At 56.9% G+C, this 55,471-nt stretch carries 32 protein-coding genes and 1 pseudogene; 17 read left to right on the top strand and 16 right to left on the bottom strand.

Annotated elements, in window-relative coordinates:
- From VM163_09605 to VM163_09590, 4 genes are all read left to right on the top strand, one after another.
- Window positions 1–1,080: two-component regulator propeller domain-containing protein (locus VM163_09605; protein HUT04131.1), on the top strand; the 1,080-nt coding region annotated here is incomplete at its 5' end.
- 326 nt (window positions 1,081–1,406) lie between these two features.
- Complete coding sequence (locus VM163_09600) at window positions 1,407–1,790, top strand: LapA family protein (protein HUT04130.1); 384 nt, start codon at window positions 1,407–1,409, stop codon at window positions 1,788–1,790.
- Between the two features lie 19 nt (window positions 1,791–1,809).
- Window positions 1,810–2,628, top strand: coding sequence for a hypothetical protein (locus tag VM163_09595; protein HUT04129.1), 819 nt, complete (start codon window positions 1,810–1,812; stop codon window positions 2,626–2,628).
- A 168-nt stretch (window positions 2,629–2,796) separates the two neighbouring features.
- Window positions 2,797–4,128, top strand: coding sequence for a glycosyltransferase (locus tag VM163_09590; protein ID HUT04128.1), 1,332 nt, complete (start codon window positions 2,797–2,799; stop codon window positions 4,126–4,128).
- Here the strand turns inward: VM163_09590 and VM163_09585 are convergent.
- A complete protein-coding gene (locus tag VM163_09585) occupies window positions 4,078–4,647 on the bottom strand; it encodes a TlpA disulfide reductase family protein (protein ID HUT04127.1) in 570 nt (189 codons plus the stop codon). The two genes, VM163_09590 and VM163_09585, sit on opposite strands and share 51 nt — an antisense overlap.
- A 282-nt stretch (window positions 4,648–4,929) precedes the next feature.
- Between VM163_09585 and VM163_09580 the strand changes: the two genes are divergently transcribed.
- Window positions 4,930–7,032: an O-antigen ligase family protein gene (locus VM163_09580; protein HUT04126.1), complete on the top strand. Its 2,103-nt coding sequence runs from the start codon at window positions 4,930–4,932 to the stop codon at window positions 7,030–7,032.
- Window positions 7,033–7,051: 19 nt separating this feature from the next.
- Here the strand turns inward: VM163_09580 and VM163_09575 are convergent, their stop codons facing one another.
- The gene (locus tag VM163_09575) at window positions 7,052–7,603 is read right to left on the bottom strand and encodes a hypothetical protein (protein ID HUT04125.1); all 552 of its coding nucleotides are present in this window, start codon (window positions 7,601–7,603) and stop codon (window positions 7,052–7,054) included.
- A gap of 373 nt (window positions 7,604–7,976) precedes the next feature.
- Between VM163_09575 and VM163_09570 the strand changes: the two genes are divergently transcribed.
- The 3 genes from VM163_09570 (at window position 7,977) to VM163_09560 (ending at window position 23,470) form a co-directional block, all read left to right on the top strand.
- A complete protein-coding gene (locus tag VM163_09570; GenBank protein HUT04124.1) occupies window positions 7,977–20,657 on the top strand; it encodes a PQQ-binding-like beta-propeller repeat protein in 12,681 nt (4,226 codons plus the stop codon).
- The gene (locus VM163_09565; protein ID HUT04123.1) at window positions 20,650–22,197 is read left to right on the top strand and encodes a TolC family protein; all 1,548 of its coding nucleotides are present in this window, start codon (window positions 20,650–20,652) and stop codon (window positions 22,195–22,197) included. The genes VM163_09570 and VM163_09565 overlap by 8 nt, the downstream gene beginning before the upstream one ends.
- A gap of 121 nt (window positions 22,198–22,318) precedes the next feature.
- On the top strand, window positions 22,319–23,470 hold the full coding sequence (locus VM163_09560; GenBank protein ID HUT04122.1) for a radical SAM protein: 1,152 nt from the start codon (window positions 22,319–22,321) through the stop codon (window positions 23,468–23,470).
- Here VM163_09560 and VM163_09555 read toward each other — a convergent pair.
- The gene (locus VM163_09555; GenBank protein ID HUT04121.1) at window positions 23,463–23,708 is read right to left on the bottom strand and encodes a hypothetical protein; all 246 of its coding nucleotides are present in this window, start codon (window positions 23,706–23,708) and stop codon (window positions 23,463–23,465) included. The two genes, VM163_09560 and VM163_09555, sit on opposite strands and share 8 nt — an antisense overlap.
- A 343-nt stretch (window positions 23,709–24,051) precedes the next feature.
- Between VM163_09555 and VM163_09550 the strand changes: the two genes are divergently transcribed.
- Entirely contained in the window at window positions 24,052–25,047 is a 996-nt protein-coding gene (locus VM163_09550; GenBank protein ID HUT04120.1) for a hypothetical protein, read from the top strand.
- A gap of 67 nt (window positions 25,048–25,114) precedes the next feature.
- Here the strand turns inward: VM163_09550 and VM163_09545 are convergent, their stop codons facing one another.
- Window positions 25,115–26,065 carry a hypothetical protein gene (locus VM163_09545; GenBank protein HUT04119.1) on the bottom strand — a complete coding sequence of 317 codons (951 nt, stop codon included), beginning with the start codon at window positions 26,063–26,065 and terminating at the stop codon, window positions 25,115–25,117.
- An 89-nt stretch (window positions 26,066–26,154) separates the two neighbouring features.
- Window positions 26,155–28,236, bottom strand: a complete 2,082-nt coding sequence (fusA, locus tag VM163_09540; protein ID HUT04118.1) for an elongation factor G — start codon at window positions 28,234–28,236, stop codon at window positions 26,155–26,157.
- Between the two features lie 547 nt (window positions 28,237–28,783).
- On the opposite strand from fusA, the gene VM163_09535 reads away from it, so the two are divergent.
- The 7 genes from VM163_09535 (at window position 28,784) to VM163_09505 (ending at window position 39,820) form a co-directional block, all read left to right on the top strand.
- Complete coding sequence (locus VM163_09535) at window positions 28,784–30,274, top strand: DUF1565 domain-containing protein (GenBank protein ID HUT04117.1); 1,491 nt, start codon at window positions 28,784–28,786, stop codon at window positions 30,272–30,274.
- Window positions 30,275–30,328: 54 nt separating this feature from the next.
- Complete coding sequence (locus VM163_09530) at window positions 30,329–31,006, top strand: hypothetical protein (protein HUT04116.1); 678 nt, start codon at window positions 30,329–30,331, stop codon at window positions 31,004–31,006.
- A complete protein-coding gene (locus tag VM163_09525; protein HUT04115.1) occupies window positions 30,973–32,670 on the top strand; it encodes a PQQ-binding-like beta-propeller repeat protein in 1,698 nt (565 codons plus the stop codon). The genes VM163_09530 and VM163_09525 overlap by 34 nt, the downstream gene beginning before the upstream one ends.
- 261 nt (window positions 32,671–32,931) lie before the next feature.
- Window positions 32,932–35,049, top strand: coding sequence for an alpha-amylase/4-alpha-glucanotransferase domain-containing protein (locus VM163_09520; protein HUT04114.1), 2,118 nt, complete (start codon window positions 32,932–32,934; stop codon window positions 35,047–35,049).
- Window positions 35,050–35,123: 74 nt separating this feature from the next.
- The gene (locus VM163_09515; protein ID HUT04113.1) at window positions 35,124–36,146 is read left to right on the top strand and encodes a radical SAM protein; all 1,023 of its coding nucleotides are present in this window, start codon (window positions 35,124–35,126) and stop codon (window positions 36,144–36,146) included.
- Entirely contained in the window at window positions 36,146–37,843 is a 1,698-nt protein-coding gene (locus tag VM163_09510) for a carbamoyltransferase C-terminal domain-containing protein (GenBank protein ID HUT04112.1), read from the top strand. The genes VM163_09515 and VM163_09510 overlap by 1 nt, the downstream gene beginning before the upstream one ends.
- Window positions 37,844–38,305: 462 nt before the next feature.
- On the top strand, window positions 38,306–39,820 hold the full coding sequence (locus VM163_09505) for a radical SAM protein (GenBank protein ID HUT04111.1): 1,515 nt from the start codon (window positions 38,306–38,308) through the stop codon (window positions 39,818–39,820).
- 11 nt (window positions 39,821–39,831) lie between these two features.
- Here the strand turns inward: VM163_09505 and dtd are convergent, their stop codons facing one another.
- From dtd to VM163_09450, 11 genes and pseudogenes are all read right to left on the bottom strand, one after another.
- Entirely contained in the window at window positions 39,832–40,278 is a 447-nt protein-coding gene (gene dtd / locus VM163_09500; protein HUT04110.1) for a D-aminoacyl-tRNA deacylase, read from the bottom strand.
- Complete coding sequence (locus VM163_09495; protein ID HUT04109.1) at window positions 40,275–40,871, bottom strand: hypothetical protein; 597 nt, start codon at window positions 40,869–40,871, stop codon at window positions 40,275–40,277. The genes dtd and VM163_09495 overlap by 4 nt, the downstream gene beginning before the upstream one ends.
- Window positions 40,872–40,873: 2 nt before the next feature.
- Window positions 40,874–44,827, bottom strand: coding sequence for a C25 family cysteine peptidase (locus VM163_09490; GenBank protein HUT04108.1), 3,954 nt, complete (start codon window positions 44,825–44,827; stop codon window positions 40,874–40,876).
- 28 nt (window positions 44,828–44,855) lie between these two features.
- Window positions 44,856–45,479 (bottom strand): annotated as a pseudogene (locus VM163_09485) (DUF507 family protein).
- On the bottom strand, window positions 45,469–46,335 hold the full coding sequence (dapF, locus tag VM163_09480) for a diaminopimelate epimerase (protein HUT04107.1): 867 nt from the start codon (window positions 46,333–46,335) through the stop codon (window positions 45,469–45,471). The pseudogene VM163_09485 and the gene dapF overlap by 11 nt, the downstream one beginning before the upstream one ends.
- A 45-nt stretch (window positions 46,336–46,380) precedes the next feature.
- Window positions 46,381–47,853, bottom strand: a complete 1,473-nt coding sequence (gene guaB / locus VM163_09475) for an IMP dehydrogenase (protein HUT04106.1) — start codon at window positions 47,851–47,853, stop codon at window positions 46,381–46,383.
- A gap of 244 nt (window positions 47,854–48,097) precedes the next feature.
- A complete protein-coding gene (locus VM163_09470; GenBank protein ID HUT04105.1) occupies window positions 48,098–48,883 on the bottom strand; it encodes a hypothetical protein in 786 nt (261 codons plus the stop codon).
- 42 nt (window positions 48,884–48,925) lie between these two features.
- A complete protein-coding gene (locus VM163_09465; GenBank protein ID HUT04104.1) occupies window positions 48,926–49,450 on the bottom strand; it encodes a hypothetical protein in 525 nt (174 codons plus the stop codon).
- A gap of 170 nt (window positions 49,451–49,620) precedes the next feature.
- A complete protein-coding gene (locus VM163_09460; GenBank protein HUT04103.1) occupies window positions 49,621–53,109 on the bottom strand; it encodes a hypothetical protein in 3,489 nt (1,162 codons plus the stop codon).
- A gap of 66 nt (window positions 53,110–53,175) precedes the next feature.
- A complete protein-coding gene (locus tag VM163_09455; GenBank protein ID HUT04102.1) occupies window positions 53,176–53,964 on the bottom strand; it encodes a hypothetical protein in 789 nt (262 codons plus the stop codon).
- A 142-nt stretch (window positions 53,965–54,106) separates the two neighbouring features.
- Window positions 54,107–54,253 (bottom strand): hypothetical protein, encoded by a 147-nt coding sequence (locus VM163_09450; protein HUT04101.1) that lies wholly within the window; start codon window positions 54,251–54,253, stop codon window positions 54,107–54,109.
- Window positions 54,254–54,561: 308 nt separating this feature from the next.
- Here VM163_09450 and VM163_09445 point away from each other — a divergent pair.
- The coding region (locus tag VM163_09445; GenBank protein HUT04100.1) for a DUF362 domain-containing protein at window positions 54,562–55,471 on the top strand (910 nt) is incomplete at its 3' end.

Genomic DNA, 55,471 nt, shown 5'->3' with positions numbered 1-55,471 from the left:
AGGTGGTGGAGTGCGTATAGGCCTGATTGGTCGGCACAGGAGCTCTCCGATGTGGCGTTCGACAGCAACGGGGTCGCATGGTTCTCCTGCGATGATCGATTTTGGGACCAGTACGAAGACTCAACACCTCGCAACTACGCGGGGATTCGTTCGTTGGCCGCCGGCGAGGCCACGGCGTATGCCACGGGCGCGGGCTATGATGCCATTGCGGTGGATCAGAACGATGTTGTATGGGCCACGTGTGGGTGGGTCACTGAAATCGCAAGCGGAAGCGTGACGACACTACTGCCTAGTGGTTTGGGCGGATGCGGCGCAGAAGCTCCCCTTTTCGTCGATAGTCAGAACCGTAAGTGGTGCCAGGGCATGCAGTACGAAGCGGATTCATACCACTATCAGCCCGGGCTTCTCCGTATCGACGGGGACGAGCAGGTTCGGTTCTATTCGACCAGCGACGGGTTGTGCTCCGGTGAGGTCAACGATATCGACGAGGACCAATACGGCAATATGTGGGTCTCGACTGAACGAGGCGTAAGCGTTCTGCTGGCTGACGGGTGCTTTTATCTGAAAGCCGATGCCGAGTCCGACGCACTGAAAGGACGCGCCTCGTTATCCTATTTGGGCCCGCCGACGAGCGTTGACGTTTACGTAGCCGTTCAGGCCCCGAGCGGGCAGATATTCTACGTTGCGCCTCGCGGTGCAGCGCCTCCGTTTCCGATATTCTATGTGGCGTTCGATGGCAGCACGGCGTTCTTGGAGCCGGGGCCGAGCTATAGCGGGCCGGGGTCGATACCCAACACACCGGACATGAAGGACCTCGCGCCTCCGCCGCTGCCCCTGCCAGACCCACCCGATGGCGAGGGCCCCACGGGCCTCGCGCTCTTCGCGTATCCCGTGCCCTACTTCGCGAACGTCCCGCTCCCGGCTTATGGCTCAATCGACGACCTCGTCCTCCTGAACACCACCCTCCCGAACGAGGCCCCAGCCGGCGCATACACGTTCCACATCGGCCTCACCGGCCCCTTCTCAATCAAGAACGTCTATCGCACCGCCTCATGCCCCTTCGAGGTGAGAGATGATTGATGGTAGTTCTGTCCACGAAGGGCCACGAAGGAGCACGAAGATGCGGGTGGCCACGCCACCCTCGGCCCAAGCTATGGGAGCGGAGGCTCTCCGCTCGCGGAGGGGGTATGGGGGACACGCGACGGCTGTCCCCCATAAAGTGGTCTCACCTCCCGGGCGGCGTCATCTGCTAAACATGTTCATCTTATGAACTCTCCTGCCTCAAATCAGATTTTTGCGGCGCCAGATGAGCTTGACGCCTCATTGCTCGGCGTTTACTCTTATTGGAGACGTTGGGCTAAGGGCGTCTTATTCTCTGGTTGAGGCGATTAACATGGAGCGGTTATATGGGTAGGTTGGTCAAGATACTGGCGTTCATTGTCCTGCTAGGTGTGCTGACTTGGATTGCGGCACAGAATAGCCACACGGTTACGATCAATTACTATAAGGGGAAGCCGATACCCCTTTTGGGTTACGATGTGGGGCCAGATGGGGCCAGGCAGGTACGTCCGTTGCCGGTGTATCTCTTGGTTTTGGGCTGTGTTTTCGTTGGCGGCCTCTTGGCGGGCATTCTTCTTATGTTCCCGCAGTTTAGGCTTGGGAGCGAGAATCAAGAGCTGAGGCGCAAGATCGTGGAGCAGCGTGAGGAGCTGGACGTCCTGCGAAAGATACCGATTGGTCAGAGCGAGGAGGAAGAGGGAGGCTCGACGGAGCCAATCCCTACGTCATAGTTTGCTCGGGAGGCTGTGAGTGCCTAAGGTCAGAATTGAGCCGCTGTCAGAGCGCAATATGGACGTGGAGTCCTGCTGCTGTCTGACGTATAACGAGGAGCTGAAGAAAGACGCCGAGACCAAGAAGAAGTGGCTCAAGGCCATGATCAAAAAGGGCTTGCGCGCTCAGCTGCTCTTCGAGGACGACAAGCCGGCAGGTTTCATAGAGTATCAGCCGATAGAGTTGGCTCCATGTCCAGCGATCGGGAAGGACCTTTATTTCATCAACTGCATAATGCTCCATATATGGGACCTCGGCCCCGGGTGCATGCAGGGCAAGGGCTATGGGCGAAAGCTCGTGCAGGCCGCGCAGCGCGACGTCAAGGAGAACACGACGGCAAAGGGGATCGCGGCATGGGGCCTCGACCACGAGTTCTGGTTCATGCCCTATACGTTCTTCAAACATATAGGTTACCAGGTGGTGGACAGACAGGGACTCCGCGTGCTTCTAGTCAAGAAGTTTAAGCACGTTGAGAACCCACATCTGATGCCCGTTTCCTATGAGCGTGAGCCCGAGCGTGGCAAGGCCATCATCGACTTCTTCTTTAGCAATCAATGTCCATATAGACTGTATCAGCTCAAGAGGTGGCGCCACATTGCGCAGGAGTTTGGTCAAGACGTGGTCTTCAACGAGTTCCACACGGACAAAAAAAACGTGATGGCGGCTTTCGGCATCAGAGCAGGCCTTTTTATCAACGGGGAGGAGGTGTTCGCCGGGCCGATGACGGATGATGAGGTCCGCGACAAGATCGCCACCGGCATCAGCCGCTCGGAGGATACATCCGGTTGGTTTGACTGAGTCGCCGCCGCAGTCGCCCACGAAGCGAATCGTGAGCGCAGATGGGGCGCCACGGTCGCCGTCCACATCGCTCACCGGCGAGTTTGGGAGCGCTCGCGGGCATATAAATAGCTCGCCGCTTCTGAGGGATGCCGTCCGGCCGCCTCGGACTTGCCTCAGAGGAAGGCATTGAGCCGCGTTCTGTTCATAAGCAACGACTATGTGTCCAAGAGGATGGCCGGCCCTGCTATCCGTTGCTTTGAGCTCAGCAAGGTGCTGTCGCTCCGGCACGAGGTCGTCCTGGCCTGCGAGAACGAGCCTGACGTCTTAGCCGAGGGGTTCTCGCTTGTTGCGTTCAACCGAGACCATGAGAAGCTGCGCGGGCTTGCGACCAGAAGCGACGTTTTGGTCTTGCCGCCATACACTCTAGCGATCTACCCCTTCTTGAAAACGTTGGGGAAACCTCTTGTTATGGACCTTTACGACCCGTTCGTGCTCGAGAAGCTCGAGGTCTATCATGGAAAGAATGTCTGGTCGCAGTTCGAATCGGACCTTGCTGTCCTGAGGGAGCAGCTTCTAGCGGGCGATTTCTTTGTTGCAGGCACAGAGGACCAGCGCTCGCTTTGGATAGGCATGCTCGCTGCGCTGGGAAGGATTAACCCAAAAACATACGCTCCCGACAAGAGCCTCAAAAAACTCATCTGCACAGTCCCGTTCGGTGTCGAAAGCACCCCACCGACGCACACGGAGCAGGTACTGAAGGGCATCGTCAAGGGCATCGACAAGGAGGACTTCGTCCTGATCTGGGCCGGCGGCATCTGGAACTGGTTCGACCCGTTCACGCTGCTTAGCGCGATGAGAGCGGTCTCCGAGATGGACAGCACGGTCAAGCTATTCTTTCTTGGCGTCCGGCATCCACACCCGTCCATGCCAAAGGAGCAGTTCCGCGTCGCAAATGAGGCCAAGTCGTTCGCCAAAGAGCTCGGCCTGCTCGGCAAATCCGTGTTTTTCAACCACGAGTGGGTGCCATATAAACTAAGGCAGAACTTCCTGCTAGAGGCGGACGCTGGCGTATCGACGCACTTCGACCACGTCGAGAATAGGTTCTCGATACGAACCCGAGCGCTCGACTACATCTGGGCTGGCCTGCCAATGATCATGACCGAGGGCGACTACATCTCGCGCCTCGTGAACGAGCGAAATCTAGGCTTCTGCGTTCCGCAACAGAACATCGAGGCGCTCGCCCAGGCCATCATGACGCTACGAGGCGCGAGGCCGGCTGAGATCGACCAATACAAAAAAAGGCTCGCTCTTCTCGCGGAGGAGTTTCGCTGGGACGCTGTTGCACGTCCGCTGGACGATTACTGCCTCTCGCCGGCGTTCGCGGCGGATAAGTTACATTCCAGCCACTCAAGCGATGGTCTGAGGGATGAGCATGCCGCCCCCGAGCGACAGGAACCGCTGGCAAGGTCATTCCCTGAGAAGCTCGTCCACCTTCTCAAGAAGTTTCTTGTCGATTAGCCGGTCAGCGCCGATATGCTTGTCCCTGATACATCCGTTCTTGTCGATGACCAACGTCGTGGGAATGGCCCTAATCCCGTATGCTCGCGCTGTAGTCCCGTCTCTGTCGTGGAGGATTGGCATCTCCAGATTGTTCTTCTTAGCGAAATCCTTCACCCTGAGCGATGAGACGCGGTCAGTCGAGATGCCAAACACCGAGACATCCTTGCCGCGAGTCTGCTTATACACTTTGTTCATCAGCGGCAGCGTGACTCGGCACGGGTAACACCAAGTGGCCCAGAAGTCTATCACAACGACATTTCCCTTAAGCGCACTCAGTTCAACCGTCTCGCCGTCGAGCGAATTCAGTCTGAAGTTGGGAGCCTGGGGCCCGCGGCCCGGAGCCGCCTTCGCGCTGGCGCTCTCAGTCTCAGATGGTTGCGGCTTCTCTGCGCAGCCGGCCATGAAAGGAAGGCTAAGCACGGCAAAAAGCATCAGAAGGTTAAGAGCTCGCCTCGCCCAAACAGGAAGACTACTCATGAGTATCATCACACTTCCTTTCCGCATAAGTCGGTTTGAGTCGGCCCTCATTAGGCCGTTCCATTTTCAGACGTTTACAAACCTATCGATGGCGGCTTCATTATGCAAGATGCCATCCTGCCCCGGGCGACGCTGGCTACCATTACCGGAAGGGTGGCACCCAAGAATGCTGATGACACGAGGGTTGAACGGGCGATCGAGTAGGGTTATGCTGCCCCAGCACTTATGAGCGATGTTGTGTTCGCTTGGGTCTGGTTCAAAAGTCTTAAGAGGAGAGATAGAGTGAATAGGCCGAGGTTGGAGCGCCAGAGCCAGAAGGGACGCTGGAAAGCCACATTGAGGGTTGTTCACCTCCTCGTAGTGGCAGCGCTCGGCATCTTAGGGCTCGGCTGTCGCACTGTCTCGCTCGACCTATCGCCTCCTCAGCAAGAGGTCTTAAGCAAGCTTGACGTCCTTGAAGGGGAGATCGAGGGTGCCTCGAACGGGACACTCGTCCTAAGACCGGCGGAGCCCGGCTCGGACGTGTCCGTTGTCTTCAAGGTGAAGAACCTCGCCGCCAAGTGGCATCCCATAATTGACATGGGCGTGGATTTCTCTGACATCGAACGGCATCCGGTTGAGATTCTCTGGCACGGGCCGAACGAACAGTTCAGCTCGAATGAGAGCGTCAAGCAGGCCTTCAACCTGAAGTACCTCGCCGGACCGAGCGTGCGGCAGCGATTGACGCTCAACCTGGCCGGCAATCCCGCCTGGCGAGGGACAGTTACCGCGGTCAAGGTAATGCTGCCCAAGGTCTCCGGGCCAGTGGGGATCGATTTCGTCCGGTTCCCGAGCGCCCCGCTGCTGTCGGTGATGATGCCATTCAGGACATGGTTCGGACTTAACAAAAGGGTGTTCCTCGCATACTTGCCATTCCTGATAGTGATGGTCTTATCTGTCCTCAACATCAGGTCGGCAGTTGCCAGTGCAAGGGCTGGAAACGGCGTGGGCCTGAAGAACTGGAAAGTGAGCGGATGGGCAAAAGATGCGAGCTGGCAAGTGCTCTTCTGGGGGCTCTGCTTGGTCTTCGCCGCCAACGCTGTCTTCCCATTTGACTTCTTCCCGTATCTGAAGTTCCCCATTGCCGGCGTTTATGTCCTGCTGCCAGAGACCATTCTCGCCCTGCTCGTGCTTTTGGGAGTTGCTCTGCTAGGCCCCGGAATCGCTCGGCTCAGTGCTCCAGAATGGGCGTTCATGGCATTCTTTGGAGCAGCCCTGCTCTCCATCAAGAACGCCTCCGCTCCCGACCGTTCACTGCTCAGAGTCATCTACTACCTCCTTCCAGCTATACTCTTCATGGCTCTCGCAAGATGTGTCCTCAGCCGCAGACCCAAGCTAGCCATCGCGAGGCGCTTCAGCATCGCCGTCCTGCTCGTGGCGTCCTGGGTAGCGTTCCACGCCGTGATAGAGGGACTTCTCGACCACAACTACCTCCTCGATACCTTCTACCGGGCGTTCGCACCGATCTACGTTGAATACACACTCGGCATGCCCGTCGCATCGTCGTTCACAGACCCCAGCGTGCTCGGCTCATTCCTCGTCATGTGTCTCCCGCTGGCCTTGTTCTTCGCACTGCACGAGAAGCGGAGTAGCTGGCTGGGCATCTTCGGTTTAGTTTCAACCGGCCTGATCGCCATCGCCCTGGTCTATTCATGCTCGTACGGCAGCCTCGTTGCGGTAGTCGCGGCGGTCGGAATATATTTCCTCCGTATGCACAAGAAGCTGCTCTTGGGCCTGTTCGCGGCCGGCGTGGTGGCTGTCGTCGTTGCCGCGGTGCTGATGGCGCCACAATATAAGCAATACCTGGCCGATGTCAGGCAGGTTGATGGGCTGATCCGACAGGGGCACTTGACGCAGGACGAGATCGTCGAGCTCGCGGGCGAAAGGCTCGATCACACGCTGCTTTACTCCGTCAACCAGAGGGTCGATGGTGGCCTGAGCGCCCTTAGGATGATGCGAGACCACCCAGTATTCGGGATCGGGATAGGCAACTTCGAGGCGATTTTCGATGAGTATTATCGCAAGAACCCGGAGACCTTGAGGATTTACAAGGTTCCGGACAACGTTCTGTTCACGATATTAGCCGAGACAGGTATTCTGGGGCTTCTAGCTTTCCTCGTCTTCGTAGCCACGGTCGTCCGAGCGTCCCTGCGCGCGCTCAGGGCCACAAAGACTGACCGCTACTGGAACAGTTATGTTTGGGCCGTGTGCGTCGCGATTGTCGGCTTTGGCGTCAATTGCCTCGCCTATGATGGGATGTTCTGGTTCTCTCCAAGCTTCGCTTTCTGGGCGGTTCTGGGGATGTTCCTGCCACTTGCGTCTTCAAGCACGGCCGAGGCCAGCTGAACGGGAACTACTGCGCCGGCTACTCGCCGCTGTGGCCTGCCGAATCTGCGATATCGACCGATAGGAACGAGGCGAGGTCGGAAACTGCTCGTCTGATCTTCTCTACGTCATTCGAGACGTCCGCTGCCAGAGCGGAGCTCTGCATAGGAGAAGCGAGCTTGTCCAGTTCCTCCGAGAGGCCCGCCAGGTCCTGCTGAAGCGCATCCGCGGCGTTGCCGTTCTTGGCGTTCTTGGCGACGACGAAGGAGAAAAAATCGCTGGCGAGCTGATACCGTCCGTCACGGGATAGGTCGTCAATACCCTCACATCTATCGACAAACTTCTCGTATTCACCGAGAAGTCCCTGCTGCAAAGAGGTTATCTCGGCCACGAGCTGCATCATCTGTCCGATTGAGTCCTTCAGGGAATTGACCGCGGCGAAAGCGCTTTCGCCCTCGGCCCCCTTCGCATTTTCTCCAGTTTTACCGGATACCTCCGAGCCCGCTGCCAAGCTGTCCAACAGGGACAGGATGCCCTCAACCTTGCCCTTAAGCTCCCTTGCTTGCGCCCTCTTCCCGCTCCCAAAGACCATAGCTCGCCTCATCTCCCCGTGGTCGAAAGCTTTACTATAATTATCCAAAAACCGATAAGAACCATAACACATCGGCTGCGCTGCCGCAAGTTGCGGCAGAGAGCAATTTCGCTATTGACACGTCAACTACTATTCAGCTATTCTGTATTCTACGTATAGCAAGTGGTTGGGCATCTTGCATAGCCACATTTTTAGTGATGAGTAGGCCAGAAGGGGCAAATGCTGGCTTGTTGCGCTATTGGTATTTTTCTTTCAAGGCGCTTAGTCTGCGTCCAGGGGCTACTGGTCCGTTGGTAGCGAGAAGTCCTATTTGACAGGAATTGAATATCTACACCGTGTTTGGTTCAAACCAAGAAAGGGTGGTGCGATAGTAATGATCGGACGACACAGATTTGCTTTGACGTTGGGAGTTTTGGTTCTTTTGGGCCTAGTCACCTCGTCGGCCTCTTTTGCTCAGGGAGACGTTTGGCCGACTTATCTCTACGATGCGCGGAATTCAGGGCGATGCCCCTGGGTGGGGCCGAATGGCCCGTTCCTCAAGTGGACGTATCCCGGGCTGCACGGTAGTTCTGTCACTATCGCGACGGACGGGACGTTGCGCTTCACGTCGGAATGGCCCGGGAACGCCTACGCCTTGAATCCGGATAGCTCACTACGGTGGACTTATGATTTGGGTGGAAACTGGGCGAAGTGCGCTCCCGCGATTGCAAGCGATTCCAGCATAATTGCCCAAAGTCGAGGTGCGTCCGTTTATAGGATTGACAAGGGGGGGAGTCTCGTCTGGTCATACGACGGCACGGTCGGTGGGGATCCGATCACTTCTCCCGTTATCGCCGATGACCTGAACCTGGTTTTCTGCATAGAATGGGACGAGGTTCACGCCATATACATGTCGGGGCCTCTTCAAGGCACCGCCGCCTGGACGAAGACGTTCATCCCCCAGAAAACATTCTGGGAGACCTCCCCCGCATTTTATAGGGATACGGTCTATATTACCGGGAGAGATTCCGGAGGTTCTGGGGTCCTGGTGGCGCTTGATGCAAGCACCGGGGCCATGAAGTGGGAGTTTCCTCCGGGCGGCATAGACCAGGTCCGTTATTCCTCGCCCTCCGTTTCTGAAGACGGTGAGCACATATACTTTGGCGATTCGGGGGATAGCGCCAACGAGTATGTCCTGTATTGCGTTGCATCGGATGGGACGTTGGGTTGGGCCTGGGACAGCCCTGAGGCGGGGGCCGGGATACTCAATGCGCCCGCGATTGGCACCGATGGAACCCTCTACATCGTGGACACCAAGGCCAACTTGTTTGCCATTGCCTCAGGCGGGACACTGAAATGGTCTGTCCAACTGGGGGCCGGGACCGATCTCATGTATGCCAGTGCAATAATTGATGCTACTGGCACAATCTATGTTACAGGCAACGGCGGGCTGTTCTTCGGTGTCTCGCCGCTAGGACGCCTCTGTTGGTCTTACGATCTCGGCTATGACGAATGGACCTGTCTGTCGGCAGGGTCTATCGGGACGGACGGGACCCTCTACTTCTGCACATACGACTCCCCAGCGACGCTTTACGCGTTCCATACTGGCAGCTACCTGACCAATCCGGCGCATACTCCGGATTGCGGGAGCTCGGCAACCATATTCGAGTTCACAGTTGATTGCAGTGTCCCTCCCACGGTCGCCACGCTTGCTGCGGTTCAGGCGCATCTCGACGACGGCACAACCGTTGTTGATCTGCATTTCGACAGTGGAGTTACTTGGATTGGGACCGTGAGCTCGTTGGCAGCGGGTCCTTATCAGTATTACATGAGCTACGAGACGTGGGGTGGCATAACGGGGACATATCCTGACACAGGCTGGCTCGATGCCATGGATGTTGACAACACGCCGCCAACCTCTACGTGCTGGTGCGATTCTCAATGCTTCACCAGCTCGCCGATAGAGGTTGGTTTCACTTCTTCCGACTACTTCACCGGCGTCACAAGGGTATCACTATGGTATCGTCGGACGCCCGACTGCGAGGGCCAGAAATGGTGGGGCGACTGGACTTATCTCATGTCCACCGACTCCACGGTCGGCGTCTTCTCCGCGGATTGGTCTCTTGAGGGGCGGATAGAGTTCCTCACAATTGCTGAGGACTGCGCCAACATAGAGGCCAAAAGCACGGCCGACTGCTGGACGAAATATGACGACACGGTTCCGGTCACATACGTAACTTCCCAGTCCAGCTGCTGGGGCGGACCTACGTATCCCGCGCCGATCCGTGTGGACTACGACGTTGATGAGAGCTGCACCTACGAGCCGGACGTCGAGCTCTGGTATCAATATGACGGCGGCTCGTGGACCTACGACCAAAAGGAGGAAGGAAGCGGCTCTGAGGGCTACTTCAACTTCATCCCAACTCTAGACGGGGAGTACACGTTCGGCTGCGTCACAACCGACAACTGTGGCAACGACGAGGGCACGCCTAGCACCACTAAAGTCGTAATCTACGACACCACACCTCCTACTTCTGTGGTTACTGACGCGCCTACTTGCGATAGTGATGGGACGTTCGACGTTGACGTCGCCGCGAACGACCCCAGCATCAGCCCAAATATGTCCGGCATTGAGTGGGTGGCATTGTATTATCAATACAACGGGGGCGGTTGGCACTTCTACGGCTGGAATTATTACGGCTGTGTCGAGGATGTGAGCGATACCATACAGTTTGTTGCATCCCTTGGCGACGGGACTTACGGCTTCACAACTGCTGCCAGAGACTGCTGCAACAACACGGAAGCATATCCTGGCGCCTCGACCCCCGCTGATATGGAGACGATCGTCGATACAACGTCTCCTCGCTCCAGGGCGATCTCCCCGGATATGGAGAACGATCCTAATACGATCCTAGTCGATTACGTTGCTTCTGACGAGACCAGCGGCGTCGATTACGTGAAGCTCTACTACAACCTTGACGGAGACGCGTGGCACCCCTATATAGGGGCTGGTAACACTCAGGCTGGCGAGACTGGGACCTTCCCGTTTGCAGTGCCGGGGCCAGGCAGCAACGGTGTCTATGGCTTCTATACAGTTGCCTATGACAATTGCGGAAATGAAGAGACGCTGCCTGTTGATGAAACGCCGCCGGATTGCTCAACGGTCTATGACGACATAAAGCCACTTTCGTGGCCTCTTACTTGTACCGACGCGAGCCAGGGCACCCTTCTTGTATCAGGTTTGGCAACCGACAACCTGACCGGCATATCCGCAACTTGGATGTTCTACCGCAAGGTCGGAGGCAGCTACTACTTGTATGGCAGCCCGCCGATACTGACCTACTGGATGGAGGCGCCGGGCGACTTAGCGTTCACCTACTCATTTCTGGCTGATGCGGGTGATGGCGAGTATGAGTTCTACTTCATCGCGGAAGATACTGCCGGCAACATAGAAACGTCCCCAGGCGACACCATCACCGGGTTCTGGGATACTACGCCGCCGGAGTCGAGCTGCTGGGCTGCCGATCATTACACGAACACCACTACGTTGACATATAACTACAGCGCTGTAGATGCGACCATGGATGTGGACGAACTATGGCTCTACTATCGCTTCGGCGACGAGGACGCCTTCAACGCGACTGGCTCATCCCTTGGTGGAGGGGCCCCGATAGTGGCTGGCGCCAGGCCGTTCGAGTTGCAGCACGGCGAGGGCACATATTACTTCTACACGCTCGCCAAGGATGAGCTGGGCAACTGGGAGGTTCCGCCTGAGAACGCCGACTGGTGGGTGATGCTTGACCAAACACTGCCGATCTCCCACTGCATCTCGCCAAAATACGCGACCGTCTCACCGATCGCTGTTGACTTTGCATCAGAGGACATGCCCTCTTCTGGCGTCGAGGAGACGCAGCTCTGGTATCGGTTCAATGGCGGCGGCGGATGGATTGATAGTAACCTGAGGGAAACCGGTGAATACGGAACGTTCTACTTCCCGCCGCCCGATGATGACACTTACGACTTCTACACGAGAGCGCTCGACAGGGCCGGTAACCTCTCCGCAATCCCGTCCTCGCCGCACACAAGAACCATTTACGACACGACACGACCGATGTCAGGTGGTGGGTGCTCCTCACCCGTTAATCATGCGCCGGTTGAGATTACGTATTCCGCAACTGACTGGTCCCCGTTCGCTAGTGGGCTGGCAAGGGTCTGCCTGTGGCACCGGTATTCCACTGATGGCGGGACGACCTGGACGCCCGATTGGACGTTCACCGGGATGTGTAATACGCATGACCAGGACCTCACCGGCATCTTCTATTACGATCCCACCCTCGGTGATGGTTGGTATGAGTTCTACCTGCTTGCTCAGGACCATGCCGGTCTCTGGGAGAGTAAGGCCACCCGAGATACATACTGCGCTTACACCGGCACGACGCCGACCTCGAAGGCCGACGCCCCAGCCTATGCGAGCGATGGGACGATCGAGTTCTTCTCGATTCAATCGGAGGTCTCAGGAATCGAGGTTGGGTATTCGGCATACACGCCTGGCGCGGAGGTTTCCGACGTTACGCTGTGGTATCGCTATGAGAGCGGCAATTGGAACGAGTATGACGGCGACCACGGCTACACAGCACCTACGGGCTCGATCCTCTTCCCGTGGGCCGCACCGCACAACGAGGAGGGCCTCTACGAGTTCTTCACGATCCTCGAGGATACGGACGGGAACGTGGAGCTTGCGCCGCCGGTCCCTGATACTTTTTGCATCCACGATGTTACGCCACCCTGGTCATCTGTCGAGGCGGTCGATGAGGTTAGCGCCTCAACAATTTATCTCGACTACGTGGCGGACGATACTCAGAAGGATGGCATAACGGTTAGCGGGCTTTACTCAGTGTCGCTGTGGTATTCCTATGAGGGTGGCTATTGGACGCTTTACGACACAGTTGAGAACGCCGCGACGGCCGGCACGATCATCTTCGAGCACCCAGCGGCCAGCGACGGCACGTTCCTTTTCTACACAATTGCCATCGACAACGCTGGCAATACGGAGGGGATTCCGTCCGGGCCGGACGACACTACTGTCTATGATGGGACACCGCCTGTCTCAGCCGCTGACCCGATCTCGCCGTACTACGTTTCCAACCCGAACATCACGATCGGCTTCACGGCGACGGATAACTACAGCGGCGTCGCCTACGTTGACCTGTGGTATCGGTATGCTGAGGCAAATTCACCATGGGGTTATTCCGGCTTCAGGCATCTCAATCCAGCCACAGGGGCAGGCTCGTTCAATTTCGTCGCGACAGAGGGCACGGTTGAGTTCTACACGATTGCGACGGATGACTTCGGGAACGTCGAGTCGCCTCCTTCCAGCGCGGATACGTCGGTTTGCTACGATGTAACCCCACCTGTTTCGGAGGTCATTTCTACTGGAGGAACTACCTCCTACAATTACCAACCAATCCCGATCTATTACGCCGCGTCGGATGAGGTGTCGGGAATCAATTTGGTTTATCTACATTACCGCGTCAACGGCGGTTCCTGGACGGATTCAGGGCTCGTGGAAACAGCCACAGACGGGGAGTTCCTCTTCGTGACTTTCGCCGGCGCTGGCACTTATGAGTTCTACACGATCGCTCTGGACAACGCTGGTAACATTGAGGCGGCGCCAACGGGCGATTTCCACACCGTGCTCTATGACCTTCAGGCGCCGACTTCATCGGCGACTGGGCCGCTTTACACCGCCGTTCCTGACATCAACGTTGCATACACAGCGTCGGACGACCTTTCGGGCATAGCGCTAGTCGGTTTGCTCTATCGCTTCGGCGACGGTGGCTGGGCGCCTTGGCTGGATGATTATGGCGACTCGACCATCGGCACAATCGCGCTGACGCTGCCTTATGGCGAGGGGAACTACTACATCTTCAGCCAGTCGGTGGACAACGCCGGCAACGTGGAAGATTGGAAGTCAACCCATGACATCGTTACGATATACGACTCTAAGGAGCCAGATTCGTATTGCTTCTGCGCTGAATACAGCACCAGCTCACCGATACCTGTTCGGTTTGCGGCGGTTGATCCGGACTCGAGCGGCATAGCCGAGGTCTGCCTCCAGTACAACTGGGAGGGCACAGGCTGGCAGGATTCAGGTTTGTGCGATACGAACACGTCCGGGACGTTTGACTTCGTTCCCTTGTATGGTCCTGGCACGTATCAATTCCGGTCAATAGCCACGGATAACAGCGGAAACCAGGAGACACCTAGTGTCGCGGACTGCGAGACAGTTTATGACGACGTGTTTCCAGTCTCGGAATGCACGTGTGCGACCGTAACAACCTCAGCGCCGATTGACATTGATTTCGAGTCACATGACGCCACGGGCACGTTTGACAGCGTAGCGCTCTGGTTGCGGTATTCTCCCGACCTGGGGACGACCTGGACTATCGGTTGGCAGGAGAGCGGAATGCTCTCGGGGACAGCAACCGGGACGCTCGAGTTCGATCCCACCTTCGGCGACGGCCTCTACGAGTTCTACACGATTGCGAGTGATATGGCCGGCAACATCGAGGCTGCGCCTTCAGCCCGCGACTGCTTCACCACATACACGTCGTCTCAGCCGACATCGTTCGGGACGGCACCCGCAATCTGGAATGGGTCGAATATCCCCGTGTCCTACACGGCGACCATTCCTTCCGGGGCAACGCTGGACACGGTGAGGCTGTGGTGGCGTCGCTACGTCGGGCCAGACTACACGAGCTGGCACCAGTTCACGGATGAGTATGGCACTGAGACCGTGGGGACGATCTACTTCGACTATCCTGTTTCGGACGCGCTCTACGAGTTTTACACCATAGTCCGGCTGGAGGGCGGAACCTATGAGTCCGTTCCCACCACGCCCGACTGTGCGTGCCAACTCGACACTGGCGACCCAACATCGAGCTGCACGTCTGATGCTTTTGTGGAAGACGTTCCGATAATGGTCAACTTCACGGCGGCCGACGGCGTAACGAATGTCGCCGATGTGGTGCTGTGGTTCAATTTTGGCGGCGGCTCGTACTCCGACTATGCGGAGCATCAGGTCGGCACATCTGGCTACTTCGTGTTCGACCCGCCGTCCGGCCAGGGCACCTACGGCTTCTACACGATTGCGACCGACGAGGCCGGCAACGTCGAGGCGCCTCCGGGATCACCGCCAGATACCCAGACGACTTGGGACATCTCTAAACCATCGTCGGACTGCATAAGCGGGGCACCTGACCTGGTAGCTAGCGCCACTATGGCGGTTAACTTCACGTCCTCAGACCCAGTCAGCAACGGCGTAACACTGGTCGGTCTGTGGTATAACCTTGACGGCGGGGCCTGGAAGCACTCAGGGCTTGAGGTGCTTGGCACCAACATCCTTGCCGGCACCTTCGACTTCACAGCGCTGGAAGGAGACGGCCTGTATGGGTTCTTCACCATAGCTGAGGACAACTGGGGCAACGTTGAGGACCCAGCAGCGACGGCCGACGACACAACGCTCGTCGACACCACGCCGCCTCAGTCAAGCTGCTCGGCTCCCCTCTATTACGTCATCACTGTCCCTGTTACCGTTAACTTCACCGCCACGGATGGCACTGGCAACGTCTCTGGGATGTACTACACCGCTTTCTGGTATCGCTTCAACGGTGGGACTTGGACCTGGACGGGCCAGAGCCCCGGCGGCAAGTTCGGCTCCATTGACTTTGTGCCGACTGATGGCGACGGCCTGTATGAGTTCTATACACTCAGCACCGACGTGGCCGGCAACAGCGAGGCTGCTCCGGGCTCGGCCGACTGCTCGTTCGTTTTCGACACACAGGCGCCAGAAGCATCGGCCATGTCGCCATACTGCGTTACCACACCTAGCATCAATGTTGACTTCACTTCTTTCGACGCAGGGCCAGCGGGTGTGTCTAGAGTTTACCTCTATTATAGATACAACGGTAGCGTCTGGATCTATTGGGACCACATTGTTGCGTCGTATGGCACGTTTGTGTTTCTGCCGTCGCTGGAGGGGACCTACGAGTTCGCTGCCCGCGCCAGGGACAGAGGTGGCAACTACGAGAATTACCCTGGCGCCATTTCAGAGAGCACAACAATATATGACGCGACGCCGCCCTGGTCCAGCTGCGAGTCGCCAGAATGCGCCGTGGACTTCGAGCAGATCACCGTGTCATTCACGGCCGGTGATGCGCCTTCGGGCGTGGCGAGCACAGAGCTCTGGGTCAAGCTTGACGCCGGAGCATGGACGGCGACTGGCCTCATCGAGACTGGGACGTCGGGCAAATTCGTCTGGCCGATCGCTCCTTCTGACTTTGAGGGCGTGGCGGAGTTCTACACGATAGCAGCCGATAACTGCGGCAACGTTGAGAGTCCACCCCTCGATGCTTTTGGAGACGTTACCTTCGACACGCAAACCATCGTTGACTGGACCGCACCAGAATCGTTCTGCACGGCGCCGTCCGGGAGCACCGACCAGAACGTTGAGATCACCTGGGCTGCGACTGACGCGACGGCGGGTGTTGCCTACACTGAGCTGTGGTTCAGCGACAACAGCGAGCGATACGAGAAGTGCGGCGAGTATGTAGGCACGTCGGGCACGGTCGATTTCGTGATGAGCAGCGAGGGTATATACCATTTCTACACAATCGGTGTTGATCTGTGCGGCAATCGCGAGGCCAGACCGGCTTTCGCCGATGCGATTACGACGTTCGACACATTGGGCCCCACTTCTGAGGTTGAGGCTCCCGAGTATGCCAACTCGCTCCCGATCGTCGTGCGCTTCACGGCCTCGGACGATGTTTCCGGTGTTGCAAGCACGTCGCTGTTCTATTGCTTCGACGGCTTGTGTGCCCCGTATGGTGAGCCGGTGACGGGAACGTCTGGTGAGTTCCTGTTCGAGCCAGATCCGGCACTTGAGGGGACGTATGGGTTCTACACGGTCTCGACCGATAATATGGGCAACGTCGAGGCGACACCGCTTTCGGCCGAGGCTACGACTGTCTATGACAGGTCAGCGCCTGTGTCGTCCTGCGGTTCGCCCGGGATAGCGACGAGCGCCCCATTTGACGTGCCCTACATCGCCATCGACAATGGGCCAGCGGGCCTAGACAAGGTCGCACTGTGGTTCAAGCTCGATTCGGGCACATGGCAGGAATACACGGGCGATTACGGAACTTCGCCTTTGGGCGCCATATCCTTCGACCCGCCTGGCGGGTTCCAGGGCAGCTACAGCCTCTACACGATCGCGACGGATAAGGCCGGTAACGTAGAGGCTCGCCCCGGCAAGATAGACGCCACGGCGGTCTATGATCAAACGCCTCCAGAATCCTCGGCGTTGGTCGCAGAGTACTCGAACTCTGTGCCGATCTCGGTCTCCTTCACGACGGTCGAGACGGCGTCAGGGATCGCTAGCGTCTCGCTTATGGCCAAGTTTGGAGAGGCCGGCGTGTGGGGGAATACGGGTCTTTCCTCGCCAAACGCCTCAGGAACGTTTAACTACCCGCCGTTGGCTGGCGAGGGCCGATACTTCTTCTACACGATCGCGACCGACAACGCTGGATTCGTCGAGACAGCCCCTCCGGACGCAGACGCCTCGACCCTGTTCGACAGCACGGCGCCGGTGACGCAGCTTGATGCGCCGGCAGGAGTGAGCACGCTGCCGATCTCTCTTACATTCACGTGCGTGGAGCCAACTCAGCTCTCGGGCGCCCCGATCGACACAGTTGTTCTGTTCTACAGGTTCAATTTGGGTTCATGGCTGAGCACGGGGCTCTCAGCGAACACGGAGACCGGGACGTTCAACTTCACGCCGACAGAGGGACCGGGGACTTACGACTTCTACTCGATAGGCATCGACAAGGCCGGTAACCGGGAGGCTGCGACAGGCAGGCTGCCGAGGACTGTGGCCTACGACATCACTTCACCTACGTCGGACAGCTCGTGCGAGAACACATACCGTCAGCTGCCGTTGATGATCAGCTACACGGCAGACGGGACCGGCTCTGGCGTGGCTCTAGTCGAGCTGTTCTACAATTACGAGGGCATGGGCTGGCTATCGACTGGGCTTTCACTACCGGGCGAAGCGGCCATCTTCATGTTCGTGCCGGCGGAGGGTAACGGAAGATACGAGTTCTACACCCTCGCAACCGATGCAGCGGGCAACACTCAGGCGTGGGATGGACATGCGGACTGCACCTGCTTCTTCGACACTGTCGCGCCGCAAACAGCGGCTAGTGCGCCGGAATGGACGACCAGTTCACCGATAGTCGTGCACTTTGCGGCATCTGACCAGGGCATCGGCGTGGCCGTGGTCGAGCTTTGGGCGCAGTATGAGTCATACCAGTGGCAGAAGGTTGACGAGAAGGCTGCCGCGACGTCTGGCGATTTCATCTTCGAGCCTGACGTAGAAGGTGGCTTCTATAGCTTCTACACGATAGGCCGCGACCTTGCGGGCAACGTGGAGGCCTCACCGGCCACCCCGGATGCCTCGACCGCTTTCGATAAGTCAGCGCCGATGTCGCGAGCCGAGGTTCCTCAGTATGCGACGAGTGCGGTGATAGACGTTGGGTATGCGGCCATTGAGGCCTATTCTGGAATGGAGTCACTAACGCTGTGGTGCCGCTACAATCGTGGAACCTGGTTCGATACCGGTTACGTATTACCGGGAACAAGCGGCACGGTCGCGGTTACGTTGACGCACGGGCATGGCAAATACGACTTCTATACAATAGGCATTGACAAAGCTGGCAATGTAGAGTCTCCACCGGCCGTTCCTGACGGCAGCTGCTTTTACGATTCGACCAGGCCCACATCCAGCTGCTCCTGCGCACAGTGCACGACCGAGCTGCCATTGAATGTTAGGTTCACGGCCGAGGATGTCGATACTCGGATCGCGGGTGTCGCGTTGCTTTATAGGTTCAATGGAGGCGATTGGACGAATGGTGGGGTGATGTTGTCTAGGTCCTGGGGAGTGTTTGAGTTCGGTGCGGCCGAGGGCGAGGGCTATTACGAGTTCTACACGATCGCGACTAACAATGCGGGCTGGCAGGAGCTTACACCTTCAGCGCCAGACACCTCCAGCTACTACGACATCACGCTGCCGAGCTCGAGCGTTTCCTCTCCGGACAAAATGACCGGCAACACAATACCGGTCTCGTTCTGGGCCTGGGACTCGCTGAGCGGCGTCAAGCATGTTGACCTCTGGTATCGTTACGAGGAGCGCCTCTGGGCCAAGTCGGGATACCGGATGGAGGCTACATCCGGCACAGTTGACTTCATCCCGCCGGACGGCGTTGGCACCTACTCGTTCTGGACCATGGCCAGCGATCACTGCGGCAACACGGAGCCTGCACCGACGACCGGCGCGACCGTTACCGCGGTTACGATGTTCGATAACGTGCCACCGCAATCGAGCGTTTCGGTTGACGAACAATACACGAATGAATCGCCGGTCCCCGTCGCGTTCACCGCAGCGGATAAGGGCGTGGGCGTCGCGTCTGTGCGGCTGTGGTATAGCGTCGGCGGCAGCGCCAACAAGGATACAGGCCTTGAAGTCACGGGAGCGACAATAGGGGTCTTCGACTTCGTGCCGGTCGAGGGCGATGGAGCCTACGAATTCTATTCAATTGCGAAGGATAACTTCGGCAACCGAGAGGCGACTCCTTCCGAGGCCGATGCGTCGGTGGTGTTTGACACGACGCCGCCATTCTCCATGGCGAGCTCACCTGACGAAGCTCATGCAACGCAGGTAACGGTCGGCTTCAGCGCTACCGACGTTTTGAGCCCGGTCGAGTCGGTGAGACTCTGGTATCGATATTCGGCCTCGCTGAGTGGTAGCTGGGGTGATTGGGCCGATGCGGGGCTGACCGCCCAGGGCCAGGCAGGCTTGTTCCCGTTTGAGGCGACGCAGGGCGAGGGCTATTACGAGTTCTACACCATAGCCACTGATGCAGCCGGAAATGTTGAGGAACCGCCTGCCTCAGCAGACTCAAGGACGCAATACAGGTTGCAGTACCCAGAGATTTTGGTATCAGACTCATCTCACAACTTCGGCAATGTAGAGGTTGGGACAAGCTCGTTCTGGCCAGAGCTCTATGTAACAAATACTGGCCAGGCGCCGCTGACAATCGAGGGCATTTTGATCGACAATCTTGCGTTCGGTTGCAGTGTTTTGATACCAATTACCATCGACCCTTCGACGGGCATGTTCCTGCCGATATTCTTCACACCCTCGCATATCGGGCTGGCAGAGGGGACGCTGACGATTGTCTCGAACGATCCCGTGAACCCGGAGCTTGAGGTGGCGCTTTCGGGAACTGGCACTGGGTCAACGCCCTCGATGTCGCTCGAACTTGGCAGCAACGGCGGCACGTTCTATCCGGGCGACACGCTGAGTATCTCGCTGTCTTGCTACAATGGCGGCTTTACGCTGTCCGGCGTTGACCTCTACGTGAGCCTGATCCTGCCAAATGGCGTTGTCGTGTATCTGCCCAACTTCAGCACAGAGCCTGAGCCTTATGCCTCTGACCTCGACGTAATCAGCGGGTTCCAACTCCAGAACTTCGCGCTTCTAAGCGCAGTTGTGCCCGAAGGCTTCTCGCCAGGAAAATACGTCTGGCGTGCTTACATAGCGTTGCATGGACAGGACAATGAAATCCTTGCCTCGTTGCCGCTGGTTACGGCGATTGACCTGAGGCCCGAGGTGGGTCTCTTGCTGGACGGAGCAAGCCGCACATACGGTGCTGGCCAGAAGCACGTCCTGAGCGCCAAGTTCAGAAACGACGGCTTGCCGAAGACAGTGGACCTTTATGTGGCTCTTCAGATGCCGGACGGCTCGCTATTATTCGCGCCGGGCCTCTCGCCAGCTCTCACGCCTTGTTTGGACAATTACGAGCTTCCAATGCACGCAGACGTGTGGCCTGTCAGGCTATTCAGCAGCAGGCTGAGCTCCTTCCCCGCGGGCCGATATACGTGGTTTGCCGTCTTCTCAGACGCCAACTCGTTCAGCCCAGTCAGCAAGGTGTCACACATCGAGTGGGAGCTTGAATAGGAAAATTCTCAGAATCTCTGATGGAAAGGCGGGCAGATATCTACCCGCCTTTTCTTTTGGCCTTATGCGATGCTGCCTAGCCGTGCTCTGCGTCCTTTTGGGCGCGAACCTGACGGCGGACGCCAAATCAGAGAAAGAGGTGGGCAACGGGCAGATTCTCCCCCCCCAATCCCCGGGCGAGGCGCTCCACCTCTCGTTGCAGGACTGTTTGGACATTGCCCTCCGAGAGAATCTGGGGTTGATGAATCAGAAAGACTCAGTCCTGACCACGAGATCGCAGCTCGCTATCGAGAAGAACAGCTTCCAGCCGAATCTGGGCACAACATATACAGGCTCAATCTATAACTCTCATCTCGTGCAGGATTACGAGAACTTCGCCAGCCTATCGCTTGCACAAAGACACAAATACGGCGGCGGCTTCTCACTGACAAGCAGCCTCGACTGGACTGAGCATACAGCCGACTACTACACAGAAGCGGCGAGCATGCTCGATCTGGACACCTCCAGCTATAGATCTCAGTTCAGAAGCTCGCTTGCGCTCTCGGTCTCCCAACAGCTCTTGAAGGGCGCATTCTGGCACGCGGCAACAGCACCGTTGAGACAGGCGAAGTTCGACGTTGCGATCGCTAGGATGGACCTCCAAGACCAGATACTTGACCTCTCGCTCTCGGTCAAACAGGCCTTCTACACTGTCCTGAAATCTCAAAAATACGTCGCAGAAATGGTCTCTGCGCTCGCAGCATCCGAGGAAGACGTGAAGATAGCCCAACTCAGGCTTACAGAGGGGTTGTCGTCGCGACTCGACTACTCCAGGGCGGAGCTCGCGCACGTGAACCGCCAACGGGACCTTGCAACCGCCAAGAAAGGGTTTCAAAGTGCCATCGACGGCCTCGTTGAAATCATGGGCCTAAAGATCGGCACAGAGGTCCTGCCTGTCTCAAACGTTAGCGCGAAACGAGTGCCCATTCAGATAGAGCAATGCGTTGAGACCGCACTGCATGAAAGGCCGGACCTGAAAGCGATTCGAGTGCAGCTTGATAAGTACAAGGTCATTGAGGAAAGCGCCAGAAACAATACGCTGCCGACGCTCGAGGCCGAGGGCAGCCTCACCATGTCGGAGACCGACGACAGGCTCCGTCAGACGCTCGACGTTACGGACCGCGTCTGGCAATTCAGCCTGAGGTTTGAGCACGGGTTCTTCGACGTGTCTGACAGCGAGCTCTGGGTCCAGTCGAAGATCGCGTCGCGCCAGATAACAAGAACGATCGAGGAGACCAAGCGCCAGATAACCATTTCAATACGCGAGCTGGGCAGACAGCTCAAGATGCTCTCGGACGACATAAATTATCTCGAACTTGCCGAGAAGATCGCTTCCGAACAACTTGAATTGTCTCGTCTAACCTACAAGGAAGGTCTGATCAACAACAGAGACCTTATTATCGCAGAGAACGACTACACGGCAGCGCGAATCGACCACATCCGTGCAACCTATGATTACCTCAGCACCGTCGCGAGACTTAACCGCGCAATCGGAAGATGACCTCACCACAGAGCCACAGAGCCACAGAGAAGTACCCTTGTCATTTCTCTGATACCCTTTCTTTCCGTTTCTCTGTGTCTCTGTTTCTCTGTGGTCAGAAATAACCTCTCGGGGGGCACCTATGCGATCAGGCGCGAACCTTCTGGGCAACATCATCAGGGCCGTCAACTGCCAGCTCGCCAGGCGAGGCATCGCGAGGCCCGGACTGCCGATAACTCTCACGTTTTCCGTTACCAACCGCTGCCAGTCGCGCTGCAAGACCTGCCTGATATGGAAGTTCCACGAGAACCGGCCTGAACTAGTTCAGAAAGAGCTCTCGCTCGATGAGATCGAGAGGGTCTTCAAGGGGATGGGCACAATAGCATTCTTCAATATCAGCGGCGGCGAGCCGTTCCTTCGCGACGATTTGCCCAATATCGTGGCGCTCGCGCTTGCCCACCTTCGCCCCAGCATCGTCCACATCCCGACCAACGCCCTTATGCCCGGACGAATCGAGCGCCAGGTGAGCGAGATGCTCGAGCACATCAGCCAGAAAAGCCCAGGCGTCAAGCTGTCGGTCAAACCATCCCTGGACGGCCTCCGCGAGCACCATGACGAGATAAGAGGCGTGCCCGGCAACTTCGACAAAGTCATTGAGACAATAAAACGACTCAGACCACTATCCGACCGCTTCCCGCAGTTCGTGCTGGAAGTCGGCACGGTCATCTCGCGGCTCAACATGGACAGCATCGAGGCGATCGCCTCGTTCGTCCACTCGCTTGGCATCGAGAGCTATCGCAGCGAGCTCGCCGAGACCAGAACCGAGCTCGCCAACAAGGACGCTGACATAACGCCCTCGCCAGATGACTATGAGCGGGCGATAAATGTGTTCAAAAGGCACACCATCGAAGGCCTCAAGGGCAAAAGGCGATATACCAGGATGCTCGAGGCGATGCGCCTCGTCTATTACGGCCTTGCCCTCAGGACGCTCCGTGAGCAGAGGCAGGTCATCCCATGCTACGCCGGTATCTCAAACGCCCATCTGGACCCTTACGGCGAACTGTGGGCATGCTGCACGATGGCCGGCGACGCCTCGCTCGGCAACGTCCGTGAGACAGGTTACGACTTCTGGAGAATATGGCACTCGAGGCAAGCCGACGAGGTCAGGGCATCCATCCGACGAGGCGAGTGCTTCTGCCCCCTCGCCAATCAGGCTTACTCCAACATCATCCTCAGCCCGACCTGGCTGCTGAAGACAGCCACCACGTTCGTCCGCTACGCTGCGCTTAGGTAGGATTGATCAGAGCTGGGGACAGCCGCCGCGTGTCCCCAGACCCCTCCGCGGCTTTTCTGAAACGTGCTCCTGTGGCGCTCTGGGCTTCCGTCGCGGGACCCTCAGCCGCCATATTGCTCCGCAATCTGGCCGCCAGCCATTCAATCGCAAGGCGATTGAAGCTCGGAGTCAGGTCGCTGTAAAAAGCCCAGTCCGCGATAGGAACGATGCCCGTGAAGCGCGAAACCGAACAACACATTCGCGATCATGTCTTAAATCCCCTGAAGGGGGATAATGTGAATAGCCGTAGGCGCAGCCTACGGAATCAGATATCAATGCGGAGATCGGCCCAGAAGGGGTCGAACAACCCCAGCGAATCACAGCGTTGTGCAACCTCTTCAGCGTTGATATATTATTTTCCTCTGCTTCGTCCCATTCCCGTAGGCTGCACCTACGGCTACTATTGTCATTCCCCTTCAGGGAATTCAAACTTGTGTTGTGGCACAACCGGCGTGACGTATAATGACCACGCAACCGTGCGCAGATGTGTGAGTCCTGTGAGGGCAGCCGTGGGCGAAGGCTAATGAAGGAGAACGTACCGTATGCAGAACAACCTCGAAGACACGTACAACATGAGATGTCCCCTCTGTGGGGGAGGTGACATCAAACCGGAAGATGACCTTGCCACAGACCGATGCATTGTGACCTGTGGCCGGTGTCACAAGTTCCGCATCCGAAAACAAGCATGGCGGTTCCCGCCCAGCGAAGATACCAAGCGGAAGCTCCATCTCCTTTCGGGTCTTGCCAGGGAGCTTTCAGAACACGGCGGGATGCTCAAGATCGAGTCAGTCCGGCCGGACAAAATTGACGAGCTCTTGTCTGGCCGAGTCCCAACGACCGTGCAAGAGAAGATCGACCGTCTTCTTCAGGGAATGGCCAAGAGATCAGAACATCCGGGCGCGGAATTCCGCATTGATAAGGATAATGACTACCCTCTAGCTTATGCCAAAAACGGGACTGAATTGGGTTTCTTCTTAGAGCATTTGGAGAATTCCGGTCTCGCTCTAATAGGAAGAGGAGGCAGCACCGCCGGCCCGTTTCGGCTCACAACTAAAGGCTGGGAGCGCGTCGAGAAGCTCAAGGAATCCAGAGCGACCTCGACCAAAGTCTTTGTGGCAATGCACTTCACCAAAGCTCTTGAGGACCTATACGATCTGGCGATCAAACCGGGCATTGCGGCGGCTGGATATGGCCCCGTCCGGGTTGACCGGGAGGACCACATCGGCAAGGCCGACGACTACATCATAGCCCAAATCAAAGAGTCGCGTTTCATGGTGGCGGACATGACAGATCAAAGGCAGAGCGTTTATTTTGAGGCAGGATATGCAATGGGTTTGGGCCTTCGGATCATTTGGCTTTGCAGGGATGATGATATGAAGAACCTCCATTTTGACATTCAGCAATACAATCACTTGCCTTGGAAGCAGGGCGAGTGGCTGGATTTGAAGGACAGGCTTAGATACCGGATAGAGGCCACGATCGATCGTGGGCCCGCCCGCCTTCTGACTGATAAGTCAAAAAGCCCCAACCCGGTGTGAGCAGCGCGATATAGACATCGGCGAGCATCCTTAGCGGGTCAGGATGCGGCTACGAGGCGGCAGGCGTTCAGAGCTTCGAGACGATGATTATCCTGCACTCGGCAAGAAAAGGCAGCCGCCCGCGCAAAAAGATGAGTCGGTCGGCATCGTCGTTCGAGATGACAACGTCGCAGGCGAGATGTCCCGCTGCTGATATGGCCTCGACAATTTTCGGGTTTTGGCCCACTAACGGGCTTATTCTCGCCGCGTCGGTCCCAGACATATAAGTGATGCCGCCGTTCTGCATGAAGCTCAGCCGCCGGGCATATCGCACGTCGAAGACAAGCCGCCCGTCTTGGGCGAATATGGCGGGGCACAGCGCTGGTTTCAGAGAGACTCGTGAAGCGTCGATAATCAACCCCGTGGGATGTCTGATGGCGGACAGCCACTCGGCGCTGGCGTCGGCCGGAACCGGCGTTGGCATGACGAGGCCGCTTTGGCGATCGCCCACGCCGACTCCTTCAACTAATAAGGGCAAGATGGGGAAGCCTTTTACGTCCAGGCCAAGAAAGACGCAGGCGCTTGGGGTCTTGCCGTATTGCACGCACTCCCAAAGGACAGAAGTGCTCGATGCGAGCTGCGAGAGCCTGAGGGCCGGTGCGCCGCGCAGGGCCATGAGGTCGCTCACGCGCTCGGCTGCTGAAACACGAATGTCAAGCAGGGCCGCGACGAGAGCATCTGCGGCATTCTGTCTCGCCAGTGCCGCCGCCTGCGCCTCATCCATGTCCGTAAGTTCGCAGCGCCCGAGCGCGTATATCAGGCCGGACGTCCAGTCGATCGAGACCAGGTCGAGGCGCTCTACAAAGTGCGTCGATGAAACAGGCAAGAGCGGCGGGACGGAACTGGCCTGACAATAGAAGGCCGAAAGGATGATCGCCGAAAGAAACAGCCAGACGATATTAAGTTTATGCGCTGCGAGGGGAACGGACCTGCTGTGGTCGAGCGGCGTTTGTGCGTCCAGATTCAGACTTGGCTTCATGTCCATCTTCCAGCTTGGCGAGGCGCAATATCTCGGGCGATGTGATGTCGCAGCTGCCAAACTGGGGCAGTAACCCAAGCTCCGAACCACTACTCCTCTGCTTGTTGCGACTGCGCGATAATCTTCTCGCTGATAATTGTTGGAACCGGCTCGTAGCTTGAGAACTGCATCGTGTAGCTCCCTCGTCCGCCGGTCAGAGACCTCAAGTCGGGGGCATACTTGGACAGCTCCGCAAGAGGCGCAATCGCCTTGATCACCTGCCTGCCAGCGATGGTCTCTGTCCCTATGACCTTGCCGCGTCTCGAGCTCAGGTCGCCAATCACGTCCCCCATCGATTCCTCGGGCACTACCACCTCCAGCTCCACGATCGGTTCCAATAGGACAGGGCTAGCATCTGCCGCAGCCTTCTTGAACGCCATCGACCCCGCTATCTTGAATGCCATCTCCGAAGAATCGACCGCGTGGAACGAACCATCATAAACCGTAACTCGCAGATCAACCACAGGATAGCCTGCAAGGACGCCCTTATCCATCGCGCCGATGACGCCCTTCTCGACCGCTGGGATATACTGCCTCGGTATCACGCCGCCCACTATCCTATCCACGAACTCGAAGCCAGTGCCCCTTGGCAGCGGCTCGAGCTCCACCCAACAGTCGCCATATTGCCCACGTCCACCGGTCTGCTTCTTGTACTTCCCTTGCGCCTTGACCTTCTTACGGATAGTCTCGTGGTAAGGGACCTTCGGGGCCTTGAGATTCACCTCAACGCCAAACTTCCGCTTCATCCTGCCCACGATCACTTCCACATGAAGCTGCCCAGAACCCGAAATGACGAGCTCCTTCGTGTCGGGGTCCCGCCGCGACTTCATCGTGGGGTCCTCCTCCATCAGCCGAGAAACGGCACTTGAGATCTTCTCCTCGTCCACTTTCGACTTTGGCTCAATGGCGAAGGAGATCATCGGCTCCGGATACTTAATGGGGGGGAAGATAACCTTCTCGTTCTCGTCGCAGAGAGTATCTCCGGTGGTCGTCTCCTTCAGCTTCGCAACGGCAACCATGTCTCCCGCCTTCGCAAGTGGACATATCGCGTGTCCTTTGCCCTCAAGGTAGATGAGCTGACCGATGCGCTCCTTACGCCTCTGGTTGGAGTTATACACCGTGCTGTCTGACGAAAGCGCACCCGAATAGACCTTCATCACTGATAACTTCCCCGCATAAGGGTCGGCTATCGTCTTGAAGACAAACGCCGCAAGCGGCCCTTTAGGATCGATCTTCACCTCCACCTCATTGCCGCTCGAAGCATCGTTCGCAATCACCGGCGGCGAATCTAACGGCGAAGGCAGCAAGGTCATTGCCATCCTACTCAAAACATCAACGCCGATGTTCTGCTTTGCCGATCCGCAGAGCACCGGGACCAACGCTCCCTCCTTCACGGCCCTCGCCAAGGCCTCCATTAGCTCGCTACCCGAGATGCTCTTCTCCTCAAGATACCGCTCCAGGAGCGCATCGTCCGTCGAGACGATCGCCTCAACCATTTTCTCGCGATACTTGGCGGCCTGGTCGGCATACTCATCCGGGATGTCTGCCTTCTTGCTCTTGCCAGAACCATCACGCTCATACATAAGAGCCTTCATCTCGACCAGGTCTATAACCCCCTTGAAACCTGCCTCATGGCCAATAGGAAGGTCCAATACCACGATCTTCTCGGTAAGAAACTTCTTTATCGAATCGACCGCTTGCTCGAGGTCCGCTCTTTCACGACCCATCTTGTTCACAAAAATCATCCTGCGCGTGCCGTACTGCTCGCAGAAATCCCAAACCCGCTGGGCCTGAACCTCCACGCCCGCCACACCGCACAACACTATTATGGCGCCCTCGCTCACCTTGATAGGGCTCTTGGCGTCCATGATAAAGTCGGCATAGCCCGGCGTATCTACCAGGTTCACCCGAGTATCCTTGCTCTCAAAGAACGAGAACGAACTTGAAATAGATATGCCACGCTCAATCTCCTCCGGGGCATCATCCATGACGGTCGTCCCGTCCTCGACCTTCCCCAGCCGCGTGGTCTTACCACTGTTGAAAAGAAGCGCCTCGGCCAGGGACGTTTTCCCGGTATCGCCATGTCCACATAGAACGATATTGCGAATCTTTGCTACGTCGTAGTCCTTCATTCAATCTTCCTCAAACAATAAATGTTAGCATTGCCGATGTCGGCGAATATAGGCGGCGAAAGGCGAGTCTGTCAAGCAAAGCGACGGAACGACTGGCCGCCCGACCAATGCCAAAATGCTCTCGGCGAGAAAAGCTTGACAGGCGGTCGGGGGGGGCGTAAAATCCATCCTTGTTGCCTAAAATGTGATTTGGGTTTTTCTGTTGTTTTTCAATTCTGGACAACACGACTGGCGAGTGGGTGCAGACGGCGGCCGCCCCTCGGATCGTCGGGGTGGTCGAGGATGCCGACATTGCCGACGGCCCGTATTCATAGTTATCCGTTGGCGGTTGGCGGTTGGCGATTGATCGTAGGAATGATCCACTAAGAACACGAAGACACACGAAGCAGGAGGGAAGGCAAGAGGAGGGATTGATGGTCGAGGCGCGTTCTTGAACATGCTTCTTCTCTTCGTGGCCCTTAGTGCCCTTCGTGGACGAAGCATCTAGTAGATTAGGAGACCGATGCGGTTGAATTGTGATCTTCTCTATCGTATGGAGGGTATGGACATGAAGCTACGTGTTTTCGGGTTAATTATCGTCACCATTGCGCTTTTGACAATGTTGCCGGGGGCGGCCAGGGCGGCGCCTCAGGTATTCATCAAAACCGACAGCGAGAGCTACAAGGCGGGGGATACGGTTGAGGTGAGCCTGGCCGGTCATAACGACGGCGGGGGCATGTCCGTTGACGTCTATGTCGGCCTGTTGACGCCCGAAGGCGCGCTCTACACGCTTGCATGGGACGGCTGGTGCGAGGGCGTCAAGGGCCCTTGGGCCCCCGGCTTCTGGTTCCCCCGTCTAGCGCAGCCGCAGCGAACGCCGTTTTTCTGGTTCACCGTGCCGTGCGAGATGCCGCCGATAAACGAACCTGGCGAGTTCTTTTTTCTTGCGGCCTTGACCCGGGCTGACACGGCGGACCTGCTCAGCAACATAGCCCTCGCAGCGTTCATGGTCGGGATGCCTCAGGCTTCGGACTACTACGTTGACGTAGAGATTGGCGATGATGCGAACTACGGCTCCGAGGAAGCGCCTTGGCAGTCAATCAGGCATGCTTTGTATTCGGTGGAAAGCCTACAAGAGGCCCCTGTGGCGATTCATGTCGCCCCTGGGACCTATTTTTGGGCCACCGGCGAGGCTTTCCCGCTGAGGATGAAGAGCTGGGTCTCACTTGTCGCTGAAGGGCCTGGGACAACAATTGATGCGGAGGAATATGGGACCAGCGTCATCGCGTGCGAGGATGTGCAAGGTGTGACAATTCGTGGATTTACTATTACGGGCGGCGGCCCTGCATCCTATGGTGGTTTGATGGGGGTCAAGTTTGGCGGAGGGATATTCTGCCGCGACAGCTCCGTTCTAATTGCAGATAACACGATAAGAGAGAACAGCGCAGGGTGGGGTGCTTGTGGGGGCGGCGGCGCGGGGATATACTGCACTGGCGGCTCGCCCGCCATTGTAGGCAACCTGATCCTCCGAAACACCGCGGAGCCGTCGTGTGCAGCCGAAGGAGGCGGTATCCTCTGCGAGAACAGCGCGGCGATTATCGCGAACAACACAATTGTGGGGAACACCGCGTGCTTTGGGGGCGGGATCGCGACTTGGGACTATCAGAATGCTGGGCCGCCTCAGATATTCAACAACACCATCGTGGACAACATCGGATACGGGTCAGGGATTTCTTGTAGTGGCGTCGATGCGGCGGTGGTCGATTGCATTGTGTGGGGGACAAACGACCTGGTCCTCTATGGTGTATCTGCCAGCTACTGCTGCATAAAGGGCGGTTATCCTGGCGAGGGCAACATCGATCAGGACCCGATGCTTGTAGCCGACTCGCCGTGGCCTGGATGGACTGGGTGGAAGCGCTATCTTGATCCCGCAAGCCCGTGCATCGACGCGGGAAGCAGGTCCGCGGAGGAGGCCGGCCTCTCACGCATGACAACGCAAGAAGATGGGACACCGGACACCGGTAGGGTGGACATGGGAGTCCATTATCCGATTCCGTGAGAATCCTTGATGAAAACAGAGCCACCAAATTGAACAGTACGAGCAGGACCTAGAATGGCTACTTACCTCGACATTATCAAGGAAGTCGCGAAACCCGATGGCATTCCTTTCGCTCGGCACGCTGGCACCATGTCGGAGCTCCTGATGTCGTTCCGGAATGATTCGGTTGTTCAGCGCCTCCTCAAGGCCGGTCGCCGCGCAGCCCCTCTGATCTGCTGGCAGCTGCGCAAAGATGGTCTGCAAATATCCCCCCAGGCTCGCGCTTGCCTCTTCTGGATACTTTGCCAGACAGCGCCCGATATGGCGGCGCATCTTGTCATGGCCCCGCTCGCTAGCCCAACAGACCACTCCGCAGCTCTCTTGGTCGGGCTTGCGCGAGAATGGATCCCGAAAGGACCGTGGGTCAGAGATGAAATAGCGCGGCGGGGAATCCTCCATAGTGGCAACGACTCATGGCCCTATGACGCACTCTTCCCCGGCCTTGCCAACGAAGTGAAGGACGATTCGGAAGTCAAGCAAGAGAGAGAAGAAAGCAAAGAACATCCGCCAAATAGCGCGGAGGCACCCCTCTTCGCAACATTCGCAGCCCACTTTGCCGAGGCGTCTGAGCGATTCAACCCATACAACTGCGAGAGCGTCCCTTGGGACGTCCGTGAAAAATATAAGCTGCTAATCCCAATAACGGACGGGAGAGAGGCATGGTTTGGCGAAAAAGGAGTGAACCACCCGTGAAGCTCTTCGCGGTATGTTTCATGACAGTGGTGCTGTGCGGCTGTTTGGCCGGTGCGGCCTTTGGACACATATCGACCTCACACTGCGCCTGGACTATCGAAGAGGGACGGCAAGGTAGGGCGCGCTGCGGATTTAGCACAGGGCCTGGATGCCCCAACGTCATGTATTCGAGGGGGATGCTAGAGGGGCTTGCATTCGGCGGCATCGGCCCCGAGGACAGACTCTTGCTCACCGCGGGCTTTTTACAAGACAACCTCGTGCTTCTGCTACGTCCTGACGGGTCCACAGACCTAAGACTTCCGCTGCCCTACACCGACCCCAATTGGTCCGGCTTCTGTGGCCGCGCAACCGATGATGATCACATCTACTTATGTAACTCCAATAGCGGGACCAGAGATGATGTACTGTCTTGCCGGCGCCTTGACGGGTCAGAGGTATGGAATACGACAGTTCGCGCTAGCATCGTTGTTCCCGTGCACCACAGAGGACTGGCGGTTCTTGCCGACTGGAGAACTGAGGACCAGGGGCTAATGAAGGTCTTTGATGAACATGGGAACCTGGTCTCAGAAGACGTGCTGAAGCATTGCCCGTATATCGCTGCGTTCAATGCAGACGGTATAGCCACGTGGGCATATTATACCTGGGAGGCGGTGCCTGGTGGTGGTTTTGAGGCAGAATGGTTCTGTGCTTCTGAGCTGAATCCAGACGGCGTCTCGATTCATTCGGCATACTTCCCGTCCTACGAGACGTACCCCGCGTGGGGCGGCTACTACACAAAGGTGAATCAACTGGGAAATGTCTTCGTCGCCGCGAAGAAGAAAGTGGCCGTGTTTGCCGATGCTAGCCTAGAGGCGAAGCTCTGGGAATACACGCCCGATGGATTCACTGTTTGGGAGAACGCGTGCGGAGACCCATTCGGCGGTTGGTATGTCGTGCATGCATTGCCGGAAAGCGATAATGACTGGTTCCGCGAGCTTAAGCTTCTAAGAATCGACCCGGACGGGACCCCCGCTTGGGATAAGAGCATGGGCCGACCATGGATCACTATGGGTACCCACAGTGTATGCAAGTGCGATGCAGCGGGGAACGTCTATTATGCATTCCAGGGCGAGGTTATCTCGCTTGATCCCGACGGCACAGAACGCTGGCGCATGACATTCCCTGAAGATGACATGGATGTCCTGGCTCTTGATTCATCTGGGACAGTATATGTGAGAGGGCACACTGATCGAACGAGCATTTTCGATCAAACGACGCTTCTCGCGTTATCCGATCACAAGCCACACCACTCGCGGGTGCGGGTCAAGATGCCGGAGCGGGAGGCGGGGGACGTTTATCAGCCCGGTGAGGAGGTTATTGTGCTGCTCCAGCCGTATAACTTTGGGGAGGATGAGGTTGTGGATGGCTACCTGGCGGTCATCCTGCCGAACGGGGCAATCTCCTACTACACATCCTCGGGCTTTCGCGCCTCGCCGACGCCCTGGTTCCCGAACGTCTATTTGCCGAACAGCTACGAGATGATCGACGCGCCGCTTTTCCTCGGCGCCATCCCCGAAGGCGCACCAGAGGGCACATACACCATCATCGCCGGCTTCACAACGCCCGGCACGCTGACGCCCGTCGATGAGCTCTTCCCCCTCACCTTTCAGGTGGTTGGCCGTTGACAGTTGGCGGTTGACAGTAAGGACTCACCACGCGGAGAGCCTCCGCTCCCTTACTCTGGGCCGAGGCTGCGCTTCAGCATCGACCCCCACTCTGGATAGCTGCCTGAGGCGAGCTCCGTTTCGGTGCGAGCCGACAGCTTACGTCCGCCGGCGGAAACAGCTACCCGAGTGCCGTGGGCACCTTGACGGGGTGGGGGAGATCACTTATCTTTCGGGGCAATGACCGCGAGTTTTGTGATGGTGGGAAGCCCTGAGACAGAGATGAGAAGGATAAACTTCGCGTTTGGCGTTCATTTGCATCAGCCGCTTGGCAACTTCGATCACGTCTTCGAGTCGGCCTACGAGCGTTCATATTTGCCGTTCATGGAGATGATCGAGCGTTTTGAGCAGGTCAAGGTCTCTGTGCACGTGACCGGGACGCTCTGGGAGTGGCTCGAGTCGCACCATGCAGATTTTCTCGACCTTCTGAGAAGGCTCTGCGACCGGGGCCAGGTGGAGATGCTGGGCGGCGGCTTCTACGAGCCGCTCCTATCCGTCATTCCGCCCTGGAACCAGAAAGCACAGATAGAGCTGATGAGCCAGCGGATCGAGCAGCGCTTCTCGATTCGGCCGGCGGGGATGTGGGTGGCAGAGCGTGTGTGGGAGCCGCAGCTTGCCTCGATTATCGGACGGGCCGGGATCAAATACGTGGTCCTCGATGACTATCATTTCAACGCGGCAGGTCTGCCGACGTCGGAGCTGTTCGGCTATTTTATGACTGAGGATGCGGGCGAGCGACTTGCGGTGTTTCCGATCTCGGAGAAGCTTCGCTATCAGATGCCGTTCTCACAGCCTCATGAGCCGGTGGAGTTTTTAGAGAGCATGGCATCTAGCGACGGTTCGCGGCTATTGGTCATGTTCGACGACTGTGAGAAGTTCGGGGTTTGGCCTGAGACGCACAAGTGGGTGTTCAAGGAGAAATGGCTAGAGAGGTTTCTCATAATGCTATCGGAATCGGACTGCATTCGCACGGTAACGCCGTCCGAGTACATGAGCTCGTTCGAGCCGCGGGGCCGGGTCTATCTGCCAACTTGCTCCTATCACGAGATGGGCGAGTGGACTTTGCCGACCGAGCCGGCGCTGGTTTACGGCGAGCTCATAGATCGGCTCAAGCACGAGAACAGCCTCGACCGCTATAAGCCGTTCGTTCGTGGTGGATTCTGGCGAGGCTTTTTGGCGAAGTATTCCGAGAGCAATTACATGCACAAGCGGATGTGGCACGTGAGCGCTCAGGTTCATGGTGCGGCGGTTCCAGACGCACTGCGCGAGCAGGCCGAGGCGGACCTAATGCGTGCCCAGTGCAACTGTGCTTATTGGCACGGCGTGTTTGGAGGTCTATATCTTCCGCATCTGAGGTTCGCAATATATCAAAAACTGATCGAGGCAGAATCGGCGGTCCAGCGCGCGCAGCGCGGCGACGCGGGGTGGGTTTCGCTGTCCACGGAGGACATCAATTCTGACGGCCTTGACGAGGTGATTGTTGAGAACCCCAACCTTGCGTGTGTTTTCTCGCCCGTCGGCGGCGGCATGGTTGAGCTGGACTGCCGGCGCTCGTTTGTGAACGTTTTGGACACGCTCTCGCGACGGAAGGAGGCATATCACGCTCATCTTGGCAGCCCTGAAGACTCGTCGGCGGAGCGCGACCACGCCTCGATCCACGACCGGCGTTATGAGGCGAGCGAGCGCATCCTGAGTCGGCTCAACTACGACTGGCATCCAAAATGGTCATTTTTGGAGCATTTTTTGCCGATTGGCACAGACCTTGCGCAGCTACGTGATAGCAAGTACAGAGATTTGGGCGACTTTATCACGAGCACTTATGACATTGAGACAACCTGCTCGGAGACGACAGCGGTCGCGAAGTTCAGGCGGCGAGGCGCTCTTTACGCGGGGCATTTGCCACAGCCAATGAGTTTAAGCAAGACCTTTACGGTGAGAGGCGCCTCGGGGCGGATAGTGTGCGACTACTGTTTAGACTATGCTGGACAGGAGAGTTTTGATGCCATATTTGCTGTGGAGTTTTCATTTGCGTGTTATGGGGGCAGCGACGATTGCCACTTTTGCCGTAGCGGTGATGATTGGCAGTCGCTTGCCGAGACGGCGAGGCCTAAACGCGTCAGCGCGCTTCGACTTAGCGACCCCCATCGCGGGTTCGAGATTGTTTTGTCCTTTGATGTTAAGGGAGATATTTTCAGGTTCCCGCTCGAGACAGTCTCTCAGTCGGAGAGCGGTTTTGAGTTGATAAAACAAGCGACAACTGTTGTAGTGCAGTGGCCATTGAGGTTTTCGAGCGGCGAGCGCGTGGAGCGCAGGATAGAGCTTGCGCTCAGGCCGGTTTAGTCCCGGCCGACTGGCCAGGCCCGTCTCGGCATAAGGTTGTAACCTTGCCAGCAGTGTAGGAAGATTTTTGAACTATGAAGTTTAGGAACGTCGTGGAGATGGGGATCGGCGTCCTGCGGGCCAATTACTTAGGCCACCGGATGCCGCTCAACGTCATGCTGTCGGTAACGAACCACTGCACGTGCCATTGCCACTACTGCAATATCCCGCTCCGAAAGCAGCGAGAGCTCACGACCGACGAGATATTCTCGCTCATCGATCAGCTCAGGGAAATGGGGTGCACACGACTGGGCTTTTGGGGCGGTGAGCCGCTGGTGCGCGACGACATCGCCGAGATGGTCAACTACGCGTCGTTCAAGGGGATGTACACAACGATGGACACAAACGGCTTCCTGGTGCCGGATAGAATCCACGAGCTGGGGAAGCTGGAGCACATGATCATAGCTTTTGACGGCGACAAGGAGGCGCACGAACTGAACCGGGAAACTGGCAGCCACGAGCGGGTGTTGGAGGCGATCAAGGTTGCGTCCAACAGGCTACCGTTCTGGTCGATCACTGTTCTGTCCAAGCACAACCTTCACTCCATAGACTACATCCTGAATATGGCCAAGAAGTATAACTTCCTGACGACCTTCCAGGTAATCCATCACAACGAGCGGCTCGGAGTTGACGTGCACGATTTCGTCCCGTCAAACGAGGACTACAGGAAGGCCATCCGGAAGCTGATACTGGAGAAGAGGCGCGGTGCGCCCATAGCATCAACTCTGTCTTACCTTGAGTTCCTTCTGGCCTGGCCGGACTACTCAGTTCCGATGCTTCCTTACAGGATGCATGGGCTAAGGTGCTGGGCGGGGCAGCTTTACTGCAACGTTGATGCGAACGGTGATGTGTATCCCTGCTCGCTTCTGATCGAGCTGATGGAGGCGAAGAACTTCCTTGATGTCGGCTTCAAAGAGGCGTTCGATGCGACCAAGAAAGTGCCGTGCAAGGCATGCGACGCGTCCTGCTTCACGGAATACAACTATCTTTACTCTCTGGACCGCAGGGTGATCACAGGCTGGCTGAAATCCATGTATAAATCGAGGAAATCGCGATAGTGGAGGCGCCGAAGGAACGGATCATCCTGAGCTTCAGCGAGGATTTCACCGCAAACGCCTCGCTTTTCATAGACGGCAAGATCGTTGCCTCGGCCGCCGAGGAGCGCTTCAACCGCAAGAAGTGCAGCGCCGGGTTTCCGGAGCTTGCCATCAAGTATTGCCTTTCGGAGGCAGGGATAGATTTTGAGGACGTAGATACTGTTGTGGCAGCCAACAAGTATCATTTCGTCTATCGGCTCTTCCCCAACCAGTTCAAGGATTACAACCATGACTTCTTGAACCTCAAGCAGAAGGTTTACATGCACTACCACCAGTTGGTGCAGAGCTGCGGGCCCCTGCAATCGCTTGTGGAGTGGCTGTGCAAATCCCTTTTGCAGCGGCATCTTGGGCGGAAGATAGTCCTCTGCGACCACCACTTGACGCACGCATATTCGGCGTTTATGACCTCCGGCTTCCCCGAAGCGCTTGGCGTTACGATCGATAACATCGGGGACGGGCTTTCGGGCGGAATGTTCTACTGCAAGGACGGGAAGGTGCGGCTCATGTATGGCATGCCGGCGCTTGCCTCGGCAGGCCAGTTCTATGGTGAGATAACGCAGTTTCTCGGCTTCAATCCGCTCAAACATGCCGGCAAGGTGACCGGCCTTGCGGCACGCGGCGATGCCTACAACGCCTACCAGCTGATGATGCGATTCTTCTCGCTCTCACCAGACCAAAAGAAGTTCATTCTGCCACCAATTCTGACCAAAAGCTTCAAAAGAGGGCTTTATAGGCAGCTCGCCAAGTTCAGCGCGGAGGACATCGCAGCGGCGGCGCAGCGGCGCCTCGAGGACGTAGTCGTCGATTTCGTCCAGCACGGGCTTGACCAGACGGGGCTGAGGCGCCTCGTGCTGGCGGGCGGCGTTGCTGGGAACGTTCGGCTGAACCAGAAGCTTCATGAGTTGGAGCAGGTTGACGAGATATTCGTGCATCCTGGGATGAGCGATGCGGGGCTCTCGCTCGGAGCGGGGCTTATGTTCCTTGCGGAAAAGACGGGACTTAAGCCGTTTAGGCTTGATACCGTTTATTTCGGGCCGGCTTTTGACGACGCGGCCGTTGAGCGGGAGTTCAGCAACTTCGACGGGCTGAAGGTCAAGAAAGACCCTGAAATCGAGGAGACAATAGCCACGCTGCTGACGCAGGGCAAGGTCGTGGCCAGGTTCGCCGGCAGGATGGAGTATGGCCCGCGGGCGCTCGGCAACAGGACGATTTTGTATCAGGCGACTGACCCGTCGGTGAACGACTGGTTGAACGAAAAGCTCAAGCGGACGGAGTTCATGCCGTTTGCCCCGGTTACGCTTGCGGAGAAGGCGCACGAGTGCTACACGGGGCTTGATGGCGCCGAGTATGCGGCGAAGTTTATGACGATAGCGTTCGATTGCACGCCGAAAATGAAGCGGGAGTGCCCCGGCGTCGTTCACGTTGACGGCACAGCAAGGCCGCAGCTCATCCACGAGAGCGACAACCCATCCTACTATCGCATACTAAAGCGGTATTACGAGATGACGGGCCTCTCCAGTATCATCAATACCTCTTTCAACATGCACGAGGAGCCGATAGTTTGCACGCCCTACGATGCGCTTAGGGCTTTCACACTCGGCCATCTCGACTACCTTGCGATCAACAACTTCTTGGTGAAGAACGAATCGCCCAGCTAGTGCCCGAATGCCACGCTGCGGCGCAGGCTTTCTGGACCGCCTCATGCTTCTTGGTCGCGCATCGCAGTGGCGGCCCAAAAGCGGCTGTCCAATAAGTGCATCTACATGCGAGAATCCCTGTGTTTAAGGATGGCTGGCCCCAGATGTAGGGGCGGTTCACGAACCGCCCGACCTCAGCGCCACAGCATATTGTGGGCGATTCATGAATCGCCCCTACAAAGAACACCTCTGGCCCCTCCATTGGACAGCCTCCAAAAGCGATCTTTGTCTGGTCTGCCCGAGCGCACGAGGCGGCAATCGTTCTGATATATCTGTGTGTTGCTGTGCCTTACCTTGTATCTTATGTGATTCCTCTAGACTTCTAACATTGACTTTCGTGCAGTCTTAGCTCAATCTCGTCTCCAATAGAGTTTACGGTTTCCTGCGCGAGCCCTCACTACATTGCGAAAGGACAGTTCTTACATGGTGCGCCTTCAAAAGAGTGTCGAGAGAATCCTGCTAGTGTCCCCCCACTACACGGCGCCAAGGGGATACAAGATAGACCTGACCCCGCCGCTCGGGATAGCGTACGTCGCGGCCGTGCTGGAGGAAAAGGGCTACGACGTGAGGGTCCTGGATGTGGCGGCGGAGGGTTTCCGCAATCGACATCCCATAGACGGAGGCTACGTTCGCGTCGGTCTGAGCTATGAGGAGATTGAGAAGAAGATAAGCGAGTTTTCGCCGGACGTTGTGGGCGTGTCCTGTCTCTTATCGAGCCAGTTTCCAGATATGTGCGGGATTTGCAGGCTGGCCAAGGAGCGATGCAAAGTTCCGATCACGGTTGTGGGTGGAGAGCACCCTTCCGCGCTGCCGGAAGAGAGCCTTAGCAGGGATTACATCGATTTCGTGGTGATCGGCGAGGGCGAGTACACGATGCGCGACCTGATGCAGAGGGTATCCGACGGAGATGGTTTTTCTCAGATAGGAGGTCTCGGATACAAGACTGAGGGCAGAATAGTAGTAAACGAGAAGAGCTCTTTCATTGAGGACCTGGACGAGCTTCCGCTGCCCGCTAGGCACCTGCTGCCCATGCAGACTTACTTTGACACTAACATACCTCAGTCCGGGACTTCCTTGAGGTCCCCGAATACACCGATGATGACATCGCGGGGGTGCCCTGGGCGCTGCGTATTCTGCGCCACCGCGAGGTTCTGGGGCAACAGGCAAAGAACACGCTCCGTCCAGAAGGTTTTGGACGAGATGGAGCATCTGATCGAGCGATATGGGGTCCGAGAGGTCCAGTTCATTGACGATAATCTCACGCTCGAGAGAGGCAGGGCCATAGAGCTGTTTGACGGCATGGTTGACAGACGCTTGGACCTTGCATGGAACACACCGCAAGGTATCGCTATCTGGGGCCTGGATGAAGAAGTTCTAGAGAAGATGAAACGGAGCGGATGCTACGAGATAACCCTGGGGATAGAGAGCGGCGATCCAGACGTCCTGAAGAACATCATCAAGAAACCTATCTCGATGGACAGGATCGAGCAAATTGTGAAGGCCGCAAGAAAACTGGGTCTCATAACAAAGGGCTACTTCGTTGTGGGGCTTCCTGGCGAGACAAAAGAGCAAATGCAGAAGACTTTTGACTTCGCAAAGAGGCTGCGCCTGGACGCGGCAGGCATCTTCATCGCTACACCGCTGCCGGGCACAGAGCTTTACAGAATCTGCAAGGAGAAGGGATACCTAAAAGAAGGCTTCAGCTTTGAGAAGATAATCTACGCTAGGGGCAATATCGAGACCCCGGATTTCACATCGCGCGAGGTGGAGCGGCTGGTCTCAAGAAACATTTTGACGCTCAACCTGGGCCTTCTGCTGAGGAACCCCTTCAGGTTCTTCAAGAAATACTCCCGGATACTCCGCACGAATCCCCGATCTCTGATCGGCTATGTCATCTTCCTCTTGGCTGAATGCTTGAGAAGAAGGGACCGAGCATGAGGGCAAGAAAGTCAGAGTAGGAGCGTGTCGAGCACGATCGTAACTGGCCCGTCGTTCTCAAGGGACACTATCATCTTCGCCCCAAACTGGCCGCGACGCGTGGGGACGCCAAGCCCGCTCAGCAGCTCGCAGAAGCGCTCGTAAAGCTCACGCGCCTCGTCAGGAGAGGCTGCGTTCATAAAGCTGGGGCGCCTTCCCTTATTACAGTCTGCGTAAAGGGTGAACTGCGACACGACTAGCGCCTCGCCTGCGACATCCCGAACGGAAAGGTTCATCTTGCCGGCTTGGTCCTCGAAGATTCGGAGTGCAGCGGTCTTCTCCGCGAGCCGTGCCGCCGTCTTGGCATCGTCGTCTCCTGTTACGCCGAGCAGAATCAGAAGACCCCTGCCGATGGCGCTTATGCGGTCGCCGTTGACCGTAACCGAGGCGCTTCTGACGCGCTGCAGGACGGCCCTCATTCCTCGTCCTTCTTGCCTGAGAACCAGGAGCGTTCAAGCTCCTTGAAGCCCATCATCAGGTTCACCAGATCGTCCCTCGTCTTCTGGTAGCAATCGTCTGGGGCCACATATTTGAACTGGCACTCCCTGGACCCATATTTGATCACTCCGGCCGCCACGGTTCGCTGGACGTAGAAATCTTCCGCCGGAGAGTAAAGTATCTTGCCGCGGGCCGTTACGAGAACAGCCGGGAAATCCCCTACGAAGAACTTCTTCTTGTCCAGCCACTCGAAATCGCCGGTGAAGCTCTCGGCGGCAATCTTCTCCGCATCCTCCCCATATCCGCCTGAAAAAAGCCACGCCGACCTTATGACAACCTTGCCAACACACCTGCGGTTCACCAGTGCAACGAGCGCCCTCTTGGCCCGAGCCACCTTCCAGACGCCGGGCGGGATATAGAGCTTGAAGGCGTTCACCTTGTCAACGTAGTTGGCGTGTCTGATCTTCGGGTTGATCTGCTGGTCAGTGTCGAACCAGGCCTCTTTCTTGTGACAGCCTATTAACACTGACAGCGCGACAACGGCAAGAATCAGGAGCAGAACGTATCTTCGCATAATCACCATACGCTAACAAAAGGCCACATAGGACCCGACAGGCCGCCCTCATCGACGGCCCTCAAACCAACAAGGTAGTTGCCCGGAACCTCGCCCGGCGGGATCGGCACTTCAAGCCCAAAGATGCCGTCGCCCGCATTGAAGTCGCCGTGCAATCCGTCATCACTAAGCTGCGCACCGATGGGGACGCCGTCAAGGTAAACATCCACTTGCGCGACGGGGAAGCCGGACGGACCAGGAGCCACGAGCGCAACCAGCGTCAACTCCCCGCCACCAAACGAGGTTATCCCGGAGCTCAAGTATCCCGCGGCGAGAACGAGCGGGCCCTGCCTGGCCGAATCGTCGAACGTCCAGTTCGCGGCCTGGCTGGCCTCCGTATAGCTCGGCCACTCAAGCCCCCAGCCACGAACCGCAAAATACGGGCTGACGGCGCTGACGTTGCCCATGCGGTCTGAGGCGCGAAGCTCGAGGAGATACTGTCCCTGCTTTAGGCCGGGGCCAACATCGATCTGAGTATAATAGATGCCGGGGAGAATCTCGTCCAGATCGAGACTCCCAGGAACATCGCTGCAACGCACCGCGACTCGCTCAATGTCGTCTAGGCCATCAGGGTCCTCTACCATAGCGTAGAGGCTCAACTTGCCGCCTTCCTGGTGAGTGATGCTGCTGTCGGCGTAGCCCGCCGCTATGATCTTCGGCACACCTGAGCCCGAAACACCAAACTTGAAGCAGGCGCTTTCAGAGAAGCAGCTCGCGGTCTCGTCGCTATTGATGGCGCGAACGACGGCGCAGTAGCTGGCGGATGCTCCCGCGGCAACTAGCGTCATCTCCCTTTTGTCTGCGTCAGTCCAGAAGGCATAACCATCGTCGCAGGGGCTCAGTGGCCTGCCGGCAGGCTCCTGTTGCCCGCCGATGCAGACATGGAAGCCGGCAAGGTCCTCGAGCGTGTCGGGATAGTCCCAGGAGATCGTAACCTCGTCCCCCGAGACGCTCGCCTCGACATCGGAGGGTGAAGGGATGGGAGGTAGATTTATCCTGAGCATCGGGTCCGCAAGGAAGGCCTGGCTCGACGCAAGGCTAACGTCCTCGGACTCCTCGTAAAACTTCAGTTTCACGGCCATGATAGCGAGGCCAATGTCAGTGCTGCCCCTGTCAAATATCTCGCCCAACAAGTCCATCGTGAGGTAATAGGGATTCCAGACAGAAGTAAGCCCCGTGGAACCCCAGTATCCCAACGCCCCCTGCAACGCGTCGCCCTCCATGATGAACCGCTCACCGATGCATGGCGTCTTTGGATTGGCGAACCGGCCCGTATGACAGGTCATCACCAATACTATCGAGGTTTTGCCCTCACAGTGGAGGCCGTAAAGGTCAGAAGACTCGAGCACAAAGTCCCATTGGTTCCTCGCTCCGTGCCCCGAGAATATGGTGATCAGGGCGCCGCGATTGAGCTCTTCCAGTATCCTTTGTGCGTAATGGTCCTTGTTATCCGTCCCCTCGGTCTGTTTGAAGACCTCCGCAAACTCAAAATCAGCAGGCATAGCGGCCTCATAATCACGAGCGTGCCCCATGAAAGTATCCTGCTCCACCCAGTTCTCACCACCCGTCACTAGGAGCGCACGCCTCGTCCAATCTCCCGGCGGCGGCGAGGTCTCGTAGCGGATAGTGTTTACGATCATCTTGGTTAGGTCCTGTGCGTTCTGCACGGGCATGCGACCGATAGCGAAATCGGGATACCAGTCGTTCTCGTTCCCAGTTACGTTCACGAACTTGTCATCCCGCGCGGGATCGAGATACGACGGGACGTAATTTGGTATGACGCTGTCGGTCAGGATGAACCGGTAGTCCCACGAAGCGTCGCCAACGAGCAAGACGTGCGTCGCGATTGGCTCGGTCCAATTGTTGTATGCAAACCAGAGGAAGGAGCGTATGGCCAGCGGATTGAACATACCGTAGCTGAACTCGTCAAAGATGTTCTGGAGATCAACGACCTTGACGCTGATCCCCTGCGCCCTTCTGAACTCAACCAGCTGCGCAAGAGGCGCAAAAAACTCCGGCACGGTGATGATGATAAGATCGGCTTGATTGGACGGGTCTCGAAGCGTCGAAGGCTCGTCAAGGACCGCGCTGAGCGGCGTTCTGAGAGCGCTCTGGGTCGTTGCCCAATAGACCGTCTGCGCAGACGGCGTAGTGTCCACAAAACGCACGACCCACGAGCCCCCCTCATTGACGCGAGAGTAGCGAGGGAAGTATCGCCCGTCCGTGATGTCGAGAATCAGGACATCGCTCTGACCGAACCCAGCAAGGCAATACTCCACAGGACGGCCGTCCGAGCCCGCAGGAGGTTTGAACCAAGTCTCGTCCCGAATCGCTTGATAGCGCCTAGGATACTCGACCTCCACCCAATTGATGTAGATCGAATCGACGCTCGCCTCGGTGTCGCCAGGACTTGAGGTAGTGATCGTGTTGCGGCCGTCTTTGAGGTTGCCCGCGGGGACCTGAAACGTCATGGTTGCGAAGTCGTATCCGTCCCAGAAGAAGTCCCCCATTGGTGTTTGGCCGCCGTTGACGTAGAAGACGGAATGGTGGTCTGGGTTGACGTTGAAGACACTTGAATTACCTTTCAGCCGCACCGAGACGGTCGCCGCACTTTGGACGGCCTCACCAAAGGCTCGCAACTTGAAATCGACTGTAGCCGAGTCGGGCGCAAACCAGACCGTGTCCCAGAACCAGCTGTCCTGATCGACATCGTCATTCCAACCATCGTAGAGCACGTCCTGCTCAAAGTGCTCCTTCGCCCAGAAGTAGGAGTCGGCGTCCAAGACGTCAACCGAGCCCTGCACATCCTCCGAGGCAGCCTGATACCGCATCCCCGCCCCATCGTCCCAGCAGAGCCACCAGACTGCCTCGTCCGTGTACTCGTCCAATGCCCATCCGATCTGCTCGCTGCGCTTATGACCACCCATGAAGACCACGAAATCGCCCTCGTCAAAGGACCCGTCCCCGCCATCTATTACAAGGATCGGGACCATCTCCCCGCGGTAGTAGAGCTTCAACCTCGTAGTATCTATCCCCGAGGGAGCAACGCCGCGCGACCGCAAAACATCGTAGTCAACCTTATAGACACCGTCCTCGCTCGTCGAGAGCTTCAAATACGTTATACTAGGATCATACCAATACTCCTCGCCGGTCCTCTCGCTCACACTGCCGAATCGACTGGCGAGTCGGTAGAACCTCGCTTGCTCGTAATTGGCCAAAAGGTGAGCGAGCATCGGCTCGAAGCGCGACTCATCGCGAGGGCCGAGCTCGGCGGCGGCCGGCAGTATCCTGGCGTCGCGCACGAGCCTTATCTCGACCGAGCCGCTTCGCACTATGCGCAGCAGATTTCGCCGCGCGTCGAGTTGGATGGGGCATACCTTGATGAGCGCGATTTTCTGGCTTCTGAGGAAGCCTATGTGGCTGATTCTGACCGGCGCTTGGGGGAACAGGCCGTCGCGCACGCAGGCGAGGTCTCCGGACTCGCCTTTGGGCGAAGCTTCGCAGCCAGGCTCTCGCCAGGGAAGGACGCTGCAGTCGTGCTCGAAGATGAAATCCTCGGACAAGAGCCTCACCGTGGCGGAGGATACATCCGCCGGGATGCCGACATAAAAACCCTTGACGGGGAGGGACGGCTCGCCCACCTCCATCGTGTTTCGAAGCCCCGGCACAGAGACTAACGTCCCGTCTGACCGCTGGAGAGTTTTGTCAACGTGGTAATCGGTAAGCGTAAACTCGAAACGAATCGTCTCAAGGTCGGGCGAGCATTCCAGTGGCGAGATAAGAAGGCCTTCCGCAACGGAGTTTGTAGCGCTGCAGTCAAGGATTACGCCCAGGCTCATCACTGCGCAGGTCCCGAATAGGAGCAGAAAACAGCCCCACGCACGATGCCGCACCGCCAAGAAGTGTATGTTCACCATGTCGTCTCCCCGGGTCGCCGCAATCGCTCTATCGGAGCACGTCTCGGGCGTTTATGTCCCACTGCCGCCCCCGCTTGGCCATCTCCGCAGCGTAGAGCCGCTCGAAATGACCCTCCCATTTGGGCGTCTCTGGCTTGACGGACTTCATCGCATCAAGCCTTCTGAGAACTATCTGGACGACCTCGTCCTCGAGCTGCAGCTCCGAAGTAATCGTTCGCCTGATACAGGCCCGGACAACGTTTACTGACGCAACACACCTCGCTCGCTCGTCCCGGTCCAGCCGGTCAGTCAGGTTGAATGCAAGATCGTTTATCTTGTCGTCGCTAAGTCTCATAAAGTTCGCCTTCCTGAATCCAGGGCTGCCCCTTCAGATCACCAAGTTACGCTCGTTAATGAGACGCCTCTTGATCATCTTGAACATGTCCTGGTAGTTGATGTTATCCCGGTGCATCTCGTCTCGATGATGGTCCAACAGCTTCCGAACCTCCTCATTCAGCTTATCCTCGATAAGCAACTGGTCAAGGACAAACTCATCGACCATCACCCGGAACATCTCAAGGTCTGACCTATCAACCTCAATCAGCTTCTCCTTGAGAAGGTCATCCACTATTCGACCAGCCAAAAACCGCACCTGCTCTCTCTTAAGCCTCATAATCTATCCACCCACTGAACACAGGTTCTGCCTCAGCCAGCATCGCTAGTTCGCCCTCCTGATCGATCTCGATCTTGAGAACTCCACCCCGCATTAACACGCGAACCGGCGTGTCCACCTTACCCAAGCGGTTGGCAATCGCCGCTGTTGCTGAGGCGCCCGTCCCGCAGGATAGAGTCGGCCCAGTGCCGCGCTCCCACGTGCGGACCTTGAGCTCGCCCCTCGATATGACCTGGACGAAGTGGACATTGGTCCTCTCGGGGAATACGGGATGGTTCTCGAGCGCATGTCCAAGGCTCTCGAGCGGAACCTTTGACACATCATCGCAGAAAACTACTGCGTGGGGATTCCCCACTGAGGCCGCCGAAACCACAAGTTCCTCGCCCTGAACTGTTATCGGCTGTTCCAAAAAATCGTCCTCGCGAGTGCCCAAAGCTGGGATATCGCCTCGCCCAAAAAGTGCCTTTCCCATCCTCACCTCGACCAGAGTGCAGCCGTCCTCGCTCTGGACAACGCGAGCAAGGACATTTCGGTCGGATGTAGCTATCCGGACGCCAGAGCTTGTCGCCTTCGCAAATCCCTTTCGCTCAAACGCATACCGGGCAGCGCACCTGAAGGCCGTCCCGCACGAGCCAGTCTCGGAACCGTCAGGGTTGAAAACCCTCATGTAGATGTCGGCATCGGCGCCCCCCGGACTGAGAACAGCGATACCGTCCGCCCCAATGCTGAACCGCCGCCTGCAAACATCTCTGGCGAGCTGCCCAAGGTCAACGCCGTCAAGAGCGCAGTCCTTTGCGTCGAACAGAATGTAGTCATTGCCCAGGCCATGCATCTTCACAAACGAAAGCCGCATCATCCCTAATCTCTCTTAACTCGAGGCTCCCGACGTTCAGCTGTCGGCTCATCCGGCCTGATAATTTGGCGCCTCCCTCGTGATCAGAACGCCGTGTGGATGGCTTTCCCTAAGCCCCGCCGTGGTTACCCGGATGAATCGGGCCTTCTGCTTAAGCTCCTCGATTGTGCGGGCGCCCAAATAGCCCATGCCCGCCGTAAGCCCGCCAATAAGCTGACAGACCAGCGAGGCCACAGAGCCCTTGTAGGGAACCATGCCCTCGATCCCCTGTGGGACCATCTTCTCCTCCGCATCCTCCCTGTAAAAATAACGGTCGCGGCCGCCGGCCTTCATCGCGCTCAACGAGCCCATCCCACGGTAGGCCTTGTAGCTTCGGCCCTCGTAGAGCACTATCTCGCCCGGCGTCTCCTCAGTCCCCGCAAAAAGATTGCCTATCATCACGCAGTCGGCGCCCGCGCCGATCGCCTTCGTAATGTCCCCGGAATACTTGAGGCCACCGTCGGCGAGCACCGGAATGCCGCAGATGGCCGCCGCCTTCGCACATTCGTAAATCGCCGTCAACTGCGGAACACCTACCCCCGCGACAACTCGCGTCGTGCAGATGGCCGATGGGCCGATCCCGACCTTTACAGCCTCCGCGCCTGACTTGCTCAGCGCCTCCACACCTTCACCTGTAACAACATTGCCGGCGACAAGCGCTGTCTCAGGATGCTCCGACTTCAGCCGTTCCACCATGTCGAGCACCACTTTCGAGAAACCGTTGGCCGTATCGACAACAATCACGTCAACGCCCGCATCAACCAGCGCATCGACCCGGTCCGGAGTGTCCGCCGAGACACCGACCGCGGCCCCCACCCTCAGCCGCCCAAGTGCGTCCTTGCAGGCTTTGGGATAGAACATCGACTTCTCGATATCCTTGAAAGTCATCAGCCCCACCAACGCGCCGCTCTCATCCACCACGGGAAGCTTCTCGATCCTGTTGCGGTGAAGCAACACCTTGGCCTCCTCCGTCGGCGTGTTGGGCTGAACCGTCACCAACTTATCAAGCGGCGTCATCACCTCGGCCACTTTCTTCGAGGTGTCTGCCTCGAACCTCAGGTCCCTGTGTGTCAAGAGCCCAACTAGCTTCCCAGAAGAATCGACCACAGGAAACCCCGAAACCTTGTGCTTCCGAACCATCATATTCGCCTTGCTCACTCGATCGTCAAGACTAATCGTAACAGGGTCCATCACCACAACACTCTCAGACCGCTTCACCCGATCAACCTCCGCGGCCTGAGACTCAATGCACATATTGCGATGAATAACGCCAAGCCCACCCTCGCGCGCAATCGCTATTGCGAGCCTACTCTCCGTTACTGTGTCCATCGCAGCGCTTATGATCGGGATGTTCAGCGTTATGTTCTTGGTCAATCGCGCGCGGGAATCCGCCTCGTGAGGCAGGACCTCTGACCGACCAGGGATCAGAAGCACATCGTCGAACGTCAAGCCTTCTTTACCGAACTTTTCCTGGAACTCCATCCAACCACCCTCCTGATTCTCGCTCACCCTCGTGCACTGTCGCGACGAGAGATGCAGCCCATATCGAAATATACACACGGGGACGATCTGCGGTCAAGGCCGAGCCTCTAATCTCTCGCGCACCCCAACCCAACCTGCCTTCCTTGTCAAAAGCACTCAACAACGCAAAAAGGCGCCACCGGTCTCCCGGCGGCGCCTCCGCTGATGCAACTCTCAAATGAGATGCGATTGCTCTCGGCGCTAACTACTCAGTCGTTTCCTTTTCTGAACGAATGTCCACGCAAGCGGTCTTTGTCCCCGCCTGTACACAGACCTTCAGCACGCCCACATCTCCGTTCGGCCTGAACACCGTCTGGGCAATCCCCAGAGCGTTGGTATCAACTGCACTCGCGTCGAAGGTCGCGCTCGAACCTCCCTGCACGGAGAAATAAACGGTAACGCTAGAAAGAGGCGCCCCGTGTTCCCCAACAACTGTCGCAGTGATAACTGAGAAGTTGTTGTCCGCATCAGTTATGTAGATCGGGTCAGCGGCCACCGAGATGGAGCCAACCTTGCTGCTCTGACTCATGAAAATGACCTCGGCAGAGTCCATAACATAGCTGTTCTGGCAGCCGTAGTCGATGATGGCAGTGATCTCTTTCGCGCCCGGGAAGTCTGGATTCGGTGTGTGGTCTGGGTTATAGGTAAGCCAAAACGAAGCGGTCTGCAAGACCTCGCCGGATATCCTGTTCTGGCCGTTCTCGAAGAAACCGCCCGTCGTTGTAACGTTGACGACAACAGGCGCATCCAGATCCTTGCCGTATCCATCCTTGACGTCGATCATCACCAACGTGTTCTCATAGGGATACAGCTCCGAGGGCTTTGCAGTGACCGATACCCTATAAGGCGCCGATGGGCCAGAGGGCGACTCGTCGCTCTCCGAGTCGCGCTTCGAGCAGGCGAGAGGAATTGCCAAAACGCAAATGGCAATAAAGATTAAACTTATTCTGGTGAAACCACTCAGATTGGGAAGTCGAAAGCCTTTTCCCATCACAAGCCTCCATCAAGGATCATTTGCTCAAGGCACTCATTATCACGGAAGATAAGGTGACGGACTATCAGTATATGACCAGAGGATCACCTTGCTAACATCCATAAACGGGATGGTAACCTCAGATCCCCAGTCCCCGAAATCATAGGTCATAACCTTGAAAGCTTGATAGTGCCTGACACCCGGCAGCAACTCCATCTCGATTCTCTTGCCGTTGACCATTGTTATGACGACCCTCGAGGGCGATACGACCTCTATGACTCGAATGTCCCTAGCACGCACAGCGTACTCGGTTTCTCTAGCAAAACCATAGAAATCATCGTCCGGATGGGCAACGGTCATCTGGCGAACGAACTTGGCAGTCCCATTCGCAACAATCCTAAGCCGCTTGCCAGCATAAACCTCACCATCCCTAGTGTAGATCTTCCCATAGAGCTCGTCGCCATAAAGCAATCGTTTCTGATAGTAAGGAGTCGTGTCTGTCTTTGCGTGTTGGGCAAACTGACAGGCTGTGCTACCGAAAGCCAAACCAATTATCACTATCAGGATTCCTAATCTTGTGAACATCTAGGATGTCCCTCCCTTTGAACCCGCGAAAGAAACTGATCGATTTATTTCACCGGGTAGCCCGCCAGGGGGTGACGGGCTCCCGGGTTCCCGGCCCACCTTACAAGGAGGTGGTAAGAAGACTCTCTGATTATCTGATATCATAACGACTTCAAACATTACTTTTCAAGCTATTTGTTGCCCGGCGCAGGAGTTGGTGTCGGCGTGACGAATCCGCGCCTCAGCCCGCCTCCTCTAGTCAGTCCACCGCCACCACCCGTGGCAGATGGCGACTCCGTTGGCTCCTCCTTGGCCTCAACCATCACATAGGCCGTCACACAGTCATCGTAGTCGTCGCAGACTTTGACCTCACACGGGCCCTCGTCGTTCCAATACACAGTAAACTGCTCATTCTCTCCTGTGACCCCAGAGTTGGGCACTCCACCATCAGCAACGGTCCAATGATACGTCTTGGAGCAGCCACCCCGAGCCGTGAAAGTAGTCACATCGCCTACCTTGGGGGCCCCGGAGGTCGGCGAAATCCGCACGCAGAACTGCTGCCCAAACAAATACGAAGTGTTGGCGGTTACAGTCCCAAAGCCGCCCGTCGTCTGCGCCCTCAGAAGAACCCGGCCGCCGCCAGTAACGTCCAAGTAAGCGTTTATGCAGCCATCTCCGTCTGTCGTGACGGTTATCGACTGGAGAGCCTGGTCATCGTTGAAGAAAGCAATGGCCCCGGCGTTGCTGAAGCTGTCTATATAAAGTCTAACTTGCTTGCCAGCCACTGCCGAACCGTCAGACAACCTCGTCAGACAAACCCAGACCTCGCCGTTGCACCTATCATCATAGGGCTCGCCCCCTTCATCCTCGGTCAAATGCTTGAAGCAGACCTCCTTCGGAACCGTCTCGTCAAACTTGAGGCTATAGCAGCCCGCGCCGCCCTCCTCAAAGGTGACGTGCTTGCTCGTCCAGAAAACGGGCGGCTCCATGCCACTGACATTCCCAAAATCACAGTATTGCTGCTGGATCCTAACCGACTCGGTCGATTGCCCGTGCAGGCAGTGCCCTCGGAGAATCACCGAGGCGTTACCCTGGCTGTCAGTGCCCAGAATGATCATGCTCTCCCCCGTCTCAAAGAGACCAAGATGACTAGCTGCCTCTACGCCAACTGCTGCCACCGGGTAGCCATCGCTGCACGTTACTTTTGCCGTCAGAACAGTCTCTTCCGAGCCATCCTCGAGGATCGAGTAATCCGTCGCTGACAGACTGGCGATGCGTATCTTCCTGAACCTGTAGCTGATCGCCTGCCTGTGCGTCCCGGTTGCGGAAATGTAATCGGCCCAGATGCTGACCTCCTCGTCCGGCCCTGCCGTGTCATCAGCGAGCATCACGCTCGTAGTCATGCGCGTGGTAGCCACGCCCTGAGCGGTCGTTACGACCGGAGACCCATAATGCTCCAGACAGCCATTCTCGCAGCCAAACACGATCTCGGCGCCGCCGACCGGCAGGCCATTCTTGTCCGAGAGAACTGCCCGAAGTTGTATCTCCCTGAGCCCGTTAGCCGCTGCGCTCGAGCCATCCTTAGAATATGGATCGTCGCTTTGCGCCGTAAGCGCTATCGAATAGTCCTCAGACTCAAAGTGCATCGTCTTTTCAGCAGACGGCCGTGTCTCCGTCCCGAAACATGTATAGCTTTCCGTAACAGCCGTGATCGGACAGTCCCCGGTGGAACCATCGCTATAGAACTTGACGAGCGCCTGACCAAAGGAATCCGTCACTTGCTTTGCGCTACTCGTGTCGCTCTTGGAAAACTTCACACCAGAAAGGTGCGCCGAGAAAACGATCGACTGGTCAGGCACTGGCTGACCGTTCACCGTAAGGACTGCGAGCGCACTGACCTCGGAGGCATTCGCCTTGGCTATCATCGGGTCGATCGTGAGCTGTAACTCGCATTCATTCGAATCAAACATAACGTCGGCAGAGCCCTCGATCAGGTCTGTCGAGCCCGGACACGGATACGCGTCGGTCGTCCTCGCAGTAACCGTGCAAAGCCCCGAATAGCCCGGGCTGTTGAACTTCGCGGTTGCGACGCCAGACTCATTAGTATAGGCGTCCTCGCCGCTCGTGAATACAACCCCGGTAAGCGAGGCCTCGAACTTCACCTCCACACTTGCTCCCACAGGCTTATCGTTCACCTTGACCGTCGCCGTTGCCGTCACCTCGCTACCGTCCGCCCTTACCGCAGTCTTGTCGAGCACCACGCTGATGCCGCACTTGTTCAGCTTGAACGTTACGTCAACGGAACCCGCTGCGCTCTCGCCGTCGCAAGGGTTCTTCATCTCGGCCTTCACGGCGCACTCGCCCGTATAGCCATAGCTTCTGATTGCTACAACAGCTGTGCCATTCGCATCCGTATAGAGCAAATACGGAGAATCGCTCTCGGTTTCCGAGAAATAGACTCGCCAGTCGCTCCCTGGGTCCTTCATGTAATCGAGGCTGAAGATGACCGGCTCATTTTTAAGAATCTCAGAGTTCATTGTAAGAACAGCTGTTGCGGTGATCTCGTCATTGCCGTTGGCCTGAACGGTGTTGGGGTCAACCGTCAGCTCCACATTACAGATGTTCTTTCTGAAATCGATATACTTGCACGAGCTTGAAGTATCCAGAGGTGAGCCAGAGGGACAAGAATAGTCCGTCTCCAGACAGATATTGTAGGTCCCCATCTCATCGGAGTATATCTGGACAACAACCTCGCCGCTGGAGTTTGTAGTGCCAACCTTGCTAGGGCTAAAAACAACATCTTCGGTGGCCTCGCCCGTTGTGGTAGATGCGCTAAAGTTCAGCGTTTGGCCGACTACAGGCTCCTCATTGTAGGCCAGCTTCCCCGTAATAATTACCGGATTGTCAGAACCTGTGTGAACAAGCGTGCTGTCAGCAGTCAGAGTGAGACTGCAGCGATAGGAGAGGTTGGGCATGAACTGCACCGAGACCTGGTTGCTGCCCACGCCATCCGGCGTTGCAGTAGAGATCACATAGTTCTTGAGCGTCTCACTCGTCACAACAACGCTCGCACCTCCCATGCTGTCTGTTACCTTGTCAGCAAAGATGCTGCCCACCTCATATCCGTCAAGAGTAACTTCCGGCTCAGCCAACGGCACCGGCAACCTGGCAGACCGGCCTGAAAACATTGAAGGCATGCCGCTGACGGGAGATTGGCCGCTCAGACGAGGGTCTCCGCTCTGTCTGACTGATGTCGAGTCGAATCTCGAGGCTCTGCTCATCTTGTCCGCAGATGCCGTTGGTAGAGCAGTCTGTGACGAAACAGCCCGTTGTTGGCCGACGATAGACGTTCCTCGCGACGAGAGTGATTTGCTGGACGATAGTCCACGGTAAAGGGGAGAACCTACAGAAGTCTGCGACTTGCTCAGCAGCTTGAAAACGACTCTCTCGTCCGCGATAGGCATGTTGTAGGCATCTTTGAGAATTGCGGTGAGCTCGATGTTTCTGAACACCTCGGCCTGGCTGGAGCTCGCAGTGAGTTCGAGAGTAGCTCCTTTCGGTCCAACACCCGATCCTCCTCCCCCACCCCCTTTGGTGCAACCGCTAAGGTTCCAAACCGTCACGCTTAGGGCCGCAAACCCTACTACAAGGAGCAAAGTTACAAGCGGACTACGCCTCATGCTTGAATTCCTCCGTTATTAGAAATCGGCGCCTGCAAGCACTCGATATCGATCAAAATCCTTATGCTACCAAGAAACCACAATATCAGCCGACCCAGCATCGGTCTGCTCGTCAAAATATCCGTTGGAATCAATCTTCGTATAATAATAGCCGAGAGTTGCACTGAGCGACATCGGAAGCCAGTCGCCACCCTCAACCGAGTAACCCACTCCGCCTTTGCACATAAGGCCCCATGCGCTGCTGTTATCGTATTGATACCAAGCGTACGGCATGAACTCCCCTGACGCCCAAAGAAATACCCCGCTCTTGCCCAGCGGAAGCCCTGCTTTGGCGCCAAAACCACCACCATACAACTCATCGTTCTCAGGCATTTTGCCCGGCCACTCGGCCTGGCCACTCTTCAATTGGTATTTCTTATACCGGTAATCGACAAAGACCGAAAAGTGCGAAATAATACGGTAGCAAATATCAGCCCTTACATCGGCTATCTTCAACGACATGTTCGATGACAAGGCGCTTTTGGGCAGCCCTGATGAATCGTAGGCATCCAGTTCACCAAAATAGCTAGAAAGCACGAACTCGAAGTTGTCCCAGAACGTCTCAGTATTGGCTACCTGAACGCTCAGAACTGGCCCAAAGAGGTTTCCATCGTAATACACATGAAAGTCGTTGGGGTTACCATAAATGGCAGGATAACTGATCTCCGTATCGGCATAGAAAAGGCTCTTCAGGCCAAATGTGAACGTAAACCTGTTGATGTCACGCTCCTGGGCTTCACGCTTCTGGCAAAGACCGATACAGGGAACCAGCAAAAGGCAACCCAAAACAAAAGCCCAAAGCCGGCGTGTTTTCATCTATTATCTCCTTTCAGTCTCTTCGGCTACCAATCTTAATCGCATAGGCACTGCTCTCAACCGACACAACAGTGTAAGAAATATAACCCCACTTAAACAAGCAAAAAACTAATCTAACAAATACTCTCTCGCATGTCCCCTGTCAAGCCTGCCCAGCCACCATCACGGAAGCTACCCACGCCCGCATCGCCCCATCCTTGACCGTGGTCGTCCCGAAACTCGAGAGCGAACAAGCATAAGGACACATTATCAGTTGACGTTTATACCACAGCCAATCTTGCCATGTCAACCACAAAAACTCATCATCTCCAGAGACTCGATTCAGGCAGCTTCCTCGCAACGCGACTCGGCACGCACCGTAGATGGTGCCGCCTGACCTGCAGAACTGACCGACGATGCGGATGAACTGAGCGACCACCGCTGATTGAAAACGCGACAGCAGTGGTCCGTGCGAGCTCAATCACCGTCAATGTAATGATTTGGATTGGACTTCGCCGTTGAACTTGGCCTGGCTCCGCAATACAATTCTGCGACAATTGAAATCTTAACATCTGCTGACATAACTGTTCCCTTGGGAACACGAATCTGGGAGCAAAAATGGCCAAATCCAGGCTCTATTTCATATCCGCAAGAAACACCAAATGGCTGTATCGGGACAGCCTGCCCGGCAAGTTCGAGCGCATCCTCGATAAGTTCAACTTCGAAAAACACATAAGCAAAAATGAATGGGTAGCTGTCAAGCTTCACTGGGGCTCGGAGGGAGCCTTCAGACCCATCAGGGCGACCTTCATTCGCAAGACCGTGGACCGAATCAAGGCCGCTGGCGGGGACCCCTTTATCACCGAAACGGTGCGTATCCCGGGCCTCGATTACCTGCACGTCGCCAACTACAACGGCATTAGCCAGGAGACCTGCGGAGCTCCTCTTGTCCTGGCCGACGGGCTATTCGGCAACGACAACATTTTGGTCGATTCTGGCCCCTTGATGGGCCAGATCGCGGTCGCCTCAGTAATTCACGACGTTCCTGCGATGGTGGTTCTGTCGCATTTCAAAGGCCACGTCCAGTCCGGCTTTGGAGGCGCCCTGAAACACCTGTCCATGGGCGGCATCAGTGCCCGCCACAGATCGCAGAAAAGAAAGGGACGAGGCGCGATCCACATGACGACGCCCGAGCGAATGATTTGGGACAGCAGCAAATGCACTTTTTGCATGGCCTGTGCAAATGTCTGCCCGCGCGGCGCAATACGGTTCGAGAGAAAGAGGCTCAAGATCGATGAGGCCCTTTGCTGGGCCTGTGGGAGGTGTGCGCGTGTCTGCGAGACGGGGGCGCTTTCAGACCCGATTAGCCAGGAGCAGTTCCAGAAGAGACTTATGGAGAGCGCGAAAGCGGTGCTGTCCACGTTCCAAAAGGACAAGATCATCTACATCAACTTCATGCTCGACATTCAGCCCGAGTGCGACTGCATGCCCGGCGCAGACGTCCCAATCGCTCAGGACATCGGCGTCT

The organism is bacterium (genome assembly GCA_035527515.1).
GTDB lineage: Bacteria > B130-G9 > B130-G9 > B130-G9 > B130-G9 > B130-G9.
This window is presented reverse-complemented; position numbering and strand designations above follow the sequence as displayed.

Bases quoted from the DNA above. Each gene is read 5' to 3' on its own strand.
- VM163_09525 (HUT04115.1), top strand. From the start codon at position 30,973: ATGGTTTGGCGAAAAAGGAGTGAACCACCCGTGAAGCTCTTCGCGGTA.
- VM163_09555 (HUT04121.1), bottom strand. From the start codon at position 23,708: ATGTGTTGTTCGGTTTCGCGCTTCACGGGCATCGTTCCTATCGCGGAC.
- VM163_09550 (HUT04120.1), top strand. From the start codon at position 24,052: ATGCAGAACAACCTCGAAGACACGTACAACATGAGATGTCCCCTCTGT.
- VM163_09600 (HUT04130.1), top strand. From the start codon at position 1,407: ATGGGTAGGTTGGTCAAGATACTGGCGTTCATTGTCCTGCTAGGTGTG.
- fusA (HUT04118.1), bottom strand. From the start codon at position 28,236: ATGAAGGACTACGACGTAGCAAAGATTCGCAATATCGTTCTATGTGGA.
- VM163_09490 (HUT04108.1), bottom strand. From the start codon at position 44,827: ATGGTGAACATACACTTCTTGGCGGTGCGGCATCGTGCGTGGGGCTGT.
- VM163_09560 (HUT04122.1), top strand. From the start codon at position 22,319: ATGCGATCAGGCGCGAACCTTCTGGGCAACATCATCAGGGCCGTCAAC.
- dapF (HUT04107.1), bottom strand. From the start codon at position 46,335: ATGATGCGGCTTTCGTTTGTGAAGATGCATGGCCTGGGCAATGACTAC.
- VM163_09585 (HUT04127.1), bottom strand. From the start codon at position 4,647: ATGAGTAGTCTTCCTGTTTGGGCGAGGCGAGCTCTTAACCTTCTGATG.
- VM163_09460 (HUT04103.1), bottom strand. From the start codon at position 53,109: ATGAGGCGTAGTCCGCTTGTAACTTTGCTCCTTGTAGTAGGGTTTGCG.
- VM163_09505 (HUT04111.1), top strand. From the start codon at position 38,306: ATGGTGCGCCTTCAAAAGAGTGTCGAGAGAATCCTGCTAGTGTCCCCC.
- VM163_09470 (HUT04105.1), bottom strand. From the start codon at position 48,883: ATGGGAAAAGGCTTTCGACTTCCCAATCTGAGTGGTTTCACCAGAATA.
- VM163_09455 (HUT04102.1), bottom strand. From the start codon at position 53,964: ATGAAAACACGCCGGCTTTGGGCTTTTGTTTTGGGTTGCCTTTTGCTG.
- dtd (HUT04110.1), bottom strand. From the start codon at position 40,278: ATGAGGGCCGTCCTGCAGCGCGTCAGAAGCGCCTCGGTTACGGTCAAC.
- VM163_09575 (HUT04125.1), bottom strand. From the start codon at position 7,603: ATGGTCTTTGGGAGCGGGAAGAGGGCGCAAGCAAGGGAGCTTAAGGGC.
- guaB (HUT04106.1), bottom strand. From the start codon at position 47,853: ATGGAGTTCCAGGAAAAGTTCGGTAAAGAAGGCTTGACGTTCGACGAT.
- VM163_09570 (HUT04124.1), top strand. From the start codon at position 7,977: ATGATCGGACGACACAGATTTGCTTTGACGTTGGGAGTTTTGGTTCTT.
- VM163_09545 (HUT04119.1), bottom strand. From the start codon at position 26,065: ATGAAGCCAAGTCTGAATCTGGACGCACAAACGCCGCTCGACCACAGC.
- VM163_09520 (HUT04114.1), top strand. From the start codon at position 32,932: ATGAGAAGGATAAACTTCGCGTTTGGCGTTCATTTGCATCAGCCGCTT.
- VM163_09515 (HUT04113.1), top strand. From the start codon at position 35,124: ATGAAGTTTAGGAACGTCGTGGAGATGGGGATCGGCGTCCTGCGGGCC.
- VM163_09465 (HUT04104.1), bottom strand. From the start codon at position 49,450: ATGTTCACAAGATTAGGAATCCTGATAGTGATAATTGGTTTGGCTTTC.
- VM163_09530 (HUT04116.1), top strand. From the start codon at position 30,329: ATGGCTACTTACCTCGACATTATCAAGGAAGTCGCGAAACCCGATGGC.
- VM163_09535 (HUT04117.1), top strand. From the start codon at position 28,784: ATGAAGCTACGTGTTTTCGGGTTAATTATCGTCACCATTGCGCTTTTG.
- VM163_09495 (HUT04109.1), bottom strand. From the start codon at position 40,871: ATGCGAAGATACGTTCTGCTCCTGATTCTTGCCGTTGTCGCGCTGTCA.